The sequence below is a fragment of the Blastomonas aquatica genome (genome assembly GCF_014639875.1).
In the GTDB taxonomy this organism is placed as follows: domain Bacteria; phylum Pseudomonadota; class Alphaproteobacteria; order Sphingomonadales; family Sphingomonadaceae; genus Blastomonas; species Blastomonas aquatica.
In genome coordinates this window covers 1-55661 of the sequence record NZ_BMGD01000005.1, presented here as the reverse complement: position 1 = coordinate 55661, position 55661 = coordinate 1, and the positions used below count along the sequence as shown (strand labels likewise).

57 protein-coding genes (1 of these 57 running past the window's edge) are annotated in these 55661 nt (G+C 63.3%); 36 read left to right on the top strand and 21 right to left on the bottom strand.

The features are described from left to right. From argB to IEW00_RS13740, 5 genes are all read left to right on the top strand, one after another. Positions 1-292: the 3' end of an acetylglutamate kinase gene (gene argB / locus IEW00_RS13760; RefSeq protein ID WP_229737046.1), read on the top strand. Its footprint begins 659 nt before the window's first position; only the last 292 of its 951 coding nucleotides appear in the window; its start codon lies beyond the left edge, outside the window; its stop codon occupies positions 290-292. A 105-nt stretch (positions 293-397) separates the two neighbouring features. After that, positions 398-688 (top strand): YggT family protein, encoded by a 291-nt coding sequence (locus IEW00_RS13755; protein ID WP_188515003.1) that lies wholly within the window; start codon positions 398-400, stop codon positions 686-688. Positions 689-749: 61 nt separating this feature from the next. Then, on the top strand, positions 750-1664 hold the full coding sequence (gene folD, locus IEW00_RS13750) for a bifunctional methylenetetrahydrofolate dehydrogenase/methenyltetrahydrofolate cyclohydrolase FolD (RefSeq protein ID WP_188515002.1): 915 nt from the start codon (positions 750-752) through the stop codon (positions 1662-1664). Positions 1665-1705: 41 nt separating this feature from the next. Then, a complete protein-coding gene (locus IEW00_RS13745; RefSeq protein ID WP_188515001.1) occupies positions 1706-2455 on the top strand; it encodes a hypothetical protein in 750 nt (249 codons plus the stop codon). Continuing rightward, on the top strand, positions 2452-3072 hold the full coding sequence (locus tag IEW00_RS13740) for a MarC family protein (protein ID WP_188515000.1): 621 nt from the start codon (positions 2452-2454) through the stop codon (positions 3070-3072). The genes IEW00_RS13745 and IEW00_RS13740 overlap by 4 nt, the downstream gene beginning before the upstream one ends. A gap of 233 nt (positions 3073-3305) precedes the next feature. Here IEW00_RS13740 and IEW00_RS13735 read toward each other — a convergent pair whose 3' ends face one another. The 5 genes from IEW00_RS13735 to IEW00_RS13715 form a co-directional block, all read right to left on the bottom strand. After that, positions 3306-3809 carry a hypothetical protein gene (locus tag IEW00_RS13735; RefSeq protein WP_188514999.1) on the bottom strand — a complete coding sequence of 168 codons (504 nt, stop codon included), beginning with the start codon at positions 3807-3809 and terminating at the stop codon, positions 3306-3308. Between the two features lie 251 nt (positions 3810-4060). Continuing rightward, the gene (locus IEW00_RS13730; RefSeq protein ID WP_188514998.1) at positions 4061-7597 is read right to left on the bottom strand and encodes an autotransporter domain-containing protein; all 3537 of its coding nucleotides are present in this window, start codon (positions 7595-7597) and stop codon (positions 4061-4063) included. Between the two features lie 217 nt (positions 7598-7814). After that, entirely contained in the window at positions 7815-8282 is a 468-nt protein-coding gene (locus IEW00_RS13725) for a Dps family protein (RefSeq protein ID WP_188514997.1), read from the bottom strand. Between the two features lie 111 nt (positions 8283-8393). Continuing rightward, positions 8394-8957, bottom strand: a complete 564-nt coding sequence (locus IEW00_RS13720) for a TMEM165/GDT1 family protein (RefSeq protein WP_188514996.1) — start codon at positions 8955-8957, stop codon at positions 8394-8396. Positions 8958-8978: 21 nt separating this feature from the next. Continuing rightward, the gene (locus tag IEW00_RS13715) at positions 8979-9320 is read right to left on the bottom strand and encodes a hypothetical protein (protein ID WP_188514995.1); all 342 of its coding nucleotides are present in this window, start codon (positions 9318-9320) and stop codon (positions 8979-8981) included. 261 nt (positions 9321-9581) lie between these two features. Here IEW00_RS13715 and rpmG point away from each other — a divergent pair, with 261 nt between their 5' ends. The 5 genes from rpmG to IEW00_RS13690 all read left to right on the top strand — a co-directional run bounded on the left by rpmG (position 9582) and on the right by IEW00_RS13690 (position 13321). Beyond that, positions 9582-9749 carry a 50S ribosomal protein L33 gene (rpmG, locus tag IEW00_RS13710; RefSeq protein ID WP_017669518.1) on the top strand — a complete coding sequence of 56 codons (168 nt, stop codon included), beginning with the start codon at positions 9582-9584 and terminating at the stop codon, positions 9747-9749. Between the two features lie 98 nt (positions 9750-9847). Further along, entirely contained in the window at positions 9848-10501 is a 654-nt protein-coding gene (locus IEW00_RS13705; RefSeq protein WP_188514994.1) for a LolA family protein, read from the top strand. Positions 10502-10906: 405 nt separating this feature from the next. Next, positions 10907-11713 carry an exodeoxyribonuclease III gene (locus IEW00_RS13700; RefSeq protein ID WP_188514993.1) on the top strand — a complete coding sequence of 269 codons (807 nt, stop codon included), beginning with the start codon at positions 10907-10909 and terminating at the stop codon, positions 11711-11713. Between the two features lie 28 nt (positions 11714-11741). Next, positions 11742-12785 carry a GTP cyclohydrolase II gene (gene ribA / locus IEW00_RS13695; RefSeq protein WP_188514992.1) on the top strand — a complete coding sequence of 348 codons (1044 nt, stop codon included), beginning with the start codon at positions 11742-11744 and terminating at the stop codon, positions 12783-12785. Between the two features lie 14 nt (positions 12786-12799). Continuing rightward, positions 12800-13321, top strand: coding sequence for a L,D-transpeptidase family protein (locus tag IEW00_RS13690; protein WP_188514991.1), 522 nt, complete (start codon positions 12800-12802; stop codon positions 13319-13321). A gap of 114 nt (positions 13322-13435) precedes the next feature. Here IEW00_RS13690 and thpR read toward each other — a convergent pair whose 3' ends face one another. Next, on the bottom strand, positions 13436-13978 hold the full coding sequence (gene thpR, locus IEW00_RS13685; RefSeq protein WP_188514990.1) for an RNA 2',3'-cyclic phosphodiesterase: 543 nt from the start codon (positions 13976-13978) through the stop codon (positions 13436-13438). A gap of 120 nt (positions 13979-14098) precedes the next feature. Between thpR and IEW00_RS13680 the strand changes: the two genes are divergently transcribed. Both IEW00_RS13680 and IEW00_RS13675 read left to right on the top strand, forming a co-directional pair. Beyond that, positions 14099-14848, top strand: coding sequence for a Bax inhibitor-1/YccA family protein (locus IEW00_RS13680; protein ID WP_188514989.1), 750 nt, complete (start codon positions 14099-14101; stop codon positions 14846-14848). A gap of 246 nt (positions 14849-15094) precedes the next feature. After that, positions 15095-15889 carry a hypothetical protein gene (locus IEW00_RS13675; RefSeq protein WP_188514988.1) on the top strand — a complete coding sequence of 265 codons (795 nt, stop codon included), beginning with the start codon at positions 15095-15097 and terminating at the stop codon, positions 15887-15889. A gap of 153 nt (positions 15890-16042) precedes the next feature. On the opposite strand, the gene IEW00_RS13670 is transcribed toward IEW00_RS13675, so the two are convergent. Beyond that, on the bottom strand, positions 16043-18190 hold the full coding sequence (locus IEW00_RS13670; RefSeq protein WP_229737045.1) for a PQQ-dependent dehydrogenase, methanol/ethanol family: 2148 nt from the start codon (positions 18188-18190) through the stop codon (positions 16043-16045). 144 nt (positions 18191-18334) lie between these two features. Between IEW00_RS13670 and IEW00_RS13665 the strand changes: the two genes are divergently transcribed. The 4 genes from IEW00_RS13665 (at position 18335) to IEW00_RS13650 (ending at position 21001) form a co-directional block, all read left to right on the top strand. Continuing rightward, on the top strand, positions 18335-18712 hold the full coding sequence (locus tag IEW00_RS13665; protein WP_188514987.1) for a VOC family protein: 378 nt from the start codon (positions 18335-18337) through the stop codon (positions 18710-18712). Positions 18713-18868: 156 nt separating this feature from the next. Next, a complete protein-coding gene (gene rpmI / locus IEW00_RS13660) occupies positions 18869-19072 on the top strand; it encodes a 50S ribosomal protein L35 (protein WP_017669464.1) in 204 nt (67 codons plus the stop codon). Positions 19073-19117: 45 nt separating this feature from the next. Further along, a complete protein-coding gene (rplT, locus tag IEW00_RS13655) occupies positions 19118-19480 on the top strand; it encodes a 50S ribosomal protein L20 (RefSeq protein ID WP_188514986.1) in 363 nt (120 codons plus the stop codon). Between the two features lie 144 nt (positions 19481-19624). Further along, entirely contained in the window at positions 19625-21001 is a 1377-nt protein-coding gene (locus tag IEW00_RS13650) for a hypothetical protein (protein WP_188514985.1), read from the top strand. Positions 21002-21010: 9 nt separating this feature from the next. Here the strand turns inward: IEW00_RS13650 and IEW00_RS13645 are convergent, their stop codons facing one another. Continuing rightward, positions 21011-21544 carry a YceD family protein gene (locus IEW00_RS13645; RefSeq protein ID WP_188514984.1) on the bottom strand — a complete coding sequence of 178 codons (534 nt, stop codon included), beginning with the start codon at positions 21542-21544 and terminating at the stop codon, positions 21011-21013. Beyond that, positions 21544-22071 carry a ubiquinol-cytochrome C chaperone family protein gene (locus tag IEW00_RS13640; protein WP_188514983.1) on the bottom strand — a complete coding sequence of 176 codons (528 nt, stop codon included), beginning with the start codon at positions 22069-22071 and terminating at the stop codon, positions 21544-21546. The genes IEW00_RS13645 and IEW00_RS13640 overlap by 1 nt, the downstream gene beginning before the upstream one ends. A 179-nt stretch (positions 22072-22250) precedes the next feature. Here IEW00_RS13640 and IEW00_RS13635 point away from each other — a divergent pair, with 179 nt between their 5' ends. Beyond that, positions 22251-22751 (top strand): outer membrane protein assembly factor BamE, encoded by a 501-nt coding sequence (locus IEW00_RS13635; protein WP_188514982.1) that lies wholly within the window; start codon positions 22251-22253, stop codon positions 22749-22751. 46 nt (positions 22752-22797) lie between these two features. Here the strand turns inward: IEW00_RS13635 and IEW00_RS13630 are convergent, their stop codons facing one another. Next, the gene (locus IEW00_RS13630) at positions 22798-24111 is read right to left on the bottom strand and encodes a hemolysin family protein (RefSeq protein ID WP_188514981.1); all 1314 of its coding nucleotides are present in this window, start codon (positions 24109-24111) and stop codon (positions 22798-22800) included. 226 nt (positions 24112-24337) lie between these two features. Between IEW00_RS13630 and IEW00_RS13625 the strand changes: the two genes are divergently transcribed. After that, entirely contained in the window at positions 24338-25018 is a 681-nt protein-coding gene (locus IEW00_RS13625) for a YiaD family glycine zipper/OmpA-like lipoprotein (RefSeq protein ID WP_188514980.1), read from the top strand. A 43-nt stretch (positions 25019-25061) separates the two neighbouring features. On the opposite strand, the gene IEW00_RS13620 is transcribed toward IEW00_RS13625, so the two are convergent. From IEW00_RS13620 to IEW00_RS13610, 3 genes are all read right to left on the bottom strand, one after another. Then, entirely contained in the window at positions 25062-26744 is a 1683-nt protein-coding gene (locus IEW00_RS13620) for a formate--tetrahydrofolate ligase (protein ID WP_188514979.1), read from the bottom strand. Positions 26745-26923: 179 nt separating this feature from the next. Beyond that, entirely contained in the window at positions 26924-27526 is a 603-nt protein-coding gene (locus IEW00_RS13615) for an OmpA family protein (RefSeq protein ID WP_188514978.1), read from the bottom strand. Continuing rightward, positions 27523-27918, bottom strand: coding sequence for a FecR family protein (locus tag IEW00_RS13610; protein ID WP_188514977.1), 396 nt, complete (start codon positions 27916-27918; stop codon positions 27523-27525). Before IEW00_RS13610 ends, IEW00_RS13615 begins: the two co-directional genes overlap by 4 nt. An 83-nt stretch (positions 27919-28001) precedes the next feature. On the opposite strand from IEW00_RS13610, the gene IEW00_RS13605 reads away from it, so the two are divergent. Further along, complete coding sequence (locus IEW00_RS13605) at positions 28002-28418, top strand: ATP-binding protein (protein ID WP_229737069.1); 417 nt, start codon at positions 28002-28004, stop codon at positions 28416-28418. Positions 28419-28444: 26 nt separating this feature from the next. On the opposite strand, the gene IEW00_RS13600 is transcribed toward IEW00_RS13605, so the two are convergent. Further along, positions 28445-29284: an AraC family transcriptional regulator gene (locus IEW00_RS13600; RefSeq protein WP_188514975.1), complete on the bottom strand. Its 840-nt coding sequence runs from the start codon at positions 29282-29284 to the stop codon at positions 28445-28447. Positions 29285-29584: 300 nt separating this feature from the next. Beyond that, positions 29585-31399 carry a DUF885 domain-containing protein gene (locus IEW00_RS13595; protein WP_188514974.1) on the bottom strand — a complete coding sequence of 605 codons (1815 nt, stop codon included), beginning with the start codon at positions 31397-31399 and terminating at the stop codon, positions 29585-29587. Positions 31400-31519: 120 nt separating this feature from the next. Between IEW00_RS13595 and IEW00_RS13590 the strand changes: the two genes are divergently transcribed. From IEW00_RS13590 to IEW00_RS13570, 5 genes are all read left to right on the top strand, one after another. Beyond that, a complete protein-coding gene (locus IEW00_RS13590; protein WP_188514973.1) occupies positions 31520-32563 on the top strand; it encodes a quinone-dependent dihydroorotate dehydrogenase in 1044 nt (347 codons plus the stop codon). A 292-nt stretch (positions 32564-32855) separates the two neighbouring features. Then, a complete protein-coding gene (locus tag IEW00_RS13585) occupies positions 32856-33065 on the top strand; it encodes a DUF2061 domain-containing protein (RefSeq protein WP_188514972.1) in 210 nt (69 codons plus the stop codon). Positions 33066-33107: 42 nt separating this feature from the next. After that, positions 33108-34835: a gamma-glutamyltransferase gene (ggt, locus tag IEW00_RS13580; RefSeq protein ID WP_188514971.1), complete on the top strand. Its 1728-nt coding sequence runs from the start codon at positions 33108-33110 to the stop codon at positions 34833-34835. A 105-nt stretch (positions 34836-34940) separates the two neighbouring features. Then, positions 34941-36053 carry a sensor histidine kinase gene (locus tag IEW00_RS13575; RefSeq protein ID WP_188514970.1) on the top strand — a complete coding sequence of 371 codons (1113 nt, stop codon included), beginning with the start codon at positions 34941-34943 and terminating at the stop codon, positions 36051-36053. Positions 36054-36066: 13 nt separating this feature from the next. Beyond that, complete coding sequence (locus tag IEW00_RS13570; protein WP_188514969.1) at positions 36067-36831, top strand: LytR/AlgR family response regulator transcription factor; 765 nt, start codon at positions 36067-36069, stop codon at positions 36829-36831. A 106-nt stretch (positions 36832-36937) separates the two neighbouring features. On the opposite strand, the gene IEW00_RS13565 is transcribed toward IEW00_RS13570, so the two are convergent. The 3 genes from IEW00_RS13565 to IEW00_RS13555 all read right to left on the bottom strand — a co-directional run bounded on the left by IEW00_RS13565 (position 36938) and on the right by IEW00_RS13555 (position 40191). Continuing rightward, a complete protein-coding gene (locus IEW00_RS13565) occupies positions 36938-37330 on the bottom strand; it encodes an acyl-CoA thioesterase (protein ID WP_188514968.1) in 393 nt (130 codons plus the stop codon). A gap of 41 nt (positions 37331-37371) precedes the next feature. Next, a complete protein-coding gene (gene clpA, locus IEW00_RS13560) occupies positions 37372-39708 on the bottom strand; it encodes an ATP-dependent Clp protease ATP-binding subunit ClpA (RefSeq protein ID WP_188514967.1) in 2337 nt (778 codons plus the stop codon). A 282-nt stretch (positions 39709-39990) separates the two neighbouring features. Further along, positions 39991-40191: a DUF1192 domain-containing protein gene (locus IEW00_RS13555; protein ID WP_188514966.1), complete on the bottom strand. Its 201-nt coding sequence runs from the start codon at positions 40189-40191 to the stop codon at positions 39991-39993. An 88-nt stretch (positions 40192-40279) separates the two neighbouring features. On the opposite strand from IEW00_RS13555, the gene IEW00_RS13550 reads away from it, so the two are divergent. The 8 genes from IEW00_RS13550 (at position 40280) to IEW00_RS13515 (ending at position 48231) form a co-directional block, all read left to right on the top strand. Next, a complete protein-coding gene (locus IEW00_RS13550) occupies positions 40280-41299 on the top strand; it encodes an NAD(P)H-quinone oxidoreductase (RefSeq protein WP_229737044.1) in 1020 nt (339 codons plus the stop codon). Between the two features lie 136 nt (positions 41300-41435). Then, positions 41436-42362, top strand: a complete 927-nt coding sequence (locus IEW00_RS13545) for a UDP-2,3-diacylglucosamine diphosphatase (RefSeq protein ID WP_188514965.1) — start codon at positions 41436-41438, stop codon at positions 42360-42362. Positions 42363-42391: 29 nt separating this feature from the next. Next, positions 42392-43417: a glycosyltransferase family 4 protein gene (locus tag IEW00_RS13540; RefSeq protein WP_188515214.1), complete on the top strand. Its 1026-nt coding sequence runs from the start codon at positions 42392-42394 to the stop codon at positions 43415-43417. 149 nt (positions 43418-43566) lie between these two features. Continuing rightward, positions 43567-44160: a DUF4331 domain-containing protein gene (locus IEW00_RS13535; RefSeq protein WP_229737043.1), complete on the top strand. Its 594-nt coding sequence runs from the start codon at positions 43567-43569 to the stop codon at positions 44158-44160. A gap of 5 nt (positions 44161-44165) precedes the next feature. Beyond that, the gene (locus IEW00_RS13530) at positions 44166-44906 is read left to right on the top strand and encodes a DUF4331 family protein (RefSeq protein ID WP_188514963.1); all 741 of its coding nucleotides are present in this window, start codon (positions 44166-44168) and stop codon (positions 44904-44906) included. A 34-nt stretch (positions 44907-44940) separates the two neighbouring features. Then, a complete protein-coding gene (locus IEW00_RS13525; protein ID WP_229737042.1) occupies positions 44941-46245 on the top strand; it encodes a tetratricopeptide repeat protein in 1305 nt (434 codons plus the stop codon). 145 nt (positions 46246-46390) lie between these two features. Next, positions 46391-47098 (top strand): DUF1013 domain-containing protein, encoded by a 708-nt coding sequence (locus IEW00_RS13520; protein ID WP_188514962.1) that lies wholly within the window; start codon positions 46391-46393, stop codon positions 47096-47098. Next, positions 47098-48231, top strand: a complete 1134-nt coding sequence (locus IEW00_RS13515) for an MBL fold metallo-hydrolase (RefSeq protein ID WP_188514961.1) — start codon at positions 47098-47100, stop codon at positions 48229-48231. Before IEW00_RS13520 ends, IEW00_RS13515 begins: the two co-directional genes overlap by 1 nt. Here the strand turns inward: IEW00_RS13515 and IEW00_RS13510 are convergent. From IEW00_RS13510 to IEW00_RS13500, 3 genes are read right to left on the bottom strand one after another with little or no spacing between them, the layout of a single operon-like run. Then, positions 48223-49452, bottom strand: a complete 1230-nt coding sequence (locus IEW00_RS13510) for an SAM-dependent methyltransferase (RefSeq protein ID WP_188514960.1) — start codon at positions 49450-49452, stop codon at positions 48223-48225. The two genes, IEW00_RS13515 and IEW00_RS13510, sit on opposite strands and share 9 nt — an antisense overlap. A 28-nt stretch (positions 49453-49480) precedes the next feature. Then, positions 49481-50257 carry a molybdopterin-dependent oxidoreductase gene (locus IEW00_RS13505; protein WP_188514959.1) on the bottom strand — a complete coding sequence of 259 codons (777 nt, stop codon included), beginning with the start codon at positions 50255-50257 and terminating at the stop codon, positions 49481-49483. Then, on the bottom strand, positions 50254-51099 hold the full coding sequence (locus IEW00_RS13500; protein WP_188514958.1) for a cytochrome b/b6 domain-containing protein: 846 nt from the start codon (positions 51097-51099) through the stop codon (positions 50254-50256). Before IEW00_RS13500 ends, IEW00_RS13505 begins: the two co-directional genes overlap by 4 nt. Positions 51100-51173: 74 nt before the next feature. On the opposite strand from IEW00_RS13500, the gene IEW00_RS13495 reads away from it, so the two are divergent. The 4 genes from IEW00_RS13495 (at position 51174) to paoC (ending at position 55544) form a co-directional block, all read left to right on the top strand. Beyond that, a complete protein-coding gene (locus tag IEW00_RS13495) occupies positions 51174-51572 on the top strand; it encodes a RidA family protein (RefSeq protein WP_188514957.1) in 399 nt (132 codons plus the stop codon). Positions 51573-51747: 175 nt separating this feature from the next. Then, entirely contained in the window at positions 51748-52386 is a 639-nt protein-coding gene (gene paoA / locus IEW00_RS13490; RefSeq protein WP_188514956.1) for an aldehyde dehydrogenase iron-sulfur subunit PaoA, read from the top strand. After that, positions 52383-53333 carry an FAD binding domain-containing protein gene (locus tag IEW00_RS13485; RefSeq protein ID WP_188514955.1) on the top strand — a complete coding sequence of 317 codons (951 nt, stop codon included), beginning with the start codon at positions 52383-52385 and terminating at the stop codon, positions 53331-53333. Before paoA ends, IEW00_RS13485 begins: the two co-directional genes overlap by 4 nt. A 3-nt stretch (positions 53334-53336) precedes the next feature. After that, positions 53337-55544: an aldehyde oxidoreductase molybdenum-binding subunit PaoC gene (gene paoC, locus IEW00_RS13480; RefSeq protein ID WP_188514954.1), complete on the top strand. Its 2208-nt coding sequence runs from the start codon at positions 53337-53339 to the stop codon at positions 55542-55544. Positions 55545-55661 lie beyond the last annotated feature (117 nt).

Here is a 55661-nt window from a genome sequence, read left to right as displayed (position 1 = left end):
GGGCGCGGTTGCAGCAGCGCTGGGCGCATCGCGATTGTTCCTGCTCACCGATGTCGCAGGCGTGCTCGACAAGGCGAAGAAGCTGCTATCGGATCTCACCCCTGCCGACATCGCGGCGCTTCGCACCGATGGCACGATCAGCGGCGGGATGATCCCCAAGCTGGAGACCTGCGTGCACGCGGTAGAACAAGGCGTTGATGCAGCGGTTGTCCTTGATGGGCGGGTACCGCACGCGATGCTGCTGGAAATCTTTACCTCGCGCGGCGCCGGAACGCTGATCCGCGCCGGATGATCCTTGCAGCGACAGCCGAAGCGCTTTAGTCTTGTAATACACCATGCCCGGCCCTAAATCCGGGACCATCGCCCGAATATCGACCACATCCAACGTGAGTGACACATGCAGATCCTGCTCGAAATTCTGGACATATTGCTGACGGTGGTGACCTGGTTCATCATCATCCAGATCGTCCTGTCCTGGCTGATCGCATTCAACGTGGTCAGCACCCAGAACGATCTGGTGCGCCAGATGGCCGAATCGCTGAACCGGATCACCGAGCCTTTGTTCCGCCCGGTGCGCAAGATCATGCCCGATCTTGGCATGATCGACCTGGCACCGATGGTGGTGCTGCTGCTGATCATGATTGTCCAGCGCTCGATCATTCCGCGTCTGTGGGTCCAACTGGCCTGATCGGGTTTTGTGCCGCGCTGGGATGTTTCAATTCCCGGCGTTTCGCTTTACAGCGGCGCGCATGACAGCCTCCCCCCGCGCCACCCCCATCGCCAGGACAATCGACGGCAAGGCCTTCGCCGGCCAGCTGCGTGCAAAGCTCGCCAATTTGGTCCCCGGCTTTGTCGTGGCTGCAGGACGTGCGCCGGGGCTGGCGGTGGTGCTGGTGGGCGAAGACCCGGCAAGCCAGGTCTATGTCCGCTCCAAGCACAAGGCGACGGTTGAGGCTGGAATGCTCAGCTTCGAACATCGCCTCCCCGCCGGCACCACCGCGCAGGCGCTGCTCGATCTGGTCGCGACGCTGAACGCCGATGATGCGGTCGATGGTATCCTGGTCCAGCTGCCGCTGCCCAGCCATATCGACGACAAGGCGGTGCTGGCGGCGATCGACCCTGACAAGGATGTCGACGGCTTTCACGTCGTCAATGCAGGCAAGCTCGCGGTGGGCGAGGAGGCACTGGTGCCTTGCACGCCTTTGGGATCGCTGATGTTGCTGCAGGATGCGCTGGGCGATCTTTCCGGGCTGCACGCGGTGGTCATCGGCCGATCGAACATTGTCGGCAAACCGATGGCGCAACTGCTGCTCCAGCAAAGCTGCACCGTCACCATCGCGCACAGCCGGACCAAAGACCTGCCCGCCATGGTGCGGATGGCCGATATCGTCGTGGCTGCGGTGGGGCGCGCCGAGATGGTGCGCGGCGACTGGATCAAGCCGGGTGCTACCGTCATCGACGTCGGCATCAACCGCATCCCCGGCAGCGAGCCGGGCAAGACGAAGCTCGTCGGCGATTGTGCCTATGACGAATGCGCCGCCGTGGCAGGCGCGATCACCCCGGTGCCGGGCGGGGTCGGCCCGATGACCATCGCCTGTCTGCTGCGCAACACGCTGGTCGCCGCCCATCGTCGCGCGGGTGTCGCCGCGCCGGAGGGTTTGTGATGTTTTGGACCAAGCAAATCCTCCCCTTGCAGGGGAGAATTTTGAGTGGCCTGCTCCTGACGCTTGGCGCACTCACTCCGCTCGCTGCATCGGCCCAGCAAGGTCCGCCCATGCGCGAAGACCGGCGCGGGCCACCGCCCGGACCGCCGGGACAATCCTATGCGAACTCCAGCGCGATCCTGGTGACCGAAATCGCCTTTGCGCGGCTTGCGAAGCAGGAGGGCCAATGGACCGCATTTCGCGAAACTGCGGCCGATGACTCGGTGATGTTCACGGCCCAGCCGGTGCTCGCACAAGGCTGGCTCAAGGGCCGCGCCGATCCGCCCGGTGCGGTGAGCTGGCAACCTCAAAGCCTGTTCATGGCCTGTGACGGCCGCACCGGGGCCTCCACCGGCGCGGCGCAGTATGCAGGCGGGCAACCCGGATATTACACCACGGTGTGGCAGAACCTTGAAAAGCCCCGCGCCAAGAAGCCCAAATGGCGCTGGGCGCTCAATCATGGTGCCACGCTGGCCCGGCCGCGCGTAGGCGACGAAATGATCGCATCTCGAACAGCGGTGTGCACCGGCAACCCCAAGGCTGCGCTTGGCGACATCCCGATGGGGCCACCCGCCAAGCAAACCGTTCCCGTCGCGCCGCAGGCCAGCGGCGCGCGCGCGTCGGCTGACGGCACAATGGTCTGGCGCTGGGACGTGCGCAGCGATGGTGCCCGCACGGTCACGATCGAACTGTGGAACGGCAACGCTTTCGATACCGTCGTACGCGACGACGTGGCGGGCGGCGCATCATGATCGAACTGTTCATATCAGCCTTCATCACGCTGTTCGTGGTGATCGACCCGCCCGGCTGCGCGCCGATCTATGCCAGCATGACCACCGATGCCAACGCGCAGCAGCGCCGCAGCATGGCGATCCGCGCGGTGATCGTGGCGGGCGGGATCCTGCTGGTGTTCGCGCTGTTTGGCGAGACGCTGCTCGGCGCGCTGCATATCGAACTCAACAGCTTCCGGATCGCTGGCGGCATCATGCTGTTCCTGATCGCGCTCGACATGGTGTTCGAAAAGCGCACCGAGCGGCGCGAACAGCGCGCGCAGGACATCATCGACGATCCCGAGATCGAGGATGTCTCGATCTTCCCGATGGCGATGCCGATGATCGCAGGGCCGGGCTCGATCGCGTCTGTCATGCTGCTGGTCTCGCAGAACTCCGGCCTCGACCGCGCGCTGACCATTTTGGGCGCGCTGCTCGCGGTGCTGCTGCTGACACTGCTCGCGCTGCTCACTGCGGGGCCGTTGATGAAGCTGCTCGGCGCCAAGGCCGAAGCCGTGATCACGCGGCTGCTGGGCGTGCTGCTCGCAGCGCTCGCGGCGCAGTTCGTGATCGACGGGCTGCGGGCGAGTTTTCAATAGGGTTGTTCCGCAAGAACGCGGCAATATTCGCCCATTGCAGAACTGACCCGCCTGTCAGCACGCGACCCCGTCGCCAGCAGCGGCCTAACCACCCCCGCTAATCCTGAGCAGCGGGCGCAGCCCGCGATGTCGAAGGACCCGCGTCTACGCCGGCCATATAGCGGGGCCTTCTACAGGCTCAGGCTGAGCGGAGGTGGGGCGGTTTTGGAGGATTGCTGGACAAAGTCCGTTTTTCACGAAACGCCCCCGTTGCAGACATCTTGACCCCCGCTTTGGCTAGTGGGGCGCGGATGCCGACCGAATAGCAGCGGGTTGAATATCACCCACTCTATCGAAGCATGAAAGGTTTCGTGAACGACATTGATTTGTCGCCTTACCGGTAATGACCACAAATTGGTTTGCGTAGCGTCGAGCACGCAGGTCAAAAAAGAGAATTGCGATCCGGGTCCTATTGATACGGACGGATGATTGGGCAATGGCAAGCCGGAAACATCAGTGGCCCCTTTCTCCAATGCCGCGCGTATGACTGACATTGCACGATCCACCTCCTCAGACTCTGCTTTGTTCCGGTAAAGCGTGCAGCTCAGCGACTCACACTCGCCGAGATAACCAGTGACCTTGACTGTTTTGCCGTCAAGTTGGTCAATATGTGCAATAAATTCTTCGACTGTTATCGGCTTGATAAAAGGGGCGCTGCTATACGCGATGGTTGCAAACACTAAGAGTGTCCCAATCATTGACCGGAGGACTGAAGATACTTCCCTCTTTCAATCATACTGCCAGCCTTATCAGCTTACCACCCGGTTTCGGTCGCCCCAAGCGCGGCCAAAATGTACTGAAGCGGCCATGCCGGACGTAAGGCGTCCGACACTTGCCAACCTCCCGTTGGCGTAGTTCCAACCGTTTGGCGCTTCAGCTTCCCACACGAAAAAGCCCGCCAGCCTTTCGGCTGACGGGCTTTTCTCTAAGGCTTTCGCCCGGTGGCTGCTTAGAACCGTACCAACGCCGAGAGCGAGTACTGCTGCGCCTGGAAGTCCTGGCGACCCACCGTGGTGTCGATCGACGCGGTGAAGTCGAAGGTCGGCTGCGAGATCGTCAGGCCCACGCCCGCTTCTGCCCAGCTGCTGTCATCCGAACGATACGCGAACGGGAAGCGTCCGGTGGTGCTGCCGGCGAAGTTGGCACCGAAGAAGCGGTCGCCCTCGAGCACGTCATAGACATAATCGGCGTAGATATAGGGACGGAAGGCCGCAGTCTTCTTTCCGCTGGCCGATCCACCGACGCGGATCTGCAGGCTGTCGAACTTGTTGCGATCGATATCCAGAGCCGGGCCGCCACCGGTTTCGCGCACGTCGTCAAAGCCGATATACTGGTACTGCGCGGCAACCCGCGGAGTCAGCACCACCGCCTCGGTCTCGAACGGAGCCGACAGACCAAGCTCGGCGGTCAACGACAGGCTTCCGTCGTTGGTGCCCAGGTTGAACACGCCCGCACCCACTGCAACCGTACGTTCGGTATCCACCGTGAAGCGGCCCGCGCTGACCCGGCCATCGATGACCAGACCGTTGGTCGTGGTCACTGCGCCGTAGACGCTGCCTTCGATCAGCTCGCCCGATACGCTCTGAACGGCAACGGCCCGCGCATCGGTATCCGAATAGCCCGCCGAAATACCGAACACTACGCCATCACGCGGCAGGTATTCGAAGCCGCCGACGACGAAGAAGCCGTCAAAGTTTTCCCTGCGGCCGGTGGTCAACGCGGTGGGCATCGGGGCGGACTTGCCGTTGAGATAGCCACCGCCGAGATAGACTGCGAAATCGCTGTCGAGCGAGGTCGCATCCATCACGGTTTCCTGCGAATCCTGCCCTGCCGAAGCCGCAGCCATGGCACCGGGCAGCACCGCGCCACTTGTGGCGGTGGCGGCAAGGTTCAGCGGCTGACCGATCATCGCGATCGTGCCCCCCATGTTGCCGGTCAGCGCCGACTGCATGCGGGTGCGGTGGAAACGCGAAGTGCTCGACAGCAGTGCCTCGCCCAGGTTGAGCCTCGTCGACTCAGTGAATGGTGCCAGGCTCTCGAAGGTCGCCCGGATCTGGGTCGCCGACAGAAGGTCGGTGCGCAGGAAGACATCCGAGAAGGTGCGCTCTGCACTGCGGTTGCTGTCCAGAATGCCAGCAAACGAGCGCTGGGTCAGCGAGCTGCTGTCGATCACATTGCGGTAGAGACCGGCGGTGATGCGCATGTCGATTGCGTTGGCGCTGGTGGTCAGCACAGGTGTCAGGATGGCGCTGATCGGGGCGGCAGAATTGAACCCGGCAGAGATCGTGCCACCGGTGGTGACGATGCGGTAGGTGTCACCGTTCTTGATCGTATAGCCTGCGACCGGCGATACGATGACCCGGCCGCCCAGGCTGGCATCGCCGGTGATCGCCAGGCGATCCGATACGCCAGCACCGACATCGACCAAATACTGGGTTGCCGACGACAGGATGGCATTGCCATCGATCGTCAACGTTCCGACCGTTCCGGCATTGCCGGTGGCTCCGGGCGAAATGGTCCCGGCGACGCTGGTGAAGAACGGAGCTTTGAGCGTTCCGGTGCCGCTCAGTCCACCCGCCATCAGGAAGTAATCGCCGACCGAATTCAGCCTGCCGTTGATCTGCATCGAGCCGATGGTCTGGGTGACATCGATCAGACTGGTGAGCGAGCCGGTCGAGGTGATGTTGAGAGCTGCGGCCGCGCCGTTCAGGCGGAATCGGTCGATGGTCACCGCGGTATCGAGCGTCGTCGTGCCTGCAGCAGCCAGGGTGACGTCGAAATAGCGCGGAAGCACGCCGGTGGCGCGATCGCCGGCACTGTTGTTCGGCACGAAGTTGGTCGCGCCCGGCAGACCGTTGGCGATGGTGGCCGGCGGCAGGGGAATCGCAGCCGTGCTGACGGGGTTCTGCGTGTCGATCGACGCGCCGATCTGCGCCGTGGCAGCCGCGCTGTCGATCACGGCTTCACCGATGCCGCTGGTCAGCGTCGCGGTTGCGGCATTGTCGCTGGCACCGCCGGTACCGATCGGCTTCTGCTCGACCGAAACGCTGCCGTCACTGAAATCGACGCACTCGCTCAGCCCACCCGACTGGAAGCAGGCCTGACCGAACTTGCCGCTGGTATCGACCGTGGTTCCGCCAGCCGAAGTCGGGGTGCCGTTGATCAGCTGGCCGTTCGGACCGATGATGAAATAGTTGGGATCCTGAGACGTGAGCCAGTGCGTGGGATCGTTCCAGTTGCGGTTTCCGGCAGCGGCCGTGACATAGCGATAAGGATTGTTTTCGGCGATCCAGTCCCAATACAGATACAGCGGCTGGTAGAAGGATGCGGTGCCGAAGCTGTTGGCGGGCTGGCCGTTGAAGAACCGGGTATAGCCACCCGACAGCACGCCAATGATCACTTCGCGCGCAAAAGTGCGGTCGAGGATCAGCGGGCCGCCCGAGTCGCCGCCGGCGGTGGTGCCTTCGCGCGGAAGGGCATTGTCGCGAAAGGCGTTGAAGTCGAACGGGCTGGCCGCTGCGGTGCCACGGCGTGGATCATCGAAATCGATCCAGTACAGGTTCTGCGGCAGGCCTTCAGGCGGTGAACCGAACAGGAAGCCCTGGAAATCGTCGAGCGAGGTGAGCGCACCCAGCCAGTTTTCTGCGGTCCGGCGGCGGAAATCGATCGGCAACGTGCCCGATGTACCAGTGCCGTTTCCGCCATAGCCCGACAGGTTGACATGATAACCGGTGCCGCTTTCTGCGGTGATCGCAGTGGGCGCAGGCAGCTGCGAGAGCAGCAGCGACCAAGTTGGGATACCGACAGCCGGGGTGTCCAGCGAAGCGATCGCGACATCGGCATACAGGAAGCCGTTGTCTGGCTCGATCGAGCGCGGGTGATAGGCCACTGCATTGACGTTATAGAACGCCTGCGCGGTGTTGGTCTGGAAGCGGCCAACACCCGCGGTGCCGAGCAGCCAGCGGACGAGTTCGTCCACCTCGCCCGGCGCGTTGGCGCGGGTGTTGGTTTCAAAGCCGAATGCGATGCCCACGCCGCCCGAATTGGCACCATAGGCAGTTGCAGCGCGGCTGTTCACGCAGTGTGCCGCGAACAGCACGGTGCGCGGATTGATCAGCGAGCCGGTGCACAGGCCAACACCGCCATTGCCGTTGTCGACCACCATCTGACCGACGCCGGTAATGTTCACCGGATCGCGCGCGGTGGTGGGGGTGCCAGGATTGGCGATGAGGATCTGCGGATCGAGCTGAACGTTCTCGATGTCCAGGCGAACCGTCTGCATGTCCGGGCTGGTGGTGGTGATTTGGGTAGACAGGTCGAAGTGCGGCGCAAGTTCACCCGAAACCAGCGTGTTGCGGATGTCCGAAGCGGAGCTGGCATTTGCCTCAATTGCAGAAGCAGGTGCGGCTGCAAGCGCTACGGCGACTGCCGTTGCTGCCACGCCACCGCGGATTGCCTTGTGCATACGTGCGTTCTTGGTCGTCATTACCATCCCCTGAATAACTTGCCGTTGTCCCGGAAGTTACCTCGCACGGTATTAAACGCAACGCGGCGTGACGTATTACATTGCGATTATGTGACTGTGTTGCCGCTTGGACACATTTTGTTACCATACTCGGGCTCATACGGTAACCTGACGGCCGCAGGCGCCGCCAACATCCTCGAAAGATGGGGGGTCGGCACCGCCTGCGGATTGGGACGAATTACTTGCCCAGCGTTTCGGTCAGGAACCAGGCGCGCTCCTGCGCCTGATCGGTCCAGTCATCGACGATGCCATCGGTGGCGTTGTCACCGGCCTGGCCTGCCAGTTCCTTAACTGCGCGCAGCTTGGCGACGAACGCGATATTGTCGTCGCGCAATTCCTTGAGCATTGCCTCTGCGGACACGCCCGATTTGTCGTTGTCGGCGACAGTCTGGCGACGGGCGATATCGCCGATCGAGGTCAGCGTGCGATGGCCGTTCTTGCGGACGCGTTCTGCCACGGCATCGGTGATCGCCAGGATCTGGGTAGCATGATCATCGAGCAGCAGATGATATTCGCGAAAATGCGGTCCGGCGACGTGCCAGTGAAAGTTCTTGGTCTTGAGGTACAGGGCAAAGCTGTCGGCCAGCAGGCCGTTCATCGCATCGGCCAGCGCCTTGCCCGCATTATCGCCCTTTTTGTTTCCCATAACGTATCTCCTGTTCGCTCATCTCGAGTGGTTGTTAACATAGGTTGTGCAGGCCAAAATGGCATGCCAATTTATTGTCACAATCCTTCGGCAACGCCGCTCTGCATTGCTTCATACCAGCCCGAAGGCGCGAAGCGCGAGCAACAACCCGATCGCGGTGACCACGCCGCCCATAGCGATGCGGACCGGGCGAAGCGGCCAGCGCGCCAGTTCGTCCTGCCAGATCAGCGCGGGCATCAACCCCAGCGTCGTACCGACAGCGCCGCCGAGCAGCGGCCATACTGCATCGTGGCTGCGCGCGGCGGTCGCCGCGATGATGAACTGCCCCTTGTCACCGAACTGCAGGATCATCACGCCCAGCAACGCCGTGACGAACGGCCCGATTCGCCAACCCTGCAACAGATCCACCGGCCGCCGCCAGGCAAGCATCCCCATCCCGGCGAACAGCAACGAGAGCGCATAGAACAAGGCGAGTGCATCGCGGCTGATCCAGTCGCCAACGATCACCCCGCCCAGCGCCGCGATGGCGGCCCCGGCGATGCTGGCCGCCAAAACCGCTGTGATCATCTGGCCGGGGCGCGCAAATCGCATCGCCAGCGCCGCGCACAGCAGCTGGCTGCGGTCGCCGGTCTGGACGATCGCGGTCAGCAGCAATGTGGTGACGAAGGCTTCCATCAGCCGCAGGAATAACGCAAATCAGCGCGCCCCGCGTACCGCAATCGACGCAAGCACCGCAGCACGCATATCGGCATTGCCGCAATCGCTGGCGATCGCCTCATCCATCGCATCGAAATAGTGCCGCGCCATGGTCCGGCTCCAGCCGTTTGCCAGCAAGCCTTCCAGCCCATGCGCGAGATCGCTGACGCACGGCATGGCGTTGCTGTCGGCGATGCGGCGCATCCGGTCGATCTGGGTTGCCAGCTCGGCGCGCGGAACCCGCGTGGCGATGGCGCGGACATGGCCCGCATGCATCCTGAGTTGCTGGCGCGCCAGCTTGAGACGGTCTTCTGCGCTGTCCGATGCGGCCTGGTCTTGCATATGGGCTCCTGCACACGCCTTTGCTGATGCCAGGATGACAGGACTGGGTTAATATTTGGGCAAGCCTGATCAGGGGCGGATGCGTAGGGAAGGCGGGGGGGCGATGCTTGACAAGCCGGGCCCGTTGCGGCAATGGCGGCGCTCGCATGTTCAGGGCGGCCATTTGTGCCGCTCTTTGTGTTTTTGATTCGCTTTTTTATTGAGTGGCCCCGGCGCTTGCCGTCGACCACGACACGCCAATTCAACCCAAAGGAACAGGTCATGGCCAAGCCAGCAACTGTGAAAATCCGCCTGGTCAGCACCGAAGGCACCGGCTTCTTTTACGTCACCAAGAAGAATCCGCGCAACACCACCGAGAAGATGAGCTTCCGCAAGTACGATCCCGTCGCGCGCAAGCATGTCGAATTCAAGGAAGCCAAGATCAAGTAATCTTGGGCGGCGCACGGGATGAACCGGCAATTCAGCGCCGGTTCAATCGCTGGCGCCCACGGGTTCATGGCTCCTTTATTCAAGAAAGCCTGACCCAGATGTTGATTTCCCGGTTCAAACCCATTGCCGCCATGCTGCTTGCGACCTCGATCGTCGCAGCGCCGATTGCCACGCCTACTGCCGCAATCGGCCAGCAGGCCAATCCAGGCGGCGATCTGGCACAGGTCTCGCGGCACCTCAAGGCGATGCAGTCCCTGCGCGCCAGCTTCACCCAGACCGATCGTTCGGGGCAGACTTTGACCGGAACGCTGACGCTGAAGCAGCCGGGCAAGATCCGCTTTGAATACCAGAAGGACGCGCAGTTGCTGATCGTCAGCGACGGCCGCGCGCTGACGATGATCGATTATCAGGTCAAGCAGGTCCAGCGCTGGCCGATTCGCAACTCGCCGCTGGGCGCGCTGCTCGATCCCAACCGCGATCTCACCGTTTACGGTACGCTGCTACCGACCAACGATCCAGACGTCGTCAGTGTCGAGGTGCGTGATCCCAAGCGCCCTGAATATGGCGTGATCACGTTGATCTTCACCCGCAGCGCAGCGGCACCCGGTGGGCTGTCATTGGTCGGATGGGTCGCGCTCGATTCGCAGAACAAGCGCACCACCATCCGCCTGTCGGGCCAGCAGTACAATGTTGCGGTGGCGGATAACGCATTTGCATGGACCGATCCGCGCGCCAAGGGTCCGCGTCGCTGAGGTAATCTCGGCAACGTATTTTCGTCATTCCCGCGAAAGCGGGAATCCCGCTCCTGACCGCACCTGGCGGATAAGCGGAACCCCCGCATGCGCGGGGGTGACGAAGAAAAACTGATTATCAAATCGTGGGCGACTGACGAACCGCCTTCACCCATCGACGAAATGCGAAAGCCTCGCAATTTCGTTCACATGGCAGACAGGGTTTTTGCTCTAGAACGGTTTTCGAAGACGGCGACGAGGTTTCCCCCTGTTACCTCGCCGAACCACCGGCTTCACCCAAGCGTGACGAACGCAAAAAAGAACCCTCGTTCCAATGCCCCCGGGACGAGGGTTTTTTGCGCCCTTTTGCGATCCAACCCGCGTTTAGGGCTTGGGTTTGGCAGGATCGCTGGCTAGAGCCTTGCCATGGCTTCCCCCCTTAAAATCGCTTCATGGAACATCAATTCGGTCCGTTTCCGGCTGGAATCAGTGCTCCGCTTTCTTTCAGAAGAACAGCCCGACATCCTGTGCCTGCAGGAAACAAAGGTGATCAACGGTGACTTTCCCGAAGGACCGTTTCGCCAGCTGGGCTACAACTTCCAGAAGCTGAACGGTCAGCCGATGCACCATGGCGTGGCGATCATCAGCAAGGTCCGGCTCAGCGATGATGCCCGGCTCGATTGGCAGGCCAATGGCGAGGCGCGGCACATCGGTGTCAACATCACCGGACCTCTGGGCGGCACGGTGCGGCTTGAGAACGTCTATGTTCCTGCCGGCGGCGAGATCCCCAACCGCGATGTCAGCCCCAAGTTCGGCCAGAAGCTCGATTTTATCGAGCGGATGACGCAGTGGTCGAGCGGGCTTACCGGACGCACGATCATCCTGGGCGATTTCAACATCGCCCCGCTCGAGGACGACGTTTGGAGCCACAAGCAGCTGATCAACACCGTCAGCCATACCCCGATCGAGATCGCGCGCTTGAAGGCGATGCAAGACGCGCACGGCTGGGTCGACATCGGCCGCAAATTCTATCCCGCGCCCGAGCGGCTGTTCACCTGGTGGAGCTATCGCGCGCGCGACTGGTCGGTCTCCGATCGAGGCCGCAGGCTCGACCATATCTGGGTCTCGCCCGACATCGTCGACACGGTCAAGAGCCATCGCGTGGTCGAGCCCTGCCGCGGCTGGCCGCAGCCTTCCGACCACGCCCCGTTGATGAGCGAGTTCCTGTTCTGATGGAACGCGCGTTCCGGTTTCTGGCCTTATGAACGCGCGCGCTGCGGCCCGGGCGCTCGACGCGCTGGCCCGGGGCTGGGATATCATCATCGATGCGCCCGATGGGCAGCTGGCGTTGCGTCCGGTCGAAACCGGGACCGCGCCGGATACGGCAAGGCCCCGGATGCTGATCTCGGCGGCTCGTGCGATCACGCTCAAGCTTGCCAACCAGAAGGAAGCCGCCCGGCCCGACGCGCCGGTGTGCATCGCGGTGCCCGGCCCGCTCGATTCGGCGCTGGCGGTCGCGATTGCCGATCCTTCGCTCGATCTGGCGCGTCCGATGAAAGGCCCGTTTGCGGCCCAGCCGCTGCCCGCGCCCCTGGCCGCAGAAGCCGCAATGCAGCTGGCCCGTCTGGCGGGACTGCTCCCTGCATATCATGTGCTGACTGAGGCCGAAGCCGATGCGCCGGTCGCTACCCCTGCCGATGTTGCCGCATATGCCGACCCCAGCACGCTGCGCATCGCCGCGCGCGCGCGGCTGCCGGTGAGCGCGAGTGATTCGGCCGAGATCGTCGCCTTCCGTTCGGACGCCGATTTCCACGAGCATGTCGCGCTAATCGTCGGCACACCCGATGACAGCCTGCCCGTGGTACGCCTGCACTCCGAGTGCCTGACCGGCGATGTGCTGGGCAGCCTCAAATGCGATTGCGGGCCGCAGCTGCACGGCGCGCTGCACGCGATGGCGCACGCGCAATGGGGCATCCTGCTCTATCTGCGCCAGGAGGGCCGCGGCATCGGCCTGATCAACAAGCTGCGCGCCTATCAGCTACAGGACCAAGGCTTCGATACGGTCGATGCCAACAACCGGCTGGGGTTCCCCACCGATGCACGCGATTTTGCGGTCGCAGCCCAGATGCTCAAGGCGCTGCACGTTCCCGCGATCCGGCTGATGACTAACAATCCGCAAAAGCAGGCGGTGCTTGCCAACCTGGGCGTCGAGATCGCCGAGCGGATGCCGTTGCTGATTCCCGCCAATCCACATAATGCCGAATATCTGGTGACCAAGCGCGACCGGACCGGGCACCAGTTGTGAGCAACACGAACCGCGTGAACGTACTTTACGTCGATACAGCGGCGCTGACCGTCACCTTGGGCGACTGGACCACGCGCTGCACCATCGGACGCAGCGGCGCGTGCGCTGCCGATGCCAAAAACGAGGGCGATGGCTGTACCCCGCGAGGCCGCTGGCCGATCCGCGCGGTGCTGTTTCGCCCGGGCCGCGCCACCCCGCCGCCGGATTTCGCGCTTCCCTGGCGTTGGACCAGCCCGGGAGATGGCTGGTCGGACGATCCTTCAGACCCCGCCTACAACCGCCCGGTTCGCCTGCCGCACGCATTCAGCGCCGAGACGCTGCAGCGCGAGGACATGCTGTATGATGTGGTGCTGGTGCTGGGCCACAATGATTCGCCGCCAGTGCCCGGCGCGGGCAGCGCGATCTTCTTTCATCTGTGGAACGAGGCCAAGCCGGCAGATGCGCGCAGCACCGAAGGCTGCGTCGCAATTGCCCGCAGCGATATGGATATGCTGCTGCCACGGCTGGTGCCGGGAATGGTGGTCGAGATCGGCTAGTCTCGCCACACGCATTGATCGTTTTCCGGCGAAAGCCGGAAACCAGGGCGCCGGCAGAGCAACATCGCCCCTGGACTCCGGCTTTCGCCGGAGAACGGGCTTGGAAAGCGGTCCTCATCCCATCCCTATCTCGAACACCGGCTCGTACATGCTTCCGTCGCGGCCCATATGGCTTTCCATCAGCACCAGCCGGTCGAAGACAAAGGTGTCGCTCGGCAATGGTGGCTGCGCGCTCAGCCACCCGGCAAGCTGCTCGGGTGAAGGCGCGGTGCTGCGGGCAAGCCGCGCCAGCGTGATATGCGGCACGTACCTGCGACCCTCCGGCTCGAGCCCGATGCCAACGCACAGCCGATCGAGCTTGGCGTGCAGCGCATTGAGCGGCTCGCGTGGCCCCAAGCCCGCCCAGAGCTGATCCACCCGCCCGCGCCGCTCGAAATGACCAAAGCCGTCGAGCAGCGCCTCGATACGCGCGAACCGCTCGTGCCGCAGCGCCAGCATCAGCGCATCGGCGCAGTGCCGATCGACATCACCGATGAAGCGGAGAGTGACATGCAGCTGCGCATCGCTCTGCCAGCGCGCACCCGGCAGCGCGTGCATGGTGCCCAGCAGGGTCTGGCGAATAGACGGCGGCGGCACAAAGGCAAGGAACAGGCGCATGGTTAAGGAGTTCATTAGCAAAGCACGACGAACAGAACACCGGTTTCGCTTGAAATTCCTGCGGTGAAGGGCGATATTGTGGCTATCCGGCAACTATGCTGGGCAAAGGAGATTTTTTCGATGGCTGACCGTTTTGATCCTCGTACGACGGATCGACTTCGTGCCGGTTCGTTCGATGCGCAACAGGGTGTAGGAGCCAGCGCCGCGACGGATGCCGGCCTGCGTTCCTATATGCTGTCCATTTACAACTACATGACCAGCGGCATCCTGCTGACCGGCGTGGTGGCGCTGCTGTTCGCCCAGTCGGGCATGGCCGCGCAGATCATGTTCGGCCCCGGCCTGATGAAGTACCTGATCATCTTCTCGCCACTCGCGATCGTGTTTGCCATGAGCTTTGGCATGCAGAAGTTCTCGACTCCCGCCTTGCAGGCGATGTTCTGGGGCTTTGCGCTGCTGATGGGCCTGAGCATGTCGACGGTGTTCCTGGTCTACACCGGCCAGAGCGTCGCGCTGGCGTTTTTCTCGACCGCTGCTGCGTTCGCAGGCCTCAGCCTGTTCGGCTACACCACCAAGAAGGACCTCACCGGCTGGGGCAGCTTCCTGATCATGGGTGTCGTCGGCCTGATCGTCGCCAGCATCCTCAACATCTTCCTGCAGTCGTCGGTAATGGGTCTGGTGATCAGCTATGCCGCAGTGCTGATCTTTGCCGGCCTGACCGCCTATGACACGCAGCGCCTCAAGAGCACCTACTCGTATGTCGCGGGAACCGACATGATGGGCAAGGTGGTCATCATGGGTGCGCTGAGCCTGTATCTCAACTTCATCAATATGTTCCAGGCGCTGCTGAGCATCATGGGCAGCCGCGAATAATCTGCCCGGAAAGCCTTGGAATCCTTAAAACCCGGCGGAGCGATCCGCCGGGTTTTTTATTGCCTGGCCGATCGGCCTGCCGCTCGAGGGACTCGGCTCGTCGCGCGACGAGTGGGCAAAGCCAATTGCACCATTTCACGGTTCACCGTTTTGGTGTTGAGATCATGACTTGGCGGGCATAGAATCATGTCCATGAGACCGCACCGGGGCATATGCCTGATCGCGCGGCACCGGGAGAATCACCAAATGGCACGTATGGGCCTCAACCGAGCATCAGCTCTGGCCGTCGCGGTCGGCATGACCACCCTCGTTTCAGGCTGTGGCGGTGCCAAGCCCGCACCGATCGCGGTTGCGCCGCCGCCACCGCCGGTCATCATCGCGCCACCACGGATGCCGAGCCCGCCGTCGAATGCGATGATGGCGATGGCTCTGCCCCAGGTGCGCCCCGATGGCCTGCGCGATACGCCGATGCGCGACATCGATGACAACGAGAAGCTTTGGTATTTCCGCGCTGCATTCAATGTCGCTGCGCTCAACTGCCAGAGCCCGCAGCACGCGCGCATCACCGACGACTACAATGTGTTCATCAAGACCCACAAGCGCGAGCTCGACCGGATCAACAAGATCGTCGAAGAAAAATATCGCAAGCGGTATGGCAACGGCTTTGCCCGCATCCGCGATACCGAGAACACGCAGGTCTACAACTTCTTCGCCTTCCCACCGGTAAAGTATGATTTCTGCGATGCAGCGTTGGTGCTTGGACAAGAGGCCAACGCCCAGCCTTCCAAGGAGCTGGTGACCTTCTCGGCGCGCGCACTGCCGACGCTCGAAGGCGTATTCGACCGCTTCTATGCCTCCTACGAGAACTATCAGACCGATCTGCAAAAGTGGATCGCGCTTTATGGCAGCCCTGAGATGCGTGCCGCGCAGGCAGGCCCGGCTACCACGATGGCCCAGCCGGCAAGTGCACCCGGCGCCGCGCCGGCGGCAGCCTCGCAGCCTCCGGTGCTGCCAACGGTACTGCCGTCAAGCAGCGAGTGACCGGAACAAGGCTGCCCACAAGGCAGCGCACTGCCATAATTGGCTGAAAAAGGCCCCGGAAAGCGCGATGAATCGCTACTTCCGGGGCCTTTGTTTTGCGCGATGAAGCCGCTTGGGATTGGCAGCTGGCGGGTCCGGGGGTGCCGAGCGGGCCTATTGCGCCGCGACTTTCCGGGTCATCGGGGACGCGTTCAGCCTGGCATCCTCATTGGCGCGCGCGATCACATAGTGGCGGATGCTGTCGATCTGCGGCTTGGTCATCACCGATGCGAAGCTCACCATCCCGTTGTCCTTAAGCGCGCCATCATGAACGATCATCTGCCAGTTTTCTGCACTGGTCAGCGTACCTGAATAGCGCAGATCGGGGATGATGCCGCCGCGCCCCGAGGCCTGTATCGCCGCATCGCCATGGCACACCGTACAATAGCGGCCATACTGCACTGCGCCACCAGCCAAGACATCTGCCGCTGCGGTCAGCGCCGGTGGATCGAGCGGCAACTCATCGGCTGCGGGCATGGCTGGCAGCTTGGCCTTGCCGCCAAGCTTGAACACCAGCAGCCGCGAAATGTTGCGGACCGGGCCTGACATGTCGCTAAGCACGCCTGCGGTAATTGCCCAAGCCCCGCCCCATCCGGCGAGCACCGCGACATATTGCTGGCCATCGATCGCAAAGGTCATCGGCGCTGCGACCACGCCGGTCTGCGCGGGGAAGCTCCACAATTGCTTGCCCTGCACCGAATCATAGGCGACAAAATTGCCCATTGCATTGCCTTGGAAGACCAGCCCGCCCGCTGTTGCTAGCACGCCGCCGTTCCATGGTCCGCCAAGAGTGACCCGCCAGCGTTCCTTCTGCGCCACCGGATCCCAGGCGATCAGCACGCCCTTGGTTGCCTTTTTCGCGGCCTCACGCACCGCATTGTCGGCAGGCATCGCGTTGTTGGCGGTGTCCATGCCGACGTTGAAGCCCAGCTTCGAAGGCTTCCACCCTGCCGCCGGAATATAGGGATAGGCGGTGATCTGGGCGGGGATGAAGACGAGCTTCTGCCTGGCGTCATAGGCCATAGGGTGCCAGTTGTGCGCGCCCAGTGGTCCGGGCGAGACGATGAAGGGCTTGCCGGTCTTGTCGACCCGCGCCTCGGGGTTTTCGATCGGTCGTCCCGTGGTCTGATCGACGCCGGTGGCCCAGTTGACGGGGACGAAGTTGTTGGCCGAGATGAACTCGCCGGTGGCGCGGTCGATGACGTAGAAGAAGCCGTTCTTCGGCGCCTGCATCAGCACCTTGCGGGCCTTGCCGCCAATCTCGAGGTCGGCCAGCATGATGTGCTGGGTGGCGGTATAGTCCCAGGTCTCGCCCGGGGTGGTCTGGTAGTGCCAGGCGTATTCGCCGGTCTTCACCCGGATCGCGACGATCGAGGAAAGGTACAGATTGTCACCGCCGCCGGGTGAGCGGTAGGCCTGGTTCCACGGGCTTCCGTTGCCGACGCCGACGTACAGCAGGCCAAGATCGGGATCATACGCCATCGCGTCCCACACCGTGCCGCCGCCGCCGATGTTCCAGTATTCGCCTTTCCATGTGTTCTCGGCCGCCTTTAGGTACTCGGCCTCGTTGGCGCCGGGGCGGTCGGGTACGGTGTAGAACTTCCACAATTGCTTGCCGGTCGCCGCATCATAGGCCGCGACAAAGCCGCGCACACCGAATTCCGCGCCGCCATTGCCGATGATCACCATGCCGTCGATGACGCGCGGCGCGCCGGTGATGGTGTACGACTTGGCCTGATCGACCGTGACCGTAGTCCAGATTTCACGACCGGTGCCGCGATCGAGCGCGATCAGCCGGCCATCGAGCGTGCCGAGGAACAGCATGTTGCCCCACGCGGCAAGGCCGCGGTTGACGACGTCGCAGCATGCCTTGGCCCCGGTTTCGCCGGGCACCTTGGGGTCGTAATCCCACAGCGGCTTGCCGTTGACAGCGTCATACGCTTTCACCTTGGACCAGGCGGTGGTGATGTAGATCTTTCCATCGATCACCAAAGGCGTGGCTTCCTGTCCGCGCGCGGTGTCCATGTCGGCATACCAGGCAAGGCCCAGTTCGCCGATGTTGCCGGGGTTGATCTGGTCGAGCGGACTGAAGCGCTGCTCGTCATAGGTGCGGCCATAGCTCAGCCAGTCGCCGCCATCGGCGTTGATGATCCGCGCGCCATCGATCCCGCTGCTTCCCTGGGCCCCGCTTTCGGCCCCGCCGCTCGAACATGCCGTCGCCATAAGCGCAAGCGCCGCCGCCATCAGAGCCTTCAGCCTCATCGCCCGTCCCTCTCCTTTTCGCCTTGACCTTTTGCGGCCAATCGCTGTCTTTGCACCGCCGGATATTGACGAGGCCCACAGGGCTTGTCCATGGTGATTTAACTATCCGGTTAAAAGCTGGCTGGATAACGACAGGAGAGATACATGTTTTCACACGTCATGCTGGGCGCGGACGATATCGATGCGTCCAAGGCCTTCTACGATGCAACGATGGGCGCGCTGGGCGGCAAGCCAGGCATGGTAGACCCGAAGGGCCGGGTCATCTATATGAACAATGGTGGGCTGTTCTTGCTGACCAAGCCGATCGACGGCCAGCCTGCCAGCTGCGGCAACGGCAGCACGATTGGCTTTGCTGCCAAGACGCAGGAAGAGGCCGATGCCTGGCATGCCGCGGGCCTGGCGCATGGCGGCACCGCGATCGAAGATCCGCCAGGTGTGCGCGAAGGCGCAGGCATGAAGCTGTATCTCGCCTATCTGCGCGATCCTGCGGGCAACAAGGTTTGCGCGATGCACCGCCTGTAATCTGCTGTGAAGGGGCGGTGCACAACCGTCCCTTCACATGCCGACTTGCAAAGCTGCGCGAATCCCGCTAGGCGCGCACGCTTCCGACTAAGCGGGCTGGCCGGTTATGGGCTGCCATGTTCGCTTGTTTACGGACTTCCAACGAAGGAGACCAAAATGCCCAAGCTGAAGACCAAGAGCGGTGTGAAGAAGCGTTTCAAGCTTACCGCAACCGGCAAGATCAAGCACGGAGTCGTTGGCAAACGTCACCGTTTGATGAGCCACAACGCGAAGTATATCCGCCAGAATCGCGGCACCAGCGTCATTTCCGATGCCGATGCCCGCACCATCAAGAAATGGGCACCGTACGGCCTGGGCTGAACCCTCGGCCTCTCCCATCTCTTAGACATTCAAAGGATATAGTTCATGGCACGCGTCAAACGGGGTGTTACCACCCGCGCCAAGCACAAGCGCATTCTCGTACAGGCGAAGGGCTATTATGGCCGTCGCAAAAATACCATCCGCGTCGCACGTCAGGCCGTCGAAAAGGCAGGCCAATATGCGTATCGCGATCGCAAGGCCAAGAAGCGCAATTTCCGCGCTCTGTGGATCGTGCGCATCAATGCTGCAACCCGCATGGAAGGCCTCACTTATGGCCAGTTCATGCACGGTCTGAAGCTGGCAGGCGTCGAACTCGACCGCAAGGTTCTGGCCGACCTCGCGATGCATGAAGCCGAGGTCTTCAAGACCCTGGTCAAGCAGGCACAGGACGCACTGCCCGCCGCATAAGCGACAGCAGTCACCGCAAATCACGAAAAAGCGCCGGGATCGTTCGATTTCCGGCGCTTTTTCGTGCATGTTTGGCACGCAGTTGCCCCCCTTTCAGTTTGCGATTCGTCCCTCGTGGCCGCCGATTCGCGCCAGGCTTGACCCATGACCCAGTCTGACACCGGTTTGTTGGAGACCGATGCGCCGTCCGGGCCACCGCGCGCGCCCTGGCGCTGGCGCTGGCTGCTGATCGGGCCGTTGGTGCTCGTTGCCCTGTTTGCCGCGCTGGTGCTGAGCTTTTCGCCATCGGTGCCCGAACCGCGTGCCCCCGACACCCCCAGTGCCGCAGCGGCGCGGCGCGCGCTCCAGCAGATTACCGGCAGCGATGTCGCGCGCGGCGAACCGGTGCAGATCACGCTGTCGCAGCGCGAACTTGCCGGCCTCGCCACGCTCGGGAGCGAGGCGCTCTCACCGCTGCGGATGCAGGCACGGCTGGGCGCTGTTCTGCCCCAGACCAGGCCGACATCCAAAACGCGAGCGGCGTCCAGCCCCGCCAACCCGACGGGCGAGCTGATCATCGACCTCAGCCACCAGATTGCGGGCGGAGCATGGATCAATGCCACCGCCATCGTGCGTCCGGCTGCGGCGCGAAAGTCGCAAGAGCAAGAACCTGGCAACCTGCCCGACATAGCCCTGACGCTGGGCCGTCTGCCGATACCGCAATCGGTAACCCATTGGGCGCTCGCGCGGGTATGGCTGCGTATCCAGGGCGATGTTGCACGGCCGACCCCGCTGGCAAAGGCCCTGCGCAGCTTCACCGCAACTCCCGAGCGCGCGCAACTTGTGCTGATCAATCCCGGACGCGGTGCGGCATTGGCGGGGCTGGCGCAGGCCGGTGGAACCACCCCGGAACCCAGGGCACTGGCCGCAGTCTATTGCGCCATCGCCGGAACAGCCGATGCCGACCTTGCCATGCTGGTGCGGAGGACCGCAGCGATTGGTGCGCCCGCCGGTGTGTCACCGGAAGACCACAACCGCGTGGTGCTGACCGCCATCGCGATGCGCGCGGTGCCCGAATATCGCGAAAAGCTGGCCGGGACAGCGCGGCGGCTGGTGGCGGACTGCGGAGCCAGTGCCGATCCGGTCACACTCGCCGGGCGCGAAGATCTGGCCAAGCACTGGGCGCTGTCTGCTGCGCTGGCAGCAACATTGGGCAGCCAGGTCGCGCGATCGATGGGGACATGGAAGGAACTGGCCGACAGCACGGATGGCGGCACGGGTTTCTCGTTCGTCGATCTGTCAGCCGACCGCTCTGGCGAGCGTTTCGCCATCGCTGCGGTCAAGCCGCAACTGGCGCGCCCGGTGCTGACGCGCCTGGCAGCGATCACCGAAGGGCAGTTGCTGCCGCGTGAGCTTCTGGCCAAGCCCGAAGGCCTGGACCAGGCCGCATTCGAACGCGACTATACAGCGGTCACCTCACCCGAATATGCCCGGGCACTGACCGCCATCGACCGGCTGCTGGGCAATGCAGGCGTACCCTGACGGACGGTTTCAGCCCAGTTTTTCCTTCAACGCCTTGAGCGCTGCGAACGGGCCGCTTTCTTCCGGGGTGGACAGGCCATATTGCGCGCGGGCTGCATCTGCGCCCGGTCCTTCGGCATATGGATCGATCTCGAGCGCCAGCGTCTGCGAGATCGCCTCGCCCAGATCGAGCGTGCTGCCCGAATAGGCGATGGTGTCGAGATCGCCGGTTGCCAGTTCGACCTCGTCGCCTGCCGCCTGCATCGCGGCCTCGTAATCCGCCTCCGGGACGAAGCGCAGATGATAGTCCGACTTGACGCGCACCGGAAAATCCTCGCCCGATACCGCGCAGCTCTGCACCAGCTGGGCGATGATCGTTCCGGTGACATCGACGCCGCTGGCGCCTTCCTCGAGATTGGCGGTTGCCTTGAGCGCATCGATCGACACGATCGCGAAGCGGCGGGCCAAAGCCGTGCGCTCTGTTTTATTGGCAACCAGATCGACCTGCTGGCGCGGCAGCGCGCGCAGATCGACAGGGCGGGAAAACTCCACCGGTTCGGTCATCAGAAATCGCCCTGCATAATTGCGCTGATCGGCAACGCCTTGAGCCTGGCGGACAGATCGACCAGCTTTTGCGCCGCTGCCGCGACTGCCGCATCGCTGACCGGAGCATCACGATAGAGGTTGCGGCGCAGGCCTTCGGCCATCTGCGCAGTATCGCCTGTTGCCAGCGCATCGCGATAGGTTCCCAGCCTGCCGCCCAGCGCGCTCATCATCTTGCCGATATGCTTGCCGACGATCAGGTCGCCGACGCCGTTCTGACGCAGCTGGCCGTCCATATCGTCGACAAACAGTTCGGCCAGATAGACCGAAAAATGCCGGACCGCGCTGTCGGTATCATCACCCTCGAGCCGCAGCAGCACCGCGCACAGCACCGTCGTCACCGCCTCGAAGCGGCCATCGACGCTGTCTTCGACACCACCGTCGAGATACCAATAGGGATCGCGTCCCAGCGCGACGATCCGCTCATAGGCGGGCATCGCCTGCTGGCGCGGATCCTTGCGGGCGAATATTCGAGAGAACACGGACATGGTTGAGCATTTCCAGATGGAGAAGGCGGCGTTAAGCCACAATTCATTGGCCACTTGTGATGCAGGGGCTTAGTGCATATTGAGGCGCGAACGGCAAGTTGCAAGAGTTGTGCAAGGCTGCAAGGCCAGAGCCCAGCGACCTGTAACCCGATAGTCAGGCGGACCGCCGCCAAGGAAAGATGATGATCAGCAAAGCTCGGAAATCCCTCGCGCCGCACCGCCGCTCCACCCGGGCAGCCATGCTGATCGGTCTTGCAGCGATTCCATTGCTCGCTGGTTGCGGCCAGTTGCGCGGACATCAGGGCTTCATCTTCGACCAGGCGCTGGCCGGCCAAATCCTTCCGGGTGTCGACAACCGCCAGTCGGTGGAACGTACCCTGGGTCGGCCAACCTTCACCGGCCAGTATGCCACCAACGAATGGTACTATTTCGCACGCGACACGCGCCAGCTCGCTTTTGCAAACCCGCGCGCCACTGCTCAGCAGGTGATGCGGGTCCGGTTCGATCCTTCTGGCAATGTCGAGACTGTCGATTTCACTGGGCTCGATCAGGTCGCCAACATCAGCCCCGAAGGCAAGAAGACCCCGACGCTGGGCCGCGACCGCACCTTCTTCCAGGATCTGTTCGGCAACATCGGTGCGGTGGGCGCTCCGGGCGCAGGGGGCGGCGCGCCGCAGTAAGGGCGCACCCCGGCCTGTCGTCGACAGCGCGGAGGCACGTCCAGCGTCAGCCTTCGGTTTCGATCCGGCTGACCAGCAGCTTGTCGACCTTGCGGTTGTCCATATCGACGATCTCGAAGCGCCATCCTTGATCGTTGAACACCTCGCCCTCCTTGGGCAGGTGACGCAGACAATACAGCACATGGCCCGCAGCGGTCGCGTAATCGCGATCACCCGACAGATCGATGCCCAATCGTTCGGCCATAGCATCTGCAGGCATCGCGCCTGAAATCAACAGGCTGCCATCGGCGCGCTCGACGACCATCGGCGAATCGCCCTCGCTCTGGTCCGAGGCAAAGTCCCCGACCAGCGCCTGCAGCAGGTCGGCAGGCGTGACCAGGCCTTCAAAGTGACCATATTCGTCGTGGACCAGTGCCATCGGCACTTCACCCTTCTGCAGCGCCTTGAGCGCATCCATCGCATCGACCTGATCGGGCACGATCGGAGCTGCCCGGACCAACGCCGCCAGATCGAGCGGTGCGCCTTCGATGATCGCCGTCAGCAAATCGCGCACCGTGACGATGCCGATGATCGCATCGACCGAACCATCGGCCACCGGCAGACGGCTGTGCGGAGAGTTGGCCATGATCCGGCGCAGGTCATCGAGCCCGGCTTCGACAGGCAGCCAGTCGACCTCGGTCCGCGGCGTCATCACCTCGCGCACCGGACGCCCCGCCAGCCTGACGACACCCGACATGATCGCGCGCTCGCTTTCTTCGATAACCCCCGATTTGGTCGCCTCGGCAAAGATCATCTGAAGTTCTTCAGCAGTGACGATGTTTTCCGATTGGCGGTTGAGCCCGAGCAGCCGGAAGATCAGCGCGCTCGAGCTGTCGAGCAGCCAGACCACAGGGGCCGCACCACGCGCCATCAGGTCCATCGGGATCGCCATGATCACCGCGAGTTCCTCCGCCTTGCGCAGCGCGAACTGCTTGGGCACCAGCTCACCGATTACTAACGAGAGGTAGGTGGTGACGCCGATGACCAGCGCAAAGCCCGCGCTATCGGCGATGTCGAGCGGAACACCGATCAGCGCCAGCCGGTCGCCGACCGGTCCGCCAAGGCTCGCTCCCGAATACGCCCCCGCCAGAATGCCGATCAGGGTGATGCCGATCTGGACGGTGGAGAGGAACTTGCCAGGGTCTGCACCCAGCCGGATCGCGGTGCGTGCAGCCTTGCTACCATCCTTGGCCATCGCCTCAAGCCGCGCAGTGCGGGCAGATACGATCGCAAGTTCGGACATGGCGAACACGCCATTCAGAATGATCAACGCCATAATGATGACGACGTCGAGCCACGGAAAAGGTTGGAGAGGGTCCATCGGGCCTTATGCTGATTGCAAGAGACCATCCTATATCGCTGCAAAGCGCGGTGTCACGCCATTTCGTTAGGGATGCTCTAGCTGCCGTGCTGATCCAACAGAGGCGTTATTAACAGATGTTACAATCCGGTTCGGGAACCATTCAGGCGCAGGATCGAATAAGGCGGTGAGACGTTACGAGGCATACGTACGATAGAATTTTAATCAGCCTTGGGAGCAACCTTTTATGAACAGCAAGACCCTTCGCATCGCGGCTTTAGCCGGTCTTTCGAGCCTGGCACTGACTGCGTGCGTCACCGACCCTGAAACCGGCCAGCAGCGAATCAACCGGGCCGCGCTTGGCGGGGTCGGCGGCGCGCTGGGCGGCTATCTGCTCGGCGACATCGTCGGCGGACGGCGTGACCGCACCGAGAAGATCGTCGGCGCAGGCATCGGCGCGATTGCAGGCGCAGGCGTGGGCTATTATCTCGAGCAGCAGGAGCGCGAGCTTCGCCAGAAGACTGCAGGAACCGGGATCGACGTGGTCCGCGATGGCGACAGCCTGTTGCTGAACATGCCCAGCGAAGTGACCTTTGATGTCGATAGCGCTGCAGTCAAGCCACAGTTCCGCACCACGCTGAACGACGTTGCATCGACGCTGGTGCAGTATGAAAGCACCTATATCGACGTCTATGGCCATACCGATTCAACTGGCAGCGATGCGTATAACCAGACGCTGTCCGAACGTCGGGCGCAATCGGTTTCGAGCTATCTGTCGACCCGAGGCGTCCAGCCTGCACGTCTCGCAACCCAAGGCTTCGGCGAATCGCAGCCGGTTGCATCGAACACCACCGAAGACGGTCGCGCGCAGAATCGCCGCGTCGAAATCCGGATCGTGCCGGTAACCCAGTCTGATATGAACAGGTAAAGACACGCCCCTCCCCTCCCGCAGGTGGGAGGGGAGGGTTCGCTCAAAACAATCCTTCAATCTCGCCTGTGGCATCGTGCCGGATGCTTTCGGCTGCGGGCACGCGCGGCAGGCCGGGCATGGTCATGATCTCGCCGCAGATCGCGACGACGAAGCCCGCTCCCGCGCTCAGTTTGACCTCGCGCACCGCAAGCACATGCCCGGTGGGGGCGCCCAGCAGCGACGGGTCAGCCGAAAAACTGTACTGCGTCTTGGCCATGCACACCGGCAGATGGCCATATCCCGCCTCTTCCCATCTTTTGAGCTGAGCCAGGATCGCAGGCGAGGCCGCGACTGAATCCGCCCGGTAGATCCGCGTTGCAACGCTGTGGATCTTGTCGATCAGCGAAAGGTCATCAGGATAGAGTGGCTCGAAGTCGGCCGAACCCTCATCGGCAAGTCTTGCGACCGCTTGCGCAAGGTCTTCGGCACCTGCGCCCCCATCAGCCCAGTGACGGCACAGATGCGCTTCGGCTCCCTGCCCGGCTGCCGCCTCGCGCAGCACCGCGATCTCGGCATCGGTGTCGCTGGTGAAGTGGTTGATCGCGACCACCACCGGAACGCCAAAGATGCGGACATTCTCGATATGCCGGACCAGGTTGACGCTACCGCGCCGCACCGCTTCGACATCCTCGCTGCCAAGATCGGCCTTGGCGACGCCGCCGTTCATCTTGAGCGCGCGCACCGTCGCGACGATCACCGCTGCGGCTGGCTTCAACCCCGCCTGCCGGCACTTGATGTCGAAGAATTTCTCCGCGCCCAGATCCGCGCCGAAACCTGCCTCGGTCACGACGAAATCGCCGAGCGACAGCGCCGCACGCGTTGCGATCACCGAATTGCAGCCATGCGCGATGTTGGCGAACGGACCGCCATGGAGCAAAGCGGGGTTGCCCTCGAGCGTCTGCACCAGATTGGGCTTGATCGCCTGCGCGAGCAGCACCGCCATTGCGCCTGCGGCCTTGAGGTCGCTCGCGGTTACGGGTGACTTCGCTCGGGTGTAGCCGATGACGATCCGCCCCAGCCGTTCTTCGAGATCGGCCAGGTCGCGCGCCAGGCACAGGATCGCCATCACCTCGGATGCCACGGTGATGTCGAAGCCGCTTTCGCGCGGGAAGCCGTTGCCTACACCGCCTGTCGACTGCACTATGGATCGAAGCGCGCGGTCGTTGATGTCGAGCACCCGCCGCCAGACGACACGGCGCACGTCGATGTCGAGCGTGTTGCCCCAGTGGATGTGATTGTCGATCATCGCGGCGAGCAGATTGTGCGCGCTGGTGATCGCATGGAAATCGCCGGTGAAGTGGAGGTTGATGTCTTCCATCGGCCCGACCTGCGCATAGCCGCCCCCGGTCGCCCCGCCCTTGGTGCCAAAGCACGGCCCCAGCGATGGCTCGCGTAGTGCCAGCACAGTCTTGCGGCCGATCCGGTTCAGCGCGTCGGCCAGCCCGACCGAGGTCGTGGTCTTGCCCTCGCCCGCAGGGGTGGGGTTGATCGCGGTGACCAGGATCAGCTTGCCCTGGGAAGCTTCAGCATCGGCGCTCGTATCGATCCCAGCGGCGGCAAGGTCCAATTTGGCCTTGTAATGGCCATAAGGTTCGATGGCATCGGGCTGGAGGCCGAGCCGCTCGGCGATAACGGAAATAGGCTCGAGCTTGGCGGCGCGGGAAATCTGGATATCGGTGAGCATGAGTCGGTGAACACTCCAAAGCGTTCAAATCAAAGCCGTTCTCCGGCGAAAGCCGGAGTCCAGAAGCGGCTTGCACGGCAACCGCCCTGGATTCCGGCTTCCGCCGGAAAACAGCAATGGGATTGATCGACAATTGTGCGTGTCTAACCGCCCGCCATCGCATGTGGCAAGCGCGCCGGTCAGCGGACGATGATCTCCACCCGGCGGTTGCCGCCATTTGCGGTCTCGTCGGGGGTTTCGAACCGCAGTTCGGTCTCGCCGCGTCCGGTCGTGGTGATGGCGTCGCTGGGGAAACCCATCTGCACCAGCCTGCCCTTGATCTCATCGGCACGTTTTTGCGAGAGAACGAGGTTGTAGTCCGCTTTACCCACGGTGTCGGTATACCCGATGATCTCGATCTCGGCCCCGGGGCGCGCCTTGAAGTGGAGGTCGAGCGCCGCGATCATCCCTTCGGACCCGGGCGCAAGATCGGTTGTATCGGGGACGAAATACATGATGAAGCGTGCAGGCGGCGGCGGCAGATCATTGATCAGCGCGCGTTCGTCGGGCTTCAGGCCATCGGCGCCGACCCCCTTGGGCCGCGGCGCGCAGCCTTTGAGTTTGGTGCGGGTAAACGATCCGGCGATGGTCGAGCCTTCGGGATTGCCACACCGATCGTCGATCACCGCGAGTGCGCCTTCGGCCGATCCGTCCTCGTTATCGAGCAACAGCAGCGAGGGGCCTGCACAGCCTGACAGCAAAGTCGCGGCCAGTGCCGCCTCCAAGGCAGCTCGGCGCATCATTCGGGCACGTTGACGATGAAACGGGTGCCACGCACCCCGAGCAGCGATGTCGGGGTCCGTACCTTCATCGCATCGCGCCGCGACTTGGCGATCTGGCCAGAAACGACACCCAAAGACCCCTTCTCGACGCGTGTCTCGAACGCGCCCGAACGGGTGGTCCTGTCGAAATCGAATTTGTCGACCGCGATGCGGCTGTTGGGGCCGACCGAAAACCGGGTGTTGTCGGCAAAGGTCACCGCGATCTGGCCGCCCTTGCCGGTGACCAGGACGTCACCCGGCAACAGGCTCGTGCCCACCGCCGGATTGACCCGCGCGCCCTTGCGTTCGATCGAGGCTATGCCGGCGGTCTTCTTGACCCGGCCGATATCTGCCCAGGCCGGCTGGGCTGCCATCGCCAGAAGTGAAAATGTTACAAGCAGTCCGCATTTCATAATATGCATCCCCTCTTGCCCGCCATCGTGGCATAAACGTGCGCATGATCTCGCGCAATTTCAAACCGCATTCGTGCGACCTGGATGAAGATGGTCCCGAATCGATACATCGAGCAGTCGCGCTGACTCAATTGTTCAGTGCATCCAATGACCTGGCACCACAGCATCAGGCCAAGCTCGCCATATTGGTGGAAGAGGCCGTTACCAATATTTACGACCACGCCGCGTCGGCACCAGGTTTTACTGGGTCGCTTTTGCTGTCCATCGACGCCGGAAGTGTTCGCGTGACGCTGACCGACTCGGGGGCGCCGTTCGATCCGCGCGAGGCGGACGACATCGAGATGCCGAACCTCGAGCGAGGTGGCGGGGTCGGCCTCGCGCTAATCCGTACCTGGGCCGATAGTGTCGATTACCGCAGCGAAGCTGGCCTCAACCGTCTCGAGCTTAAGCTGCGCGTCTGACCGGCCGAGGGCCTTTAAGGCCAACGTCAGGTTTCTGCCACCAGCGGGTTGATGCTGCCTTTGAGTTGGCTGCGCTGGTCGATCAGCCGGGCTAGTTCACCTTCGCCGGTGCGCAACCGGGTCGGTGTCGTCCCTGCAAACAGCTTCAATTCGCGGATCATGTGCGACTGATCGTAAAACGCATCGCGCAGGAAGTCCGCCTCATCGGGCTGCGCGTCAATCAGCGCGCGTGCGGCGCGCAATGCGCGATATTTGCGCGAGAGATACTTGGGCGGCATGCCGTACAACTGCTTCACCCGGCGCGTGAGCTGCCGTTCGGACAGGTTGCTCCTGGCGTGCAGGTCGGTCACCATCGGCGACACGCTCGATGCCAGCCATTGGTCGACCACGCGGGTGAACGCGACCATCTCAGGGTTGGCCTGTTCCATGATCGGACCAAGAATGGCATCGGCAGCCGCGCACATCGCAGGAAGCGTATCAAGTGCGCGGACCTCGTCGAGCCGCTGCTCGATATTGGGAAACACCATCACCGCCGGCACGATCCGGTCGAGGTACTGTGCAGCGCTTTGCTGGGTCAGCGCGCCCCAGCCGGCAGCGGTAATACCCAGTCCGAACATATGGAACGGTCCTTCGATCTCGAACTTGACGGCAGCCGTGGTCGGCCCCAGCAGCGCGGCGCCACTGATCTTGGTCTTCGATCCATCGGGAAAGTGCATCGTCACGCTTCCGCACGTTCCCAGCCGCAGTTGAGCGATGGCCGCGCGTTCGCCGTCCATGACATAGGGTTCGGGACTATCGAACAGATAGTAGACCGAAACAAACTCGCGAAGCGACTCGCCCGGAAGAGCATATTGAAGATTCGGCATACGCGACCCCAACCACCTGTACCGCAGGCGGCGGATTGCCCGCCTCTCCCGTGCCGGTGCTATTCTTATGTCGACCCGGGGAAAGCTATACCCTGAAAGCGGAACAAAAAAAAGGCGATCCCGCTACGAGAGCAGGATCGCCTTATAGGAAAAGAACTCTCGGCATCTCTGCCTTGAGCCCTTCGGGTCGCAAGGGGGCTATACGGGATGCCACTCAGGGATGATTGGACAAATTCGACACGCGCAAAAAATCGTGGAAAATCTGCCCGCTAGTCAAAAATTGGTTAATTTTGGTGGAACCTAGCCACCCATGGCGATCCAGCCATCGATGCGCTCCTCAAGCACGGTCAGCGGCACAGGGCCGCTTTTCAGCACCGCATCGTGGAACCGGCCATATTGGAACTTGGAACCCAGTGCCTTTTGCGCCCGGTCACGCAGTTCCATGATCTTGAGCTTGCCGATCATATAGGCGTTGGCTTGGCCCGGATAAACGACATAGCGCTCGATCGCCTTGGAGATATCGCCTTCGGGATTGGGGGTGTTGTCGGTCAGATACTGGATCGCTTCTTCGCGGCTCCAGCGCTTGTGGTGGATCCCGGTATCGACCACCAGCCGGCAGGCACGCCACAGTTCCATCCCCAGCCGGCCGAAGTCCGAATAGGGATCGACATAAAAGCCCATGTCCTTGCCCAGTTCCTCCGAATACAGGCCCCAGCCTTCGGTATAAGCCGTGACCCCGCCGAAGCGCCGGAACGGGGGCAGGTCGCCCAGCTCGGTCTGCACCGCGCGCTGCAGGTGATGGCCGGGAAGGCCTTCATGATAGGCCAGCGCCTCAAGCTCGGTCGAGGCCATATCCTTGAGGTTGTAGAGGTTCACATAATAGGTGCCGGGGCGCGAGCCGTCGGGCGCGGGGCTCTGGTAGAACGCCTTTCCAGCAGATTTTTCGCGGAACGCCTCGACCGCTTTCACCGTCAGTGGCGCCTTGGGCAGGGTGTTGAAATATTCGGGCAGCTTGGCGGTCATCGCTTTCAGTTTGTCATCGACCGTCGCCAGATATTCCTCGCGCGTGGTGAAATAGAAGCGGTCATCGGTGCGGACGAAGGCGAAGAACTCCTGCAGCGTCCCGGCAAAGCCCACGGTCTTCATGATCTCGCGCATTTCGCCATGGATCCGCGCGACATTGTCGAGTCCGATCTGGTGGACCTGGTCGGGGCTGAGATCAGTGGTGGTGTAGTTGGCAAGGCGCTCGGCATAATAAGCTGCGCCATTCTCGAGCCGCCAGACGCCGTCCTCGGCGGGGGCGATCGCCTGTTGCCGTTCCATCTCGGCAATCAGCCGCTCGTATGAAGGCTTGACGCTGGTCAGCAGCGCCTGACTGCCCTGCGCGATCAGCGCGGCCTTCTCGGCTGCCGGAATATCGAGCGCCTCGATCTTCTTGGTCAGGTCGGCGAGCAGCGTCGAAGGTGCGCCACTGTCGAACGGCGCGCCCTTGATGACGTTGCGCGCATCGTCGATCACGAACGGGTAGACCCATTTGGGCGGCATCACCCCCGCCTGCGCACGCGATTGCGATTCGGCAATCAGGCCATCGAGCTGCGGCCCTATCCCCTGCAACCGCGAGACATAAGCCTCGGCATCGCTCTTGGTCGCAACCCGGTGGATGTTGATCAGGAACGCGGGCATCTGGCTTTGCGCGCCGTTCATCTGGTCGAAGATGTAACCATTGCGGCGGAACGGGTGCGCCTTGGCCGCGCGATCGGCCTGATATTCGAACAAACGGTAGCTCAAACGGTCCTCCGCGCTCAGCCTGGCAGGGTCGAACCGCGCCTTCATCGTCGCCAACGCCGTCTGCCCGCGCTCGAAATTGGCGACCTCGGCCGCGTCCGACGGGTCGTTCCATTTGCCGTAATCCTGATCCCGGATACCGCGATACGCCTTGCCCTGCGGCGAGGCAGCCAGATTTTCGGCATCGACCTGCTCGAAGAACGCGGCGAGTTCTGCACTGTTCGCTTGCGTGGCGGGGGTTGCGGGCGCGGATTGGGCAGCGGTCGGCGACAAGATCGCCAAAGGGCTGGCAGCGATCAGCAAGGCAGTGGCAAGGATACGCATGGACATGAAGCGACTTTCTGTTGTTCGACCGGGCATTGCATCAAACCGTATACAGTCTGCCCGACAGGGTAAACCACCAGAGGCGGCGCTTGACCATCGGCCCGTCGCAAAGCCATAGGCTGACCCATGCTGTTTTCGCTCGCCCGGCCCGCCATATTCCTTCTCGATGGAGAAACCGCGCACCGGTTGACGCTGGCGGCATTGCGGCTCGCGCCTGCATCGGCCCCGCCCGCGCTCGATCCGGTGCTGGCAATGCAGGTGGCAGGGATCGATTTTCCAACGCCGGTGGGGCTTGCGCCGGGCTTCGACAAGAACGCCGAAGTCCCCCATGCGATGTTCGGCTTCGGTTTCGGCTTTGTCGAGATCGGCACGGTGACGCCGCTGCCGCAGGCGGGCAATCCGCGCCCGCGATTGTTCCGGCTGGTCGAGGACAAAGCGGTGATCAACCGCATGGGCTTCAACAACGATGGCGCTGGTGCGGTGGTCGAGCGGCTGGTCGCCGGGCAGAAAAGGACTGGGGCCAAGTCCGGGATCATCGGCGTCAACATCGGCGCGAACAAGGATTCCGAAGACCGCATCGCCGATTACGCGACGATGACCCGGGTCATGGCGCCGCTGGCACGGTATCTGACCGTCAACATCTCCTCGCCCAATACGCCGGGGCTGCGCGCGCTGCAGGACGCAGGCGCGCTCGCTGCCTTGCTCGATGCGGTGCTGGAAGCGCGCGGGGCCAACCGCTGCCCGGTGTTCCTCAAGCTCGCACCCGATCTGGAAGCCGCCGACATCGACGACATCACCCGGATCGCGATCGACAAGGGACTGGATGCGCTGATCGTGTCGAACACCACGATTTCACGGCCTGCGCTGCGCTCGCGGCATGCAGGCGAGGCAGGAGGGCTGTCGGGCGCGCCGTTGCGCGATCTGGCGCAGCAGCGGTTGCGCGATTTCCGGCAAGCCAGCGGCGGAGCGATCCCGCTGATCGGTGTCGGCGGCATCGCGTCGGCTGCGGACGCCTATGCCCGGATCCGCACGGGCGCCTCGCTGGTGCAGGTCTACTCGGCGCTGGTGTATGAAGGACCCGGACTGGCAGCGCAGATCAACCGGGGGCTGAAGGCCCTGCTCAAGCGCGACGGCTTTGCGACGCTGGCCGAAGCTGTCGGGGCGGACTGAGCGCTGGGGCTTAAAAGGGTTTCACGCGAAGGCGCGAAGAGGATTTTCGGATCAATCCGTTCTCCGGCGCAAGCCGGAGCCCAGGAGTCCCGGAGTGCAACAACGCCCCTGTATTCCGGCTTTCGCCGGAAAACGACCTGTCTTGGGGGCTTTGCGCCTTCGCGTGAACCAAACTATCGCAACACCCACATTGATCGCCCCAGTCGATCACCACGCTCCAAATCCTTCATTGGCGCATCCTGTTGCGAATGGTTATCAATAAACCTGTTGCCACCTGACAGGAGTTTTTCTGATGCCCCGCGATCTTGCCAAGACACTGAGCTATCTGGCGGTGCACCTCACCATCGGGTTTTCTGTCGCCTATGCCTTCACCGGATCGCTCGAGATCGCAGGCGGGCTTGCGATCATCGAACCGATGGTCAACGCGGTTGCGTTCTTCTTCCACGAGAAGTTCTGGGCTCCCAAACCCGCCGCCCGCACAGGCGTTGCATTGCTCACCTGAGGCAACGCTTGCCGCCTCCTGCCCCCGCGCTATAACGCTACGATGATTGTAATCTCCCGCACGCTGCTCACCGCAGCCGCCTTCGCCCTGTCCTCGCTGTCGATCGCCTGCCACGCACAGGCTCCGGCGCCAACAAACTCCTCGGCCACCGCCGAAGCAGGCAAGGGCGTCGTCTCGTCCGCCGATCCGCGCGCGACGGCCGCGGGGCAGGAGATGTTGCGCAAGGGCGGCTCGGCCGCCGATGCCGCAATGGCGATGATGCTGACGCTGGCCGTGGTCGAACCGCAAAGCTCCGGCGTCGGTGGCGGCGGGCTGCTGCTGCATCATGATGCCGCGACCGGCCAGATCAACACCATAGACGGGCGCGAAATGGCGCCGTCTGCTGCGACGGACCAATGGCTGCTGGGCGAGGATGGCAAGCCCAAGCCGTTTATCGATGCCTTCCAAGGCGGCCGCGCGGTCGGGGTACCGGGCAACATCCGGCTGATGGCGATGACACACGCCAAATGGGGCAAGCTGCCCTGGGCCGATCTGTTTGCGCCCGCGATCAAGATGGCCGACGAAGGCTTTGAGGTCAGCAATGTCCTTGCAAACACGCTGACCCGGCTTGCGCCGATCTGGGCACGCTTTCCTGATGCGCGTGCGATCTACTGGAACGCCACCGGTCCCAAGGCCGCAGGCGACCGGGTCACCAACCCGGCGCTGGCTGAGTTGCTGCGCGCGGTCGCCAAAGACGGTCCCGACGCGTTTTATTCGGGCAAGCATGGCCAAGCGCTGGTCGATGCGGTGAGCAAGGCCGGCGTCAACCCTGCGCCGATGACGATGGCCGATCTGGCGGCCTACACCGCCAAGGAACGCCCTGCGGTCTGCTCGCGCTATCGCGGCTACAAGGTCTGCGGCATGGGCCCACCTTCGTCGGGCGCGACCACCGTCCAGCAGATCCTCGGCATGCTCCAGCCGCACGATATCGGACGGCTGGGCAAGGATGATCCAAAGACCTGGCACCTGATCGGAGAGGCGATGCAACTCGCTTATGCCGACCGCGAGCAGTATCTGGGCGATGCCGACTTCGTCTCAGTCCCCGTCAACGGCCTGCTCGATCCGGCCTATGTCGCCAGCCGCGCAGCAACGATCGATCCCGCCAGGGCGCTCAACCGCTATGAGGCAGGCAACCCGCCCGGAGCCGAGCCGCGGACGGCCGCGATCTCGAGCGAGGTCGAGGGCACCACGCACTTTGTGGCGGTCGATGGAGCGGGCAATGTCGTCAGCATGACCTCGACGGTTGAAGGCCCGTTCGGCAGCCAGCTGATCGCCAACGGCTATTTCCTCAACAACGAGATGACCGATTTCACCTTCGCACCCGAAAGGAACGGCGCGAAGGTCGCCAACCGGGTGCAGCCGGGCAAACGGCCGTTGTCCTCGATGTCGCCGCACATCGTCTATGACGCTTCCGATCGCCCAGTGCTGGCCGTTGGCTCTGCCGGCGGCAAGCGGATCATCATGCATGTCACCAAGGCGCTAATCGGGGTGATCGATTTCGGCCTGCCCGCAGGCGAGGCACTCGCCTTGCCCAACATCTATTTCGGCAACGGTTCGCTGATCGTGGAAGGCAAGACCGAACTGGGCGGGATGAGCGAGGCGCTGGCCGCGTTCGGTCAGCCGGTGGTGGTGAGCGACCTGGGTTCCAAGCTCAATGCAGCGCAGCTGACCGGCGGTGTGTGGACCGGCTATGCCGATCCGCGCAGCCCGGGGGTCGCGCTCGCCCAATAGGCCCCGCGCGCTGGCCCCACGCTTTCGACCAAACCATTTCCCGGTTCGACCAGCAGGCAGCGCCGGTAAAGACATGTCAGTCATCTGCGGTTAAGAATAGGGCCAATGAAAAGACCCCTTATCCGCAGTTCCCGACCCCGGGTGGACCAGCAGGTTGCCCTGCTGTCGATCCTGGGGTTCTGGCTGTTCTACATGATCATCGTCACGCTGCGTGCAGCGGTGCTCGATTTTCCCGCGCAGGAGGAGCTGATCGTCCGGCGGGTCGCGGTGACCGTGTTCGGGATCAGCACCAACATCGCGCTGTATCTGGGCCTGCGGTGGTTCGAGGACAAGCCGCTCACCCCGCGGATCATCGCAGCCTGCATCGGGTCGATCCCTGCGGCGCTCGCGATTTCGTCGTTCAACTATTTCGCCTTCAACGTCTATGATCCGATCAGCGTGTTCGAGGACAGCGAACTGCGCGAGAAGATCGCCGAGATCGATCCGCTCGCGATCGTGCTCGAGTTCGCGATCTCGAGCTATTATTTCCTGATGTCGTGGGCGATGCTGTATCTGGCGCTAAGCTATGCCAGCGAGGTCCGTTCTGCCGAACGCCGCGCAGCGCGCTTTGCGCAGGCCGCGCAGCAGGCGGAGCTGCGTAGCTTGCGCTATCAGGTGAACCCGCATTTCCTGTTCAACACGCTGAATTCGCTCTCGACGCTGGTGCTGCGCAACCGGCCCGACGAGGCCGAATCGATGATCATGAACCTGTCGACCTTCTACCGAACCAGCCTGACCGGTGATCCACTCGACGATGTGCCGCTCGAGGACGAGGTCAAGCTGCAACGGCTGTATCTGGCGATCGAGGCGGTCCGCTTTCCCGACCGGCTCAAGATCGAGATCGATGTCCCGGACGCGGTGATGTCTTGCTGCGTTCCGGGCCTGATCCTGCAGCCCTTGGTGGAAAACGCGATCAAATATGGCGTGGCCCGTGCAACCCGGCCCGTCACCATCCGCATCACCGCGCATGAGGTGGACGACGTGCTCCACATCATGGTCAGCGATGACGGCGATGTCATTCCCACCGACCTCGACAAGGGCAGCGGCATCGGTCTTGCCAATGTTCGTGACCGGCTCGATGCGCACTATGGCAGCGCGGCGCGGATCGAATGGCATGTCCCCTTTGAAGGCGGATTTGTGGTCGAGCTGACCCTGCCAGCGGTGCGCCATGCCTTGTGAAAGTGATCAATCGATGTCCGAAGCTATCGCCGACACGCCGTTGCGCACCCTGATCGTCGATGACGAGCCGCTCGCGGTCGAGAGATTGCAACTGCTCTGCGCACGTCTGAGCGGGATCAGCCTTGTCGGCACCGCAAGCGATGGCGAGTCCGCACTGCGCCTCGCCGAACAATTGCGCCCCGAATTGGTCTTTCTCGACATCAACATGCCCCGGCTCGATGGCATGGGTGTGGCGCGCGCACTGGGCAAGATGGACCAGACGCCTGCGATCATCTTCGTCACCGCGTACCAGGCGTTTGCGGTCGAGGCGTTCGATCTGGCAGCGATCGACTATCTGCTCAAGCCCGTCGCCACCGACCGGCTCGAACGCGCGGTCGCCCGGGTGCTCGAGCGGCGCAACTTCGTGCTCGCCAACCCTGCCCCGCCCGAGCCCCCACAGAGCCAGACCTGGGTCCGCGAATTCTGGGTGCCGCACCGCTCCGAACTGAAGCGGATCGATGCCGATCTGATCGAGCGGATCGATGCCGAGCGCGATTATATGCGGCTGCATGTCGGCACACGAAGCTATCTGATGCACGAGACGATCAAGACGCTGGAAGAACGGCTCGATCCGGCGCGTTTCGTCCGGCTGCACCGCTCGCATATCGTGCGCAACGATTACATCACCTCGCTGCGCCACAATGGCGGCGGCGTATGGTTCGCGTGCCTTGCCGATGGCAGCGAACTGCGCGTGGGGCGGACGTATCTGGCACGGGTGAAGGAAATGGCGGGGCGGTAGGCTCCGTTCCATTACCTTCGTCGTCATTCCCGCGAACGCGGGAATCCCGCTTTTTCGTTGACGGTAAAGAGGAAGCGGGACCCCCGCCTGCGCGGGGGTGGCGAGATCAGTCCTGAAACGCCGCGACAATATCCGCAGTGACCCGCGCAGGCCGCCCCGTCACCTTGTCGAGCATCGCCCAGGTCGAGACCGCGCTGACGATGTCGCGGCCATTCGCGTCGGCAAACACCGCATGCCGGGCAAAGCGTGCGCCTTTGGGGGTGCCGGGGACCCAGGTGCGTCCCACGGCCTGCTCGCCCAGCTTGATATTACCGCGATAATCGATTTCGTGCCGGACGATCACCCAGAAATACGCATCGACATGCGCAGGATCGGCGGCGGCCTGCCAATGCGCGACCGACAGCTCCTGCAGCCACTGCACCCAGACAGCATTGTTGACGTGATCGAGCTCGTCAATGTGCTGCGGTTCGGCAGTGAAAGTAAGCGAGAAGGTGTTCATGGAAAAAGGCCCGGTCAGCTTGTGCCAACCGGGCCTTATTATCAATCCGCCTTGGTGTCGCTGGCCTTTTTGGCCGTACGCGGCTTTCTGGCCTTGGGTGCCTTGGGCGGCGCGGGGACGATTTCGAAGGCCATCGTGCCATCCTTCATGTGGACGTTGACCTCACCGCCCTGCACCAGTTTGCCGAACAGCAGTTCCTCGGCGAGCGGCTGCTTGATCTTCTCCTGGATCAGCCGCGCCATCGGACGCGCGCCATACAAGCGATCATAGCCACGCTCGCACAGCCAGTCGCGGGCCGCCTGGTCGAGACGGATGTGGACGTTCTGTTCGGCCAACTGCAGCTCGAGCTGGAGGATGAACTTGTCCACCACCCGCGCCACGACTTCGGTACCCAGATAGGCAAACGGCACCACCGCATCGAGACGGTTGCGGAATTCGGGGGTGAACATCTTCTTCACCGCCTCGTCCGACGCGTCCTCGCGGCTGACATCGCCAAAACCGATGCCTTCGCGCGCCATATCGGCAGCGCCCGCATTGGTGGTCATGATCAGCACGACATTGCGGAAATCGACCGTCTTGCCGTGGTGATCGGTCAGCTTGCCGTTGTCCATCACCTGCAGCAGGATGTTGAACAGATCGGGATGCGCCTTCTCGATCTCGTCAAGCAACAGCACGCAATGCGGCTGCTGGTCGATCGCATCGGTGAGCAGACCGCCCTGATCATAGCCGACATAGCCTGGAGGCGCACCGATGAGGCGCGAGACCGAGTGCCGCTCCATATACTCCGACATGTCGAAGCGCTGCAGCGGAATGCCCATGATGCTGGCAAGCTGCCGGGCCACCTCGGTCTTGCCGACGCCGGTGGGGCCGGAGAACAGATAGTTGCCGATCGGCTTGTCGGGATCGCGCAGGCCCGCGCGGCTCAGCTTGATCGCGCTGGACAGCACCTCGATCGCGGCGTTCTGGCCGAACACGACCCGCTTCAAATCGCGGTCGAGATGCTCGAGCACCTTCTTGTCGTCCTTCGACACCGACTTGGCGGGAATGCGTGCCATCGTCGCGATCACGCTTTCGATCTCGCGCGCGGTGATGATCTTGCGCCGCTTGTTGGGCGGCACCAGCATCTGCATCGCGCCCACTTCGTCGATCACGTCGATCGCCTTGTCGGGCAGCTTGCGGTCGTTGATGTAGCGCGCGGACAGTTCGACCGCAGTCTTGATCGCCTCAGGCGTGTACTTGACCTTGTGGTGATCCTCGAACGCGCTGCGCAGACCCTTGAGGATCTTGATCGTATCCTCGATCGTCGGCTCGTTGACGTCGATCTTCTGGAACCGGCGCAGCAAGGCGCGGTCCTTTTCGAAGTGGTTGCGGAACTCCTTGTAGGTGGTCGAGCCGATGCAGCGGATCGTGCCGCCGGACAAAGCGGGCTTCAAGAGGTTCGATGCGTCCATCGCGCCGCCACTGGTGGCACCGGCGCCGATCACGGTGTGGATTTCGTCGATGAACAGCACCGCGTGCGGCATCTTTTCGAGCTCGGACACGACCTGCTTCAGCCGCTCCTCGAAATCGCCGCGATAACGGGTGCCGGCGAGCAGCGCGCCCATGTCGAGCGAATAGATCACCGCCTTTTCGAGCACCTCAGGCACATCGCCCTCGACGATCTTGCGCGCCAGTCCCTCGGCGATCGCGGTCTTGCCGACGCCGGGATCACCCACGTACAGCGGATTGTTCTTCGAACGGCGGCACAGGATCTGAATTGTGCGATCGACCTCGGGACCACGCCCGATCAGCGGATCGATCTTGCCAGCTTCGGCGCGCGCATTGAGGTTGACGGTGAACTGGTCGAGCGCACTGTCCTTCTTCTGCTTGCCCGAGGTATCCTGTTTTTCTTCCTGCGGCTCTTCATTGCCGCGTGCATTGCGGGGCTCGACCGACTGGCCTCCCTTGCCGATACCGTGGCTGATATAGCTGACCGCATCGAGGCGGCTCATGTCCTGCTGCTGCAGGAAGTAGACCGCATAGCTCTCGCGCTCGGAGAACAGCGCAACCAGCACGTTGGCGCCGGTGACGACATCCTTGCCCGACGACTGGACGTGGAGGATGGCGCGCTGGACCACACGCTGGAAGCCCGAGGTGGGCGCAGGATCGGTCTTTTCGGCGACCTTGAGCGAGTCGAGCTCGTTGTCGAGATAATGCGTCACGGCATCGCCCAGCTCGCCAACATCGACACCACAGGCCTGCATCACCTGCGCAGCATCGGCATCGTCGATCAGCGCGAGCAGAAGGTGCTCCAGCGTGGCGTATTCATGGCGGCGATCGGCGGCATTGTGCAGGGCCTGATGCAGCGTTTTTTCAAGGGATTCGGCAAAGGATGGCATATCAGCGATACTCCGCGCCGGACGGGAGGCCCGGCCTTTCAATCAATGTGCCCGGGAACAGAGCCGGGCCTCTTTGGTCAAGCGCCTCATTGCCATTGCCCCAACTTCACTCCGGGGCGCTTTTCATCATTCAATATAGGCGAGTGTCTCGCCAAATCCACCCGGGCGCAACCCCCGGATCGAGAATATTCACAGCAAAGACCATGCCAGATGCTGCCACGGGCTGAGCGCGGGCGAGCGCGGCGGGATTGCTTTCGACCGGCGCGGCGCGCGCCAGTGGCATCAGCTCTTGCGGAACAGCGCCTCTGCGCTGGCGCGGTGGCGGGTCGCAAAAGCCTTGCGCGCTTCGCAGCGCGCCATCTCGGCGCGGCACAAGGCTATACGGGCATCGAGCTCGTCCACCGAATAGGCGTCAATGTCCTCGCTGCCCAGTTTCTGGGCAGCATCGGCGCGCAGCCGGGAAAGGCTCTCATCGGGTTCCATCGGAGCTTGTTGTTGACCCAAGGGCGCTTGCTGTCAATAAGAGGTCGCGTCGGTCTACTGGCTGCACGCGAATAAGGGGCAAGGGGGGATGTCTGTTTTGACAGCCGTCACGGTAATTCCATCGGTCATGCAGGCCATCGACTATGCCGAGCCTGGCGGGCCGGAGGTGCTGGTGGCAGGCGAGATGCCGGTCCCGGTGCCGGGCCAGGGCGAATTGCTGGTGCGGGTCGCGGCCGCAGGCGTCAACCGCCCCGACGTCATCCAACGCCAGGGCTTCTACCCACCCCCGCCGGGTGCGCCGCACATTCCGGGGCTTGAAATCGCCGGAACCGTGGTTGCGGTTGGTCCCCATACCGATGACGCGATGATCGGCCAGCCGGTGTGCGCGCTGGTCGCAGGAGGCGGCTATGCGCAGTATTGCATCGCACGCACCGACCATTGCCTGACCATTCCTTCGGGCATCAGCATGGCGCAGGCTGCAGCCCTGCCCGAGACGCTGTTTACCGTCTGGCACAACCTGTTTCAGCGCGCCTATGCGCGCGATGGCGAGACGGTGCTGGTGCACGGCGGCACCAGCGGTATCGGATCGATGGCGATCATGCTGGGCAAATTGTTCGATCTCAAGGTGATTGTCACCTGCGGTAGCGACGACAAATGCGAAGCCGCGCTGAAAATCGGCGCTGCGCATGCAATTAATTATAAGACGCATGATTTTGTCGAGGAGGTCAAAAAACTGACCGGCGGCAAGGGCGTCGAGATCGTGCTCGACATGGTCGGCGGCAGCTATTTGCCGCGCAACATGGCCTGCCTTGCCGATGACGGGCGCAATGTCACGATCGCGGTGCAGGGCGGAATGACCGCGGACATCTCGGTGCTCGAGATCATGCGCCGACGCCTGACACTCACCGGATCGACGCTGCGCCCGCGTTCCAACAGCTTCAAGGCGCTGCTCGCCGACGAGATTTCCCGCGAGGTCTGGCCGTTGGTCGCGACCGGCGAACTCGCCCCGATCATCCACAGCCGCTATCCGCTCGCGCACGCAGCCAGGGCGCATGCGCAGATGGAATCGGGGGATCTAATCGGCAAGATCGTGCTCGAAATCGGTTGAAAACCTGTCCCGATTTCAACCACGCGATGCCCGGTTGTCACAAAGCCGTCATCGCTATGCGATTCCAGATGTCACATTAGACGCCCATTGGCGTGGTCCCGAGGGAAAAGATTTCCGCACGGGAGCATGAACCGGCATGGCACTGGACGACTTCAGCGACCAGATCAGCGCGCTGATCGATGGTCATGGCAACAGCGACTTTACCAACGTCACGGGATTCCCCGATGGCCAGCCCTACACCCCCGAACCCCCGCTCGAGGCGCGGCGGCGGTATCGCACGATCTGGATCTCGGATGTGCACCTGGGGACCAAGGGCTGCAATGCGGCGATGCTCATCGACTTCCTCGACCATGTCGACAGCGACACGATGTATCTGGTCGGCGACATCATCGATGGCTGGCGACTGAAGAAGAAATTCTACTGGCCGCCCGCGCACAACGACATCGTCTGGCGCATATTGAAGCGCGCCAAGCGCGGAACGCGGATCGTCTATATCCCGGGCAACCATGACGAGATGTTCCGCCAGTTCACCGGGCTGAACTTCGGCGGGGTCGAAATTCGCCGCGCAGCGTTCCACGAGACCGCCGATGGCAGGCGGCTGATGGTGCTGCACGGCGACGAATTCGATACCATCATGCTGGCGCACCGCTGGCTCGCGTTCGTCGGCGATTCGCTGTACGGCGCGCTGATGGGCATGAACCTGTGGGTCAACTGGGTCCGCCGGCGGCTGGGCCTGTCCTATTGGTCGCTTTCCAAGATGGCCAAGCACAAGGTCAAGAACGCGATAGAGTTCATCTCGCGGTTCGAAGAACTGGTCGCGCGCGCGGCATCCGAGCGCGGGGTTGATGGCGTGGTCTGCGGGCACATCCACACCGCCGAGATCCGGACCATCGGCGGGGTCGAATACTATAATGACGGCGACTGGGTCGAAGGCTGCACGGCACTGGTCGAGCATTTCGACGGGCGGATGGAGGTGCTGCACTGGGCCGACATCATGAAGGAACGCCAGGCTGCCGAGGCCGAACTGCAGGCGGTCGGCGCGCTGCAGCCCCAGGCGGCGTGACGATGGCGCGCCTGATCCCAAGCAGAACGATGAAAATCGCGATCGTCACCGATGCCTGGGCGCCGCAGGTCAACGGCGTGGTACGAACGCTGAGCGCGGTGACCGCGCGGCTGCGCGCGCTGGGCCACGATGTGCTGGTGATCTCGCCCGACCAGTACACCTCGATCCCCTGCCCCTCATACCCGGAAATCCGGCTGGCGCTGGTAACGCGGCATGGCGTTGGTGCGCGGCTGGATGATTTCGCGCCCGATGCGGTGCATATCGCCACCGAAGGTCCGCTGGGAATTGCCGCGCGAAGGTTCTGCCTCGATCACGGCTATCCCTTTACCACCGCCTATCACACCCAGTTTCCCGATTATCTCGCGCGACGCACCGGCTTGCCCGCCGCGATGTTCTGGCCGTTCATCCGCTGGTTCCACGCGCCAGCTGCCGGCATCCTGGTCTCGACCGAGACCGTGCGCCAGCAGTTGCGCGAACAGGGGCTGCGCCAGGTACTGCATTGGGGCCGCGGCGTCGACCTTGACTGCTTCAGCCCATCTGCCCCGCCGCCTGCCGTGTATGCCAGGCTACCCGGTCCGATCCAATTGTATGTCGGGCGTGTCGCGGTGGAAAAGAACATCGAGGCGTTTCTGGCCAGCGACCATCCCGGATCAAAGGTGGTGGTGGGCGACGGCCCGGCGCGCGAAGCACTGGCCCGTGCCTATCCGGACGCGCATTTCGTCGGCGCACAATCGGGCGCGGCACTGGCTGGCTTTTATGCCGGCGCCGATGTGTTCGTCTTCCCCAGCCGCACCGACACCTTCGGCCTTGTCATGATCGAAGCGATGGCGTGCGGCACGCCAGTTGCCGCCTATCCGGTGTCGGGTCCGCTCGATGTCCTGACCGCGCAGTCGGGCGTGATGGACGATGATCTCACCCACGCGATTGCAGGTGCGCTGACGCTCGACCGGCAAACCTGCACCACAGCGGGCCGCAGCTTCACCTGGGAGGCCAGCACCGGCCAGTTTCTCAGCGCGCTGGTCCCGATCACCGGACCGGTGGCACTGGCCGCCTGATCAGCCAGATAGCATTTGGCAAGCAGGCCCGTTTGCCGTAGAGTAATCACCGGGTCGCCCACACAGTTTTTCTTCGAAAACAGGGGGCGAATATGCGCACGAAATGGTTATTCCAGGTGGCTCTGCCCTGCGCGCTCACGGCAGGAGCCGTGACCGTTGCCGGACACCAGGCACTCAATGCCGCCGATCACTTCGATCCGCCAGCGCGGACAGGTTCGGACACCAACACGGTCGGTTTCGATATCGCAGCCGACATCGCCGATCTTTATGCCTTTCACGATGTGGCCAACGTTTATCTGGCGATCGGCTTTGGCGGACCTTCGGCCACCAATCTTCCCGGGTTCTATGATCCCGATGTGCTCTACACCATCAACGTATCGAACACCGGCACCCGCACCGACATAGAATTCCCGATCGAGATCCGGTTTGGCCGCGACGGTGTCAATCCGGGGATCGAGGTGCGCAATCTGCCAGGCGCAAGCCCGCTGCGCGGTCCGGTCGAGCGCAATCTCACCACCAACAACGGCATTACCGTGCGCGCCGGAGTGTTCGACGATCCGTTCAACTTCGATCCGCAAGGGCTGCGCGATTCGCGGGCGACCGGCAACCTGTCGTTCAGCAACACGCGCAACCGGTTCGCCAATCTCAATTCGACCTTCGTCATCATCGCGATCCCGCGTGGACTGATCGACCGCGGCCAGCCGCTCGACATCTGGACATCGTCCGCACGGATCAGGAGTTGAGTGCCATGACCCAGCGTCATTCGACCCGCACGCTCGCCGCCTTCCTGGCCCTGCCCGCTCTGGTCCTGCCCGCGCTGCTCGCCGGATGTGGCAGCAACGATCCGGCCGAGAACCCCATCGTCGTTCCACCGGTCACGGTCGCCCCGACACCAACGCCAACCCCCACACCCACGCCAACTCCGGTTCCAACCAGTTTCGACGTCGGCCCCTGCCTCAACCAGACCGTCGTCCCAGGGCGGACGGTCGCCAATCTGGTGGTCCCCGACGTGTTGCAGATGGACCTCAACCAGCCTGCAGGCTTTCCCAATGGCCGGCGATACCTGGACCCTGTCGTTGACGTGACGCTGGCGGTGATCTTCCTCGATCTCACACGGCATCCTGCAACCTTGTTCGCGTCGCTTCCGGTCAACCCCAATGCGGTCGATCAGCCGCTGCCCGACACCTTCCCGTTCCTCGCCCCACCGCTGGGCGCTCCACCGACATCGGGCGGCACGGGCACCAATTTCACGTTCCGCACCGACCCGCCATCGGCGTATACGCGTGTCGACCGCGCGGGGATGCCTGCGGTGTCGACCGCGCTGATTTCGGGCAATCCCAACAAGAACAGCTATAACGACGACACCCCGACGATCGATGCGACCGGCAAATGGGTCCCCGAACTGTCGGGTACGCTGACGATCCTGACCAACGCGCTGGCCGATGATTTCACCCGGCTTGGGCTCAGCCTGTGCGCCAGACCGAACTGAGATGCCGCCAGCCCAAATGAACCCATCGCCGCTGATGCCCACGCTTTCGGCGATGAAATGGTGGATCATGGCGGCGGTGGTCATCGGCGCGTTGTGGGTAACAGCCCGCATCGGCAGTGATGACACCGCGCCTGAAACCTATGTCTGGGAGGATTCACCGTTTTCGGGCAGTGGCCCGCCGCGGTCCTATGCCGAGGCGCTAAAGCGCGCCGAGCTGGCCATCGCCAATGCGGGCGAGGCTGCCCGCGCGGCGCCGGACCAGTGGCTGATGCACGAAATTCACGCCAGCGAGCTGCTGGCGCGGGCGCAGATCTCCGGATCGTATGCCGATTACGCTGCCGCGCAACAGGCGCTCGGCACCGCGTTCAGGGTGGCGGTACAAGGCAGCGGTCCGCATCTGATGCAGGCCGCGCTCGACTTCAGCATGCACCGTTTGCCACAGGCAGAGGCGCAGCTTGCCGCGACCGACCAATATGCCGTCCCGCCCGATCCGGGCGACCGCGCCGAGATTGCCGCGATGCGTGGCGATATCGCCTTTTACAGCGGCAACTATCAGGCCGCTCTGGCCGGCTATGACCAAGCCGATGCGCTGGTGCCCGGCTCGGCAAGCTTTCGCCGGGCAATCTTTGCCGCGCGCACGGGCGATGTCGAGGCAGCCGATGCCTATTTCGTCGAAGCCGAACGCGCCTATCGCTCGGCCACCCCGCAGACCCGGTCGTACATGGAGCTGCAGCGCGGTATCCTCGATCTGGATTCGGGCAGGCTGAACGAGGCGATGCGCCACTTCGAGAAGGCCGACGCGCTGTTTCCGGGGCGCTGGCTGATCGAGGAGCACATCGCCGAAGTGCTCAATCTCCAGGGCAAGACCGCTGAGGCCGAAGCCCTGTACCGCGATATCGTCCGCCGCACCGGGCATCCCGAATTCATCGATGCGCTGGCAGGGATCGCGCAGGCGCGCGGCGATGCCGCCGAGGCGCGGCGGCTCTATGCGCGCGCGGCGAAGATCTGGTCGAAACGGCTCAAGCAGTTTCCGCAAGCGACTTATGGCCATGCGATCGACCATTGCGTCGCCCGGGAAGACTGGCCCTGCGCCCTGCGGCTGGCGCAGCGCAACCATCAGGCGCGCCCCTATGGCGAGGCCAAGATCGCGCTTGCGCGTGCGCTGCTCGGCAACGGCCGGGTGACCGAGGCCCGGGTGATGATCGAGCAGGTGCTTGCCTCGCCCTGGCGGACCCCCGATCTGCACAGCACTGCTGCCGACATCTATCAGGCCAGCAACATGGCCGAGAAGGCAGCCGAGCAGCGCCGCCGCGCCCGCGCGCTAAACCCGCTGGCCTGACCGTTACGGCTGCTTGTGCAACAACACCAAGGGCAAACACGCCTCATTGAGGCACCGTGCTTGCTCCCGGCGCAACTTTGTCATATAGGCTGCCTGTTACACGGCCACCCCGCGAGGGGTGGCCATATTTTTTGGAGAAACGCGCATGTCTGCCAACCCCCAGCCGCTGATGCCGCACGCCACCGCATCCTGGATGGTCGACAATACCGGCCTCAGCTTCGAACAGATCGCCGATTTCTGCGGCCTGCACATCCTGGAAGTCCAGGCGATGGCCGATGACCTCGCCAGCTCCAAGTACACCGGCCGCGATCCGGTGCGCGCAGGCGAGCTGCTGCTCTCGGAAATCGAGAAGGGTCAGGACGATCCCGAATACCGCCTCAAGATCCAGACCGGCCCCGCGCAGGTCCGCCGCACCAAGGGCCCGCGCTACACGCCGGTATCCAAGCGCCAGGACAAGCCCGATGGCATCGCCTGGATCCTGCGCAACCATTCGGAAATCTCCGATGCGCAGATCGGCAAGCTGATCGGCACCACGCGCAACACCATCGCCGCGATACGCGATCGCAGCCACTGGAACATCTCGAACATCCAGCCCAAGGATCCGGTGACCCTGGGCCTGTGCTCGCAGCGTGAGCTCGATGCCATCGTCGCCAAGGCCGCGAAGAAGGCGGGTATTGTCGAGGAAGCCCCGACCGATACCCGTCTGGGCGGTGACCGCGAAGCCCTGATCGAGGAGCTGCGCGCCGAGCGTACCGCCGCGAACAAGGCCGCCGAAGACGCCGCACGCGAAGCCGAGATCGAATCGGCGCTGCTGGGCGGTACCGAAAGCGAGCCCGAAGGCGACAACGCCTGATGGACGATCAGGCCCCCGGCGGACTGGCGAATCGCGCCGGGCCGCCTGCCTATGATGCATCGCTTGCCGATCATGGCCTGGAACCCAAGGAGTTCCGGGGGCTGACCTATCCGCTGGGCGATCATGCGCCCGGTTACGGCGAATATTTCGCCATTGCGCCCGGCCTGGGCTGGACCCGGCTGCCGGTCCCCGGGTCGCTCGATCATATCAACATCTGGCTGCTCGATGATTCCGACGATCAGGGCGAAGGTGTCGCGATCGTCGATACCGGGCTGTATATGCCGGCGTCGACCGACGCGTGGAAACAGCTGTTCGCCGGCGGACTTCAGGGACGGCGGATCACCCGCGTGTTCGTCACCCATTTCCATCCCGATCATGTCGGTGCCGCCGGATGGCTATGCCGCAGGTTCGGGGTCGGGCTGTGGATGAACCGCACCGAATGGCTGATGGCGCGGATGCTGACCTCCGATGTGCGCGCCGAGCCGCCGGCAGAAGCACTCGACCAGATGCGGATGGCGGGCTGGGACGATGCGCGGGTTGAACAGATGCGCCTCAAGGGCTGGGGCAATTTTGCACGGATGGTCTCCGAGGTCCCGATCAGCCACACCCGGCTCGATGACGGCGCCGATGTCACCATCGGTGCGCGCACCTGGACGGTGATGACCGGCGGCGGGCACACGCCCGAGCACGCCTGTCTGGTCGACCGCACAGGCCAGGTGGTGATAGCCGGTGACCAGATCCTGCCGCGGATCACCTCGAACGTCTCGGTGATGACCAGCGAACCGCATGCCGATCCGCTGCGCGAATGGCTCGACAGCATCGCCAAGTTCCGCAGCACGCTGACCGGTGACGAGCTGATCCTGCCTGCGCACGGCTTTCCGTTCACCGGGGTGCATGCCAGGCTCGATGCGTTGCGCGATGGACATATCGACCGGCTGAACGTGCTCGAGGCTGCATTGAAGCAGCGCGAAATGCGCGCGGTCGATACCTTCGGGATCCTGTTTGCGCGCGCGGTCGATGACAGCGTCTATGGCATCGCCACCGGCGAGGCGCTGGCGCATCTACGCTATCTGGAATGCGCTGGCCGCGCCAAGTGCACCTTGCGCGACGGGGTGGGCTGGTTCTCAGCCTGAGCGGTAATCGCTCTCGGCCACCGCCATGTAATCGCGGGTGATCGGCAAAGCCTTGCGATTGCGCGCAAACTGCACCTGATAATTGCACATGCCGCCATGTTCGAACGCGGCGGTCGCGCCTGCCAGATAGAAGGTCCACATCCGGAAGAAGCGCGCATCGTACAGCGCCTCGATCTGCGCCCGCTTCTCGACCGTGCGCTGATACCACAGCCGCAACGTGTGCGCGTAATGCAGCCGCAGCGTCTCGACATCGGTGACGATCAGCCGCGATGGCTCGCTTGCCCGGACGATCTCGCTGAGCGCCGGGATATAGCCGCCGGGAAAGATGTATTTGGTGGTGAACGCATCGGTGCTGCCCGGAACGCCCATCCGTCCGATGGTGTGGAGCAGCATCACCCCGTCTTCGGCCAGCAGGCTGCGGCAGTGGCGAAAGAAGGTCTCGAACTGCGGCGCGCCGACATGCTCAAACATGCCGACCGATACGATGCGGTCGAAACTGCCGGTGAGCTGGCGATAATCGATCAGCTCGAACCGCACCCGGTCGGCAACGCCTGCCGCCTCGGCGCGCTCGCGGGCGATCTTCAACTGCTCCTGCGACAGCGTGATACCAAGCACATCGACATCGGCGACGCGGTTGAGATACAGCGCCATGCCCCCCCAGCCGCAGCCGATATCGAGCACCCGTTGCCCCGGGCTCAGCGCCAGCTTGGCCGCGATATGCGCCTTCTTGTCGGCCTGCGCCTGTTCGAGGCTGTTGGCAGGGTCGGTGAAATAGGCGCAGCTGTATTGCTTGTCGGCATCCAGAAACAGGTCGTACAGCCTGTCATCCAGATCATAATGGTGCGCAACGTTGCGCTGCGAGGTGCGCGCCGAATTGAGCTGGCCCAGCCGTCCGCCGATCGTCTTCAACGCTTTGCGCAACGGCCCGCGTGGCTTGAGCTCGCCGCCCTTGTCCCACGGAGCATTGGCCCGCACCAGCGCGATCAGGCCCATGATGTCGCCCTGTTCGATGATCAGCCGGCCATCCATATAGGCCTCGCCTGCGCCCAGCCGCGGGCGCAGCGCAATGAAGCGCGCCACATCGGCATCGGCCAGCCGGACGGCGATATCAGGAAAGCCAGGCTCGGGCGCGCCGAAGGTGTGAACCGCGCCGCGATGATCGGTCAGCTGCAATGTTCCGCGCCGGATAAGCCTGCCCAGAAAGCGGTCGATCAATGCCATCGTGCGCTGCCCTTCGAACCCAAGTCAGTCAGATGCCTGCATACCATTCATAACCCGCAGCGTCTTCCCAGTATCCCCCGCCGCCACCATAAGCGAGGCGGTAGTCGGAAACCGCTTCGATCCGGCGGACGTATTTTGCGTGCTTGTAGCCCAGTTGCCGCTCGACCCGCAGCCGCAACGGCGCGCCGTTGCCGATGGGCAGCAGTTCATCGTTGAGCGCCCAGGCGATCATCGTCTGCGGGTGCCGCGCATCGACCATGTCGATGCTCTCGTAATAGGGCCCCGCGCGAAGCGTATCGGCGCAATGGAACACCAGATAACGTGCGGATTCGCGGACCTTCACGGCGTCGAGCAGCGCGGCAAGGTTGACCCCGGTCCACTTGCCGATCGCGCTCCAGCCTTCGACGCAATCGTGCCGGGTGATCTGGGTCTGGCGCGGCATCGATCGGATCTGGCCCAGCGCAAAGCGGGTGGGGCGTTCGACCAGGCCATCGATGCTGAGCGTCCAGTCCGAAAACCCGCTCGCCGCCTGGCGCATATAGTCGGCGTCCGCCGGGGTGCGCGTCCCATTGGCGGGCACCGACCGGCTGATATCGCGCGGCGCATATTCGCGGGCCAGTCCGTCCCGGCCGAGCATCGCCCGCTGGATCGCCATGTTGCCGTTCTCTGCCAGCCGCAGCGTTTCGCGCCAGCCCGGATTGGCGTTGAGCGCATCGCACCCGCTCAATAGCCCGCCTGCGGCAAGCCCGAGCGAGCCGACCAGCGCACGGCGGGTGAGGATATTCGATTGCGGCCGATCGGTCATGCGCGGTTGCCTATCGTCATGCCGCGCAGCAGCATCAGCGGCTTGTGGATGATCACCAGCACGACATGCACCACGAGAAACCCTGCCAGCGCAAATGCGAGGATGAAATGCAGCGAGCGCGCCGATTGCCGCCCGCCGAACAGCATGCTCGGCCAATGCAGCGCAGCATCGGTTCCCGGCGCCATCGCAAGACCCGTGACGATCATCAGCGGCAGCGCGATGAAGATAACCGCGATGTAGCTCAGCTTCTGCAGCGGGTTATAGGCTTCGCCCGGCGCGGTGTGGAACTTGAGCCGGACATGGTCGACGATGGTCGTCCAAAGCGTCCGCGGATGCCATTCGGCGCGCCGCATCGCGATCATGCGGCGGATATGGCCATTGAGCAGGCTGACGGCCATGAACACCAGCAGCCCGAACGCGAAAATCCACGCGAAGAAGAAGTGCCAGTGCCGCGCATCGGCCAGATTGTAGTCGCTGGGGATCGTCACCCAGCCGGGAAAGGCACGGTTACGGGTCATGCCATCGGAATCGCTGTAGCGACCCAGCACACCTGTCGTGTCGAGCTGCTGTCCTGCAACCTTCAGGAAACCTTGCTGGCCCTGCGCGCCGATCGCCAGCCAGGCGGGCTCGTCGCGGTTGCCATACTCGCCCCAGTACAACCGGGGGTGCGCGTTGAAGATCATCAGCCCGCTCATGAACAGGCTGATCAATGCGACCAGATTGACCCAGTGCCACACCCGTGTGGTGAGCGCATGGGTGTGCGCAGCCTCAAGCGCAGGCGGGGTGTGTTCAGCCGGAGAGCTGGGATCGGCAGGATCCATGGCGGCAATCATGCCCGTCATTCGCAGCGTGTCCGGTTTGGGTTACAAGGGGTTTTCAAAGTGTCCCCAGGATAGATCACGAAAGGCCCGCTGTCATGCCCGCAGACGCATCCGTCATCACCATGTCGCCCGATCCGCTGGGTGCCTATGCCATCTCGCCGGGCTGGAAGGCCGGCGGATTTCTGTTCCTGTCGGGGCAGGCGGCGATCGATGAGCAAGGCGCCATTGTCGGCGCGGGCGATTTCGACGCCCAGCTAAAGGCGACCTTCGCCGCGATCGACCGCGTGCTGGCAGCCGGTGGCAGCGACCGCAGCGCGATCATCAAGGTCACGATCTATCTCACCGATATGGCGAACTTCCCGCACATCGTCGAAGCTCGGCGGCAGTATTTCACCCCGCCCTGGCCCGCGGACACGGTGGTCGAGGTCCGCGCGCTCGCTTTGCCCGAGCTGATGGTGGAAATAGACGTGATCGCGCTCGCAGGGCCCGTGTGATGCTTCGACGTGCAATAGCCGCAAGTGCGCCGGATGATAACCGATCCAGAGCGCTTTTGCCGAGCAACTTGCAAGATCCGAACTGGCCAGCCGGGCGTTAGATGCGTAGACCATGAACAGACAGATCACACCGGTGCCACGGACGCGTGGTCCGGCAGCAAGGAAAATCAGGTTCATGTCCGGCATATCCCCAACCGACCTTTCGCGCCGCGGACTTCTGGCCGGCAGCGCTGCAACCGCCGTTGCCGTTGCGGCACCGGTTGGAACCGCGACGGCCCAGCCAGCAAAGGCAGCCGCTATCGAATTGCTTCCGGTTCGCTTCACGGTCAATGGCAAGGAGCGCGCACTCAGCCTCGACCCGCGCACCACGCTGCTCGATGCGCTGCGCGAACATCTGCAGCTGACCGGCACCAAGAAGGGCTGCGACCATGGCCAGTGCGGCGCGTGCACCGTCATCGTCGATGGCGTGCGGATCAACGCGTGCCTCACCCTTGCGGTGATGCACGAAGGCGATGCCATCACCACGATCGAGGGCCTCGGCACGCCGGACAAATTGCACCCGATGCAGGCGGCATTTGTCAAACATGACGGCTTCCAGTGCGGCTATTGCACTCCGGGGCAGATCTGCTCGGCGGTCGCGGTGCTCGACGAGATCGAGCGCGGCATACCCAGCCATGTCCAGGACGACCTGACGGCAAGACCCCAGGCGACGAATGCGGAAATGCGCGAACGGATGAGCGGCAACATTTGCCGCTGCGGCGCCTATTCGAACATTGCCGAAGCCATGGCAGACGTCGCCGGAGCAAAAGCATGAGAGCCTTTACCTACGAGCGCGCCAAGGATGCAGTAGCGGCAGCACGCGCGGTTGCAACCAATCCATCGGCTAAGTTCATCGCAGGCGGCACCAACCTGCTCGACCTGATGAAGATCGAGGTCGAGGTTCCCACCCATCTGGTCGATGTCCAGGACCTGGGCTTCGACAAGATCGAGGCCACCCCCGAGGGCGGGCTGCGAATCGGCGCGCTGGTGACCAACACGAACCTGGCCGCCGACGCGCTTATCCGCCGCGATTATGGCGTGCTGACCCGCGCGATCGTCGCGGGCGCTTCGGGTCAGCTGCGCAACAAGGCCTCGACCGCAGGCAACCTGCTCCAGCGCACCCGTTGCCCCTATTTCTACGACACCAACATGGTCTGCAACAAGCGCAAGCCCGGCTCTGGCTGCGCCGCCATCGGCGGATATTCGCGCCAGTGGGGCGTCATCGGTATCAGCGAATCATGCATCGCAACGTTTCCGGGTGACATGGCGGTAGCAATGCGGGTGCTCGATGCGGTCATCGAGACCATCGATGGCGAAGGTCAGAGCAGGTCGATCCCGATTGCCGACTTCCACCGGCTGTGGGGCGACACCCCCGAGCGCGACACGGTGCTGCGCCAGGGCGAACTGATCACTGCGGTCACCTTGCCCAAGCCACTGGGTGGAAGGCACTTTTACGAGAAGGTCCGCGACCGCGCGTCCTATGCTTATGCTCTGGTCTCGGTCGCAGCGGTGATCCAGTCCGATGGAACAGGCCGCGTTGCCTTTGGCGGTTTGGCCCCCAAGCCATGGCGCGTCGAAGAGGCTGACGCGCTGCTGCCGCGCGGCGCGGCTGCGGTGACCGAACGGGCGTTCCAGGGCGCCACCCCGACCAAGGACAACGCATTCAAGCTGCCGCTCGCCACGCGCGCGCTGGCTGCGGTCCTTGCTGAAGCGAAGGCATAAACCATGAAGTTCGACACCCCCGCCGGTACCAACCCGATCGACCAGATGAAGGCCGTGGGCCGCGCCCATCCCCGCATCGATGGCGCCCTCAAGACCACCGGTCTTGCACCTTATGCCTATGAGCACCACCGCGAGATCGAGAACGTCGCTTATGGCTATATTGTCGGGTCCGCCATCGCCAAGGGCCGTATTGACACACTCGACACCGCCGCCGCCAAGGCCGCGCCGGGCGTGATCGCGGTCGTGACTGCGGCCGATGCCGGTCCGCTTGGCAAGGGCAATTTCAACACGGTCAAGCTGCTTGGCGGGCCGCAGGTCGATCATTACCATCAAGCGATCGCGGTCGTGGTGGCAGAAACCTTCGAGCAGGCACGCGCAGCAGCAGGTCTGGTTCGCGTCGATTACACCCGCACCAAGGGCCGCTTCGATCTTGACGCTGCCTTGAAGACCGCGCCGCTGACCGATGCCGACAAGCCCGGCAAGGGCGAGGATCGCGTGGGCGATTTCGAAACCGCATTCGATGCGGCGCCGGTCAAGCTCGATGCCGAATACAGCACGCCCGGTCACAGCCACGCGATGATGGAGCCATTCGCCTCGATGGCCGCGTGGGATGGCGATGCGTTGACCGTGTGGACGTCGAACCAGATGATCAACTGGGGCCATTCGGACCTCGCCAAGACGCTGGGCATGCCCAAGGAAAAGATCACGTTGCTCTCGCCTTATGTCGGCGGCGGTTTTGGCGGCAAGCTGTTCCTGCGCACCGATGCGGTGCTCGCCGCGCTCGGCGCGAAGGCAGCCGGACGCCCGGTCAAGCTTGCGATGAGCCGGCCGATGATGGCCAATAACGCCACCCACCGCCCTGCCACGCGCCAGCGGATCCGTATCGGCGCGACCGAAGACGGGACGATCACCGCCATCGCGCATCAAAGCGGTTCGGGCGATCAGCCCGAAGGCGGCCCCGAAACCGCGGTGCTGCAGACGCAGTTGCTGTATGCTGGCGCCAACCGGCTGACGTCGATGCGGCTGGCGGTGCTCGACCTTCCCGAAGGCAACGCGATGCGTGCGCCGGGCGAGGCTCCCGGCATGATGGCGCTTGAAGTCGCGATGGACGAAATGGCCGAAAAGCTCGGGATGGACCCGATCGCGTTTAGGGCCAAGAACGACACGCAGGTCGATCCTGCCGACCCCGAACGGCGCTTCTCGCAGCGTCAGCTGGTTCGCTGCCTGACTGAAGGCGCAGAGCAGTTCGGCTGGTCACGCCGCAAAGCGACCCCCGGCACCGTGCGCGACGGTCGTTGGCTGGTCGGAATGGGCGTCGCCTCGGCCTTCCGGAACCATATCAACCGCACATCGGGCGCGCGCGTCCGGCTGGGCCGTGATGGCGTGGTGACGGTCGAAACCGACATGACCGACATCGGCACGGGCAGCTACACGATCATCGCGCAGACTGCCGCAGAAATGATGGGCGTGCCTATCGATGCGGTCGAGGTGAAGCTGGGCAGCTCGGCGTTGCCGGTTTCGGCCGGATCGGGCGGACAGTTCGGTGCTGCCAACGCCACCGCCGGCGTTTATGCGGCCTGCGTCAAACTGCGCGAGGCGATTGCCGGGCGGCTTGGCTTTGCACCGACCGATACGGTGTTCGAAGGCGGCAAGGTGACAAGTGGCACCCGTTCGGTGGACCTGTCGCAGGCGGCTGCCGATGGCGAGCTTGTCGCCGAAGACAAGATCGAGTTCGGCGATCTCGGCAAGACCTGGCAGCTGTCGACCTTTGGCGCGCACTTCGTCGAGGTCGGAGTCGATGTCTACACCGGCGCGACACGGCTGCGGCGGATGCTGGCGGTGTGCGCCGCCGGACGGATCATCAATCCGCGCACCGCGCGCAGCCAGGTGATCGGCGCGATGACGATGGGTGTCGGCTCGGCGCTGATGGAGGAGCTTGCGGTCGACAGCCGGTTCGGGCTGTTCATCAATCATGATCTGGCCAGCTACGAGGTGCCGGTTCACGCCGACATCCCGCATCAGGATGTGATCTTCCTCGATGAGGCCGATGAAAAGGCCAACCCGATGAAGGCCAAGGGCATCGGCGAGCTTGGCCTGTGCGGCGTCGGCGCTGCTGTCGCCAATGCGGTCTACAACGCCACCGGGGTGCGGTTGCGCGACTATCCGCTGACTCTTGACAAGCATCTCGACCAGCTTCCGACACTGGCATGAAGCCATTCGGGACTGGTCCTGCCGACCAATCCGCGCAGACGGTAAATCTTGGGGCACGACAGGCACGCGAAGCGGCCCCGGAAGCATTTGCTTTCGGGGCAGTCATGTATTTTGTGT

Coding starts and splice junctions, on each gene's coding strand:
- IEW00_RS13755 (WP_188515003.1), top strand. CDS start 398: ATGCAGATCCTGCTCGAAATTCTGGACATATTGCTGACGGTGGTGACC.
- folD (WP_188515002.1), top strand. CDS start 750: ATGACAGCCTCCCCCCGCGCCACCCCCATCGCCAGGACAATCGACGGC.
- IEW00_RS13740 (WP_188515000.1), top strand. CDS start 2,452: ATGATCGAACTGTTCATATCAGCCTTCATCACGCTGTTCGTGGTGATC.
- IEW00_RS13735 (WP_188514999.1), bottom strand. CDS start 3,809: ATGATTGGGACACTCTTAGTGTTTGCAACCATCGCGTATAGCAGCGCC.
- IEW00_RS13730 (WP_188514998.1), bottom strand. CDS start 7,597: ATGACGACCAAGAACGCACGTATGCACAAGGCAATCCGCGGTGGCGTG.
- IEW00_RS13725 (WP_188514997.1), bottom strand. CDS start 8,282: ATGGGAAACAAAAAGGGCGATAATGCGGGCAAGGCGCTGGCCGATGCG.
- IEW00_RS13720 (WP_188514996.1), bottom strand. CDS start 8,957: ATGGAAGCCTTCGTCACCACATTGCTGCTGACCGCGATCGTCCAGACC.
- IEW00_RS13715 (WP_188514995.1), bottom strand. CDS start 9,320: ATGCAAGACCAGGCCGCATCGGACAGCGCAGAAGACCGTCTCAAGCTG.
- rpmG (WP_017669518.1), top strand. CDS start 9,582: ATGGCCAAGCCAGCAACTGTGAAAATCCGCCTGGTCAGCACCGAAGGC.
- IEW00_RS13705 (WP_188514994.1), top strand. CDS start 9,848: ATGTTGATTTCCCGGTTCAAACCCATTGCCGCCATGCTGCTTGCGACC.
- IEW00_RS13700 (WP_188514993.1), top strand. CDS start 10,907: ATGGCTTCCCCCCTTAAAATCGCTTCATGGAACATCAATTCGGTCCGT.
- ribA (WP_188514992.1), top strand. CDS start 11,742: ATGAACGCGCGCGCTGCGGCCCGGGCGCTCGACGCGCTGGCCCGGGGC.
- thpR (WP_188514990.1), bottom strand. CDS start 13,978: ATGCGCCTGTTCCTTGCCTTTGTGCCGCCGCCGTCTATTCGCCAGACC.
- IEW00_RS13680 (WP_188514989.1), top strand. CDS start 14,099: ATGGCTGACCGTTTTGATCCTCGTACGACGGATCGACTTCGTGCCGGT.
- IEW00_RS13675 (WP_188514988.1), top strand. CDS start 15,095: ATGGCACGTATGGGCCTCAACCGAGCATCAGCTCTGGCCGTCGCGGTC.
- IEW00_RS13670 (WP_229737045.1), bottom strand. CDS start 18,190: ATGAGGCTGAAGGCTCTGATGGCGGCGGCGCTTGCGCTTATGGCGACG.
- IEW00_RS13665 (WP_188514987.1), top strand. CDS start 18,335: ATGTTTTCACACGTCATGCTGGGCGCGGACGATATCGATGCGTCCAAG.
- rpmI (WP_017669464.1), top strand. CDS start 18,869: ATGCCCAAGCTGAAGACCAAGAGCGGTGTGAAGAAGCGTTTCAAGCTT.
- rplT (WP_188514986.1), top strand. CDS start 19,118: ATGGCACGCGTCAAACGGGGTGTTACCACCCGCGCCAAGCACAAGCGC.
- IEW00_RS13650 (WP_188514985.1), top strand. CDS start 19,625: ATGACCCAGTCTGACACCGGTTTGTTGGAGACCGATGCGCCGTCCGGG.
- IEW00_RS13645 (WP_188514984.1), bottom strand. CDS start 21,544: ATGACCGAACCGGTGGAGTTTTCCCGCCCTGTCGATCTGCGCGCGCTG.
- IEW00_RS13640 (WP_188514983.1), bottom strand. CDS start 22,071: ATGTCCGTGTTCTCTCGAATATTCGCCCGCAAGGATCCGCGCCAGCAG.
- IEW00_RS13635 (WP_188514982.1), top strand. CDS start 22,251: ATGATGATCAGCAAAGCTCGGAAATCCCTCGCGCCGCACCGCCGCTCC.
- IEW00_RS13630 (WP_188514981.1), bottom strand. CDS start 24,111: ATGGACCCTCTCCAACCTTTTCCGTGGCTCGACGTCGTCATCATTATG.
- IEW00_RS13625 (WP_188514980.1), top strand. CDS start 24,338: ATGAACAGCAAGACCCTTCGCATCGCGGCTTTAGCCGGTCTTTCGAGC.
- IEW00_RS13620 (WP_188514979.1), bottom strand. CDS start 26,744: ATGCTCACCGATATCCAGATTTCCCGCGCCGCCAAGCTCGAGCCTATT.
- IEW00_RS13615 (WP_188514978.1), bottom strand. CDS start 27,526: ATGATGCGCCGAGCTGCCTTGGAGGCGGCACTGGCCGCGACTTTGCTG.
- IEW00_RS13610 (WP_188514977.1), bottom strand. CDS start 27,918: ATGGCAGCCCAGCCGGCCTGGGCAGATATCGGCCGGGTCAAGAAGACC.
- IEW00_RS13605 (WP_229737069.1), top strand. CDS start 28,002: ATGATCTCGCGCAATTTCAAACCGCATTCGTGCGACCTGGATGAAGAT.
- IEW00_RS13600 (WP_188514975.1), bottom strand. CDS start 29,284: ATGCCGAATCTTCAATATGCTCTTCCGGGCGAGTCGCTTCGCGAGTTT.
- IEW00_RS13595 (WP_188514974.1), bottom strand. CDS start 31,399: ATGTCCATGCGTATCCTTGCCACTGCCTTGCTGATCGCTGCCAGCCCT.
- IEW00_RS13590 (WP_188514973.1), top strand. CDS start 31,520: ATGCTGTTTTCGCTCGCCCGGCCCGCCATATTCCTTCTCGATGGAGAA.
- IEW00_RS13585 (WP_188514972.1), top strand. CDS start 32,856: ATGCCCCGCGATCTTGCCAAGACACTGAGCTATCTGGCGGTGCACCTC.
- ggt (WP_188514971.1), top strand. CDS start 33,108: ATGATTGTAATCTCCCGCACGCTGCTCACCGCAGCCGCCTTCGCCCTG.
- IEW00_RS13575 (WP_188514970.1), top strand. CDS start 34,941: ATGAAAAGACCCCTTATCCGCAGTTCCCGACCCCGGGTGGACCAGCAG.
- IEW00_RS13570 (WP_188514969.1), top strand. CDS start 36,067: ATGTCCGAAGCTATCGCCGACACGCCGTTGCGCACCCTGATCGTCGAT.
- IEW00_RS13565 (WP_188514968.1), bottom strand. CDS start 37,330: ATGAACACCTTCTCGCTTACTTTCACTGCCGAACCGCAGCACATTGAC.
- clpA (WP_188514967.1), bottom strand. CDS start 39,708: ATGCCATCCTTTGCCGAATCCCTTGAAAAAACGCTGCATCAGGCCCTG.
- IEW00_RS13555 (WP_188514966.1), bottom strand. CDS start 40,191: ATGGAACCCGATGAGAGCCTTTCCCGGCTGCGCGCCGATGCTGCCCAG.
- IEW00_RS13550 (WP_229737044.1), top strand. CDS start 40,280: ATGTCTGTTTTGACAGCCGTCACGGTAATTCCATCGGTCATGCAGGCC.
- IEW00_RS13545 (WP_188514965.1), top strand. CDS start 41,436: ATGGCACTGGACGACTTCAGCGACCAGATCAGCGCGCTGATCGATGGT.
- IEW00_RS13540 (WP_188515214.1), top strand. CDS start 42,392: ATGAAAATCGCGATCGTCACCGATGCCTGGGCGCCGCAGGTCAACGGC.
- IEW00_RS13530 (WP_188514963.1), top strand. CDS start 44,166: ATGACCCAGCGTCATTCGACCCGCACGCTCGCCGCCTTCCTGGCCCTG.
- IEW00_RS13525 (WP_229737042.1), top strand. CDS start 44,941: ATGCCCACGCTTTCGGCGATGAAATGGTGGATCATGGCGGCGGTGGTC.
- IEW00_RS13520 (WP_188514962.1), top strand. CDS start 46,391: ATGTCTGCCAACCCCCAGCCGCTGATGCCGCACGCCACCGCATCCTGG.
- IEW00_RS13515 (WP_188514961.1), top strand. CDS start 47,098: ATGGACGATCAGGCCCCCGGCGGACTGGCGAATCGCGCCGGGCCGCCT.
- IEW00_RS13510 (WP_188514960.1), bottom strand. CDS start 49,452: ATGGCATTGATCGACCGCTTTCTGGGCAGGCTTATCCGGCGCGGAACA.
- IEW00_RS13505 (WP_188514959.1), bottom strand. CDS start 50,257: ATGACCGATCGGCCGCAATCGAATATCCTCACCCGCCGTGCGCTGGTC.
- IEW00_RS13500 (WP_188514958.1), bottom strand. CDS start 51,099: ATGACGGGCATGATTGCCGCCATGGATCCTGCCGATCCCAGCTCTCCG.
- IEW00_RS13495 (WP_188514957.1), top strand. CDS start 51,174: ATGCCCGCAGACGCATCCGTCATCACCATGTCGCCCGATCCGCTGGGT.
- paoA (WP_188514956.1), top strand. CDS start 51,748: ATGTCCGGCATATCCCCAACCGACCTTTCGCGCCGCGGACTTCTGGCC.
- IEW00_RS13485 (WP_188514955.1), top strand. CDS start 52,383: ATGAGAGCCTTTACCTACGAGCGCGCCAAGGATGCAGTAGCGGCAGCA.
- paoC (WP_188514954.1), top strand. CDS start 53,337: ATGAAGTTCGACACCCCCGCCGGTACCAACCCGATCGACCAGATGAAG.